At 70.9% G+C, this 55,301-nt stretch carries 49 protein-coding genes, 2 tRNA genes and 1 riboswitch; of the genes, 30 read left to right on the top strand and 21 right to left on the bottom strand.

What is annotated here, in order from left to right; translation table 11 throughout:
• The first annotated feature begins 129 nt into the window (after window positions 1–129).
• Window positions 130–354, top strand: coding sequence for a hypothetical protein (locus tag ACFV2J_RS17695; protein ID WP_385096548.1), 225 nt, complete (start codon window positions 130–132; stop codon window positions 352–354).
• A gap of 96 nt (window positions 355–450) precedes the next feature.
• On the opposite strand, the gene ACFV2J_RS17690 is transcribed toward ACFV2J_RS17695, so the two are convergent.
• A complete protein-coding gene (locus ACFV2J_RS17690) occupies window positions 451–1,815 on the bottom strand; it encodes an ABC1 kinase family protein (RefSeq protein ID WP_385096551.1) in 1,365 nt (454 codons plus the stop codon).
• Window positions 1,808–2,989, bottom strand: coding sequence for a TOMM precursor leader peptide-binding protein (locus ACFV2J_RS17685; RefSeq protein ID WP_385096554.1), 1,182 nt, complete (start codon window positions 2,987–2,989; stop codon window positions 1,808–1,810). The genes ACFV2J_RS17690 and ACFV2J_RS17685 overlap by 8 nt, the downstream gene beginning before the upstream one ends.
• A gap of 218 nt (window positions 2,990–3,207) precedes the next feature.
• Between ACFV2J_RS17685 and ACFV2J_RS17680 the strand changes: the two genes are divergently transcribed.
• The 4 genes from ACFV2J_RS17680 to ACFV2J_RS17665 all read left to right on the top strand — a co-directional run bounded on the left by ACFV2J_RS17680 (window position 3,208) and on the right by ACFV2J_RS17665 (window position 7,149).
• Window positions 3,208–3,804, top strand: a complete 597-nt coding sequence (locus tag ACFV2J_RS17680) for a M48 family metallopeptidase (RefSeq protein WP_385096557.1) — start codon at window positions 3,208–3,210, stop codon at window positions 3,802–3,804.
• A gap of 135 nt (window positions 3,805–3,939) precedes the next feature.
• Entirely contained in the window at window positions 3,940–5,685 is a 1,746-nt protein-coding gene (locus ACFV2J_RS17675; protein ID WP_385439414.1) for a TerD family protein, read from the top strand.
• A gap of 11 nt (window positions 5,686–5,696) precedes the next feature.
• A complete protein-coding gene (locus ACFV2J_RS17670; RefSeq protein ID WP_266701252.1) occupies window positions 5,697–6,377 on the top strand; it encodes an AIM24 family protein in 681 nt (226 codons plus the stop codon).
• A 16-nt stretch (window positions 6,378–6,393) separates the two neighbouring features.
• A complete protein-coding gene (locus tag ACFV2J_RS17665) occupies window positions 6,394–7,149 on the top strand; it encodes an AIM24 family protein (RefSeq protein ID WP_385090493.1) in 756 nt (251 codons plus the stop codon).
• A gap of 84 nt (window positions 7,150–7,233) precedes the next feature.
• Here ACFV2J_RS17665 and ACFV2J_RS17660 read toward each other — a convergent pair whose 3' ends face one another.
• On the bottom strand, window positions 7,234–7,761 hold the full coding sequence (locus tag ACFV2J_RS17660; protein ID WP_385090496.1) for an NUDIX hydrolase: 528 nt from the start codon (window positions 7,759–7,761) through the stop codon (window positions 7,234–7,236).
• Entirely contained in the window at window positions 7,758–9,224 is a 1,467-nt protein-coding gene (locus ACFV2J_RS17655) for a zinc-dependent metalloprotease (protein WP_385090499.1), read from the bottom strand. The genes ACFV2J_RS17660 and ACFV2J_RS17655 overlap by 4 nt, the downstream gene beginning before the upstream one ends.
• Window positions 9,225–9,416: 192 nt before the next feature.
• Between ACFV2J_RS17655 and ACFV2J_RS17650 the strand changes: the two genes are divergently transcribed.
• The 4 genes from ACFV2J_RS17650 to ACFV2J_RS17635 all read left to right on the top strand — a co-directional run bounded on the left by ACFV2J_RS17650 (window position 9,417) and on the right by ACFV2J_RS17635 (window position 12,811).
• Window positions 9,417–10,532, top strand: coding sequence for an SDR family oxidoreductase (locus ACFV2J_RS17650; protein ID WP_385090502.1), 1,116 nt, complete (start codon window positions 9,417–9,419; stop codon window positions 10,530–10,532).
• Window positions 10,533–10,778: 246 nt separating this feature from the next.
• Entirely contained in the window at window positions 10,779–11,240 is a 462-nt protein-coding gene (locus ACFV2J_RS17645; protein WP_385090505.1) for a molybdenum cofactor biosynthesis protein MoaE, read from the top strand.
• A 184-nt stretch (window positions 11,241–11,424) separates the two neighbouring features.
• Complete coding sequence (locus ACFV2J_RS17640) at window positions 11,425–11,631, top strand: hypothetical protein (RefSeq protein ID WP_385090516.1); 207 nt, start codon at window positions 11,425–11,427, stop codon at window positions 11,629–11,631.
• An 85-nt stretch (window positions 11,632–11,716) separates the two neighbouring features.
• A complete protein-coding gene (locus ACFV2J_RS17635; RefSeq protein WP_385090508.1) occupies window positions 11,717–12,811 on the top strand; it encodes a PDZ domain-containing protein in 1,095 nt (364 codons plus the stop codon).
• A gap of 34 nt (window positions 12,812–12,845) precedes the next feature.
• Here the strand turns inward: ACFV2J_RS17635 and ACFV2J_RS17630 are convergent, their stop codons facing one another.
• The gene (locus ACFV2J_RS17630; RefSeq protein ID WP_385090510.1) at window positions 12,846–13,388 is read right to left on the bottom strand and encodes a PPA1309 family protein; all 543 of its coding nucleotides are present in this window, start codon (window positions 13,386–13,388) and stop codon (window positions 12,846–12,848) included.
• 163 nt (window positions 13,389–13,551) lie between these two features.
• Here ACFV2J_RS17630 and ACFV2J_RS17625 point away from each other — a divergent pair, with 163 nt between their 5' ends.
• From ACFV2J_RS17625 to ACFV2J_RS17610, 4 genes are all read left to right on the top strand, one after another.
• The gene (locus tag ACFV2J_RS17625) at window positions 13,552–16,521 is read left to right on the top strand and encodes a UPF0182 family protein (protein WP_385090513.1); all 2,970 of its coding nucleotides are present in this window, start codon (window positions 13,552–13,554) and stop codon (window positions 16,519–16,521) included.
• A gap of 42 nt (window positions 16,522–16,563) precedes the next feature.
• Window positions 16,564–16,637 (top strand) — tRNA-Met (locus tag ACFV2J_RS17620).
• Between the two features lie 293 nt (window positions 16,638–16,930).
• Entirely contained in the window at window positions 16,931–18,763 is a 1,833-nt protein-coding gene (locus ACFV2J_RS17615) for a sel1 repeat family protein (protein WP_385091758.1), read from the top strand.
• A 365-nt stretch (window positions 18,764–19,128) separates the two neighbouring features.
• A tRNA-Met gene (locus tag ACFV2J_RS17610) sits at window positions 19,129–19,202 on the top strand.
• A 158-nt stretch (window positions 19,203–19,360) separates the two neighbouring features.
• Here ACFV2J_RS17610 and ACFV2J_RS17605 read toward each other — a convergent pair.
• Window positions 19,361–19,777 carry a Fur family transcriptional regulator gene (locus ACFV2J_RS17605; RefSeq protein ID WP_385091761.1) on the bottom strand — a complete coding sequence of 139 codons (417 nt, stop codon included), beginning with the start codon at window positions 19,775–19,777 and terminating at the stop codon, window positions 19,361–19,363.
• Window positions 19,778–19,874: 97 nt separating this feature from the next.
• Between ACFV2J_RS17605 and ACFV2J_RS17600 the strand changes: the two genes are divergently transcribed.
• Window positions 19,875–21,377, top strand: a complete 1,503-nt coding sequence (locus ACFV2J_RS17600) for a catalase (RefSeq protein WP_385439467.1) — start codon at window positions 19,875–19,877, stop codon at window positions 21,375–21,377.
• 90 nt (window positions 21,378–21,467) lie between these two features.
• Here ACFV2J_RS17600 and ACFV2J_RS17595 read toward each other — a convergent pair whose 3' ends face one another.
• Window positions 21,468–21,860 (bottom strand): cyclic nucleotide-binding/CBS domain-containing protein, encoded by a 393-nt coding sequence (locus ACFV2J_RS17595; RefSeq protein WP_148010373.1) that lies wholly within the window; start codon window positions 21,858–21,860, stop codon window positions 21,468–21,470.
• 220 nt (window positions 21,861–22,080) lie between these two features.
• Window positions 22,081–22,881, bottom strand: a complete 801-nt coding sequence (gene hisN, locus ACFV2J_RS17590; protein ID WP_385091765.1) for a histidinol-phosphatase — start codon at window positions 22,879–22,881, stop codon at window positions 22,081–22,083.
• Between the two features lie 329 nt (window positions 22,882–23,210).
• Between hisN and ACFV2J_RS17585 the strand changes: the two genes are divergently transcribed.
• Complete coding sequence (locus ACFV2J_RS17585; RefSeq protein WP_359490147.1) at window positions 23,211–23,819, top strand: TetR/AcrR family transcriptional regulator; 609 nt, start codon at window positions 23,211–23,213, stop codon at window positions 23,817–23,819.
• Window positions 23,820–23,897: 78 nt separating this feature from the next.
• Here ACFV2J_RS17585 and ACFV2J_RS17580 read toward each other — a convergent pair whose 3' ends face one another.
• From ACFV2J_RS17580 to ACFV2J_RS17565, 4 genes are all read right to left on the bottom strand, one after another.
• Complete coding sequence (locus ACFV2J_RS17580) at window positions 23,898–24,221, bottom strand: DMT family transporter (RefSeq protein WP_385091768.1); 324 nt, start codon at window positions 24,219–24,221, stop codon at window positions 23,898–23,900.
• A gap of 181 nt (window positions 24,222–24,402) precedes the next feature.
• Window positions 24,403–25,413, bottom strand: a complete 1,011-nt coding sequence (rsgA, locus tag ACFV2J_RS17575) for a ribosome small subunit-dependent GTPase A (RefSeq protein WP_385091771.1) — start codon at window positions 25,411–25,413, stop codon at window positions 24,403–24,405.
• A 16-nt stretch (window positions 25,414–25,429) separates the two neighbouring features.
• Complete coding sequence (gene aroA, locus ACFV2J_RS17570; protein ID WP_385091774.1) at window positions 25,430–26,788, bottom strand: 3-phosphoshikimate 1-carboxyvinyltransferase; 1,359 nt, start codon at window positions 26,786–26,788, stop codon at window positions 25,430–25,432.
• A gap of 452 nt (window positions 26,789–27,240) precedes the next feature.
• The gene (locus tag ACFV2J_RS17565) at window positions 27,241–27,963 is read right to left on the bottom strand and encodes a M50 family metallopeptidase (protein ID WP_385093110.1); all 723 of its coding nucleotides are present in this window, start codon (window positions 27,961–27,963) and stop codon (window positions 27,241–27,243) included.
• Between the two features lie 50 nt (window positions 27,964–28,013).
• Here ACFV2J_RS17565 and ACFV2J_RS17560 point away from each other — a divergent pair, with 50 nt between their 5' ends.
• From ACFV2J_RS17560 to ACFV2J_RS17515, 10 genes are all read left to right on the top strand, one after another.
• A complete protein-coding gene (locus ACFV2J_RS17560; RefSeq protein WP_385093108.1) occupies window positions 28,014–28,829 on the top strand; it encodes an SOS response-associated peptidase in 816 nt (271 codons plus the stop codon).
• A gap of 46 nt (window positions 28,830–28,875) precedes the next feature.
• The gene (locus ACFV2J_RS17555; RefSeq protein WP_385093105.1) at window positions 28,876–29,544 is read left to right on the top strand and encodes an alpha/beta family hydrolase; all 669 of its coding nucleotides are present in this window, start codon (window positions 28,876–28,878) and stop codon (window positions 29,542–29,544) included.
• A 296-nt stretch (window positions 29,545–29,840) separates the two neighbouring features.
• Complete coding sequence (gene sigR / locus ACFV2J_RS17550) at window positions 29,841–30,524, top strand: RNA polymerase sigma factor SigR (RefSeq protein WP_385093103.1); 684 nt, start codon at window positions 29,841–29,843, stop codon at window positions 30,522–30,524.
• Complete coding sequence (rsrA, locus tag ACFV2J_RS17545; RefSeq protein WP_148010381.1) at window positions 30,521–30,823, top strand: mycothiol system anti-sigma-R factor; 303 nt, start codon at window positions 30,521–30,523, stop codon at window positions 30,821–30,823. The genes sigR and rsrA overlap by 4 nt, the downstream gene beginning before the upstream one ends.
• Window positions 30,824–31,029: 206 nt before the next feature.
• Window positions 31,030–32,400 carry an HD-GYP domain-containing protein gene (locus ACFV2J_RS17540; RefSeq protein ID WP_385093099.1) on the top strand — a complete coding sequence of 457 codons (1,371 nt, stop codon included), beginning with the start codon at window positions 31,030–31,032 and terminating at the stop codon, window positions 32,398–32,400.
• 175 nt (window positions 32,401–32,575) lie between these two features.
• A complete protein-coding gene (locus tag ACFV2J_RS17535) occupies window positions 32,576–33,769 on the top strand; it encodes an HD-GYP domain-containing protein (protein WP_385093113.1) in 1,194 nt (397 codons plus the stop codon).
• A 153-nt stretch (window positions 33,770–33,922) separates the two neighbouring features.
• A complete protein-coding gene (locus ACFV2J_RS17530; RefSeq protein WP_385093096.1) occupies window positions 33,923–34,903 on the top strand; it encodes a tetratricopeptide repeat protein in 981 nt (326 codons plus the stop codon).
• A gap of 179 nt (window positions 34,904–35,082) precedes the next feature.
• The gene (gene def / locus ACFV2J_RS17525) at window positions 35,083–35,733 is read left to right on the top strand and encodes a peptide deformylase (protein ID WP_385093093.1); all 651 of its coding nucleotides are present in this window, start codon (window positions 35,083–35,085) and stop codon (window positions 35,731–35,733) included.
• 328 nt (window positions 35,734–36,061) lie between these two features.
• On the top strand, window positions 36,062–37,147 hold the full coding sequence (cyc1, locus tag ACFV2J_RS17520; RefSeq protein WP_385086185.1) for an epi-isozizaene synthase: 1,086 nt from the start codon (window positions 36,062–36,064) through the stop codon (window positions 37,145–37,147).
• A complete protein-coding gene (locus ACFV2J_RS17515) occupies window positions 37,144–38,514 on the top strand; it encodes a cytochrome P450 (protein ID WP_385086187.1) in 1,371 nt (456 codons plus the stop codon). The genes cyc1 and ACFV2J_RS17515 overlap by 4 nt, the downstream gene beginning before the upstream one ends.
• Window positions 38,515–38,550: 36 nt before the next feature.
• On the opposite strand, the gene ACFV2J_RS17510 is transcribed toward ACFV2J_RS17515, so the two are convergent.
• Complete coding sequence (locus ACFV2J_RS17510) at window positions 38,551–39,513, bottom strand: GlxA family transcriptional regulator (protein ID WP_385086189.1); 963 nt, start codon at window positions 39,511–39,513, stop codon at window positions 38,551–38,553.
• A 94-nt stretch (window positions 39,514–39,607) separates the two neighbouring features.
• Here ACFV2J_RS17510 and ACFV2J_RS17505 point away from each other — a divergent pair, with 94 nt between their 5' ends.
• On the top strand, window positions 39,608–39,757 hold the full coding sequence (locus ACFV2J_RS17505) for a hypothetical protein (protein WP_385086191.1): 150 nt from the start codon (window positions 39,608–39,610) through the stop codon (window positions 39,755–39,757).
• Here ACFV2J_RS17505 and ACFV2J_RS17500 read toward each other — a convergent pair.
• The 8 genes from ACFV2J_RS17500 to ACFV2J_RS17465 all read right to left on the bottom strand — a co-directional run bounded on the left by ACFV2J_RS17500 (window position 39,732) and on the right by ACFV2J_RS17465 (window position 50,018).
• Window positions 39,732–40,190 carry a hypothetical protein gene (locus ACFV2J_RS17500; RefSeq protein WP_385086193.1) on the bottom strand — a complete coding sequence of 153 codons (459 nt, stop codon included), beginning with the start codon at window positions 40,188–40,190 and terminating at the stop codon, window positions 39,732–39,734. The two genes, ACFV2J_RS17505 and ACFV2J_RS17500, sit on opposite strands and share 26 nt — an antisense overlap.
• A gap of 101 nt (window positions 40,191–40,291) precedes the next feature.
• The gene (locus ACFV2J_RS17495; RefSeq protein ID WP_385086195.1) at window positions 40,292–42,367 is read right to left on the bottom strand and encodes a putative Ig domain-containing protein; all 2,076 of its coding nucleotides are present in this window, start codon (window positions 42,365–42,367) and stop codon (window positions 40,292–40,294) included.
• 372 nt (window positions 42,368–42,739) lie between these two features.
• Window positions 42,740–43,759, bottom strand: coding sequence for a ribonucleotide-diphosphate reductase subunit beta (locus ACFV2J_RS17490; protein WP_385086197.1), 1,020 nt, complete (start codon window positions 43,757–43,759; stop codon window positions 42,740–42,742).
• Entirely contained in the window at window positions 43,759–46,176 is a 2,418-nt protein-coding gene (locus ACFV2J_RS17485) for a ribonucleoside-diphosphate reductase subunit alpha (protein ID WP_385086199.1), read from the bottom strand. Before ACFV2J_RS17485 ends, ACFV2J_RS17490 begins: the two co-directional genes overlap by 1 nt.
• A gap of 126 nt (window positions 46,177–46,302) precedes the next feature.
• Window positions 46,303–46,458, bottom strand: a riboswitch (cobalamin riboswitch).
• 32 nt (window positions 46,459–46,490) lie between these two features.
• Entirely contained in the window at window positions 46,491–47,009 is a 519-nt protein-coding gene (locus ACFV2J_RS17480; RefSeq protein ID WP_385086201.1) for a GNAT family N-acetyltransferase, read from the bottom strand.
• An 83-nt stretch (window positions 47,010–47,092) separates the two neighbouring features.
• Window positions 47,093–48,703 carry a monocarboxylate uptake permease MctP gene (gene mctP, locus ACFV2J_RS17475; protein ID WP_385086203.1) on the bottom strand — a complete coding sequence of 537 codons (1,611 nt, stop codon included), beginning with the start codon at window positions 48,701–48,703 and terminating at the stop codon, window positions 47,093–47,095.
• The gene (locus ACFV2J_RS17470; protein WP_385086205.1) at window positions 48,700–48,981 is read right to left on the bottom strand and encodes a DUF3311 domain-containing protein; all 282 of its coding nucleotides are present in this window, start codon (window positions 48,979–48,981) and stop codon (window positions 48,700–48,702) included. Before ACFV2J_RS17470 ends, mctP begins: the two co-directional genes overlap by 4 nt.
• A gap of 272 nt (window positions 48,982–49,253) precedes the next feature.
• Window positions 49,254–50,018, bottom strand: a complete 765-nt coding sequence (locus ACFV2J_RS17465; protein WP_148010391.1) for a GntR family transcriptional regulator — start codon at window positions 50,016–50,018, stop codon at window positions 49,254–49,256.
• A gap of 403 nt (window positions 50,019–50,421) precedes the next feature.
• On the opposite strand from ACFV2J_RS17465, the gene ACFV2J_RS17460 reads away from it, so the two are divergent.
• The 4 genes from ACFV2J_RS17460 (at window position 50,422) to ACFV2J_RS17445 (ending at window position 55,189) form a co-directional block, all read left to right on the top strand.
• A complete protein-coding gene (locus tag ACFV2J_RS17460; RefSeq protein ID WP_385086207.1) occupies window positions 50,422–51,708 on the top strand; it encodes an extracellular solute-binding protein in 1,287 nt (428 codons plus the stop codon).
• 93 nt (window positions 51,709–51,801) lie between these two features.
• A complete protein-coding gene (locus tag ACFV2J_RS17455; RefSeq protein ID WP_385086209.1) occupies window positions 51,802–52,788 on the top strand; it encodes a carbohydrate ABC transporter permease in 987 nt (328 codons plus the stop codon).
• Entirely contained in the window at window positions 52,785–53,642 is an 858-nt protein-coding gene (locus tag ACFV2J_RS17450) for a carbohydrate ABC transporter permease (RefSeq protein WP_385086211.1), read from the top strand. The genes ACFV2J_RS17455 and ACFV2J_RS17450 overlap by 4 nt, the downstream gene beginning before the upstream one ends.
• Window positions 53,643–53,650: 8 nt before the next feature.
• Entirely contained in the window at window positions 53,651–55,189 is a 1,539-nt protein-coding gene (locus ACFV2J_RS17445) for a glycoside hydrolase family 3 protein (RefSeq protein ID WP_385086213.1), read from the top strand.
• Window positions 55,190–55,301 lie beyond the last annotated feature (112 nt).

Genomic DNA, 55,301 nt, shown 5'->3' with positions numbered 1-55,301 from the left:
TACTCCCCGCCCGCGGGCCCCCCCCCACCCCCCCCCACCCACCCCCGCCGGGGGCCCGGCCCCCCCCCCCCCCCCCCCCGCGGTGCGTTGTGGCGGGCGAACGCCCGGCCACGGCGTTATCGTCGGCGGGTGACGAGTCTTCCCGGGGACAGTGACAGCAGCGGCACCACCGAACGGCCCGACACGGCCCAGGCCCGGCGCATCGCGTGCGCCCGCTGCGGCACCTCGGCGGACGGCCCCCAGCCGACCTGGACCTGCTCCATGGAGAACGGCAGCCGCCACTACTTCTGCGACAACTGCGCCCGCGCACATCTGCGGGCGATCGAGGGGCGGCTGGATTCGGCCTGGTGGTAGGGCGGGGCTTGCTCCGGATCTTCTCTTCCGGGGCCCTCCCCCTCCCCCTCCCGCCTCCCCGCCCCACCCCACAGCCGCCCCGAAGGCAGCCCGGACTCACGCCTCAGCCGCTGAGTCCTCCTCGTCCGGCAGTTCTTCGATCGGGACGAACCCCGGTAGCCACTCCTCCAGTTCGTCGCGGAGCCGGACCGTCGCGCCGAGCTGGCACAGGACGCCGATGGTGCTCAGCGTCACCCGGTGGATCAGCAGGTACGACGGGGGCAGGTTGAGGAGCCTGCCCAACTGGTGGGCGGGGGAGCGGGGGTCGGCCACCCGGGCGGCCTGGCTGCGCATCCAGCCGCGGGTGAAGGTGAACTCGTCCGCCTGAGCCGGTTCGATGATCGGCAGGAGGTAGTCGAGGACGGCGTCGGGTTCGAGTTCTATCGACTCCTTGACGAAGCCCTCCTCCCGCAGCAGGTCGTAGACCGCCTCCGCATCGCCGTCGAGGGTCATGCGCAGGGAGTCGCCGATCGGTGTGGGCAGGCCGCCGGGGAGGCGGTCGACGGTGCCGAAGTCGAGGACGCCGAGGCGCCAGCCGCTCTTCTCGTCCGGCAGGAGCCGGAAGTTGCCCGGATGGGGGTCGGCGTGCAGCAGTCCGGTGCGGGCGGGGCCGGAGAAGAGGAAGCGGGCCAGCAGTTGACCCGCGCGGTCCCGCTGTTCCTGCGTACCGTCGGAGATCACCTCCGACAGGGGTGTTCCGTCGATCCATTCGGTGACCAGGATCTGGTCGCACTGGTGGACGACCGCCGGTACCAGGACGTCGGGGTCGCCCGAGAACTCCGTGGCGTGGACTTCCTGGGCCTGTGCCTCCAGTGCGTAGTCGAGCTCCTCGGAGACCCGGTCGCGGAGTTCCGCGATGAGGGGCTTGATGTCCATGCCGGGGATGAGCGGGCCCAGCAGCCGGGCGAATCGGCTGAGCTGGGTGAGATCGGAGAGCAGGGCCTCGCCCGCTCCCGGGTACTGCACCTTCACGGCGACCTCGCGGCCGTCGTGCCAGACCGCCCGGTGCACCTGGCCGATCGAGGCGGCCGCGGACGGCTTGTCCTCGAATTCGAGGAACAGCTCGGACCAGTCCTCGCCGAGCCGCTCCCGGAGTACGGCGTGCACGGTGCGGGTCGGCATCGGTGGTGCCGCTTCCTGGAGCTTCGTGAGCGCCGCCCGGTACGGGCCCGCGACCTCCTCGGGCAGTGCCGATTCGAAGACGGACAGTGCCTGCCCGAACTTCATCGCTCCGCCCTTCAGCTCACCGAGCACCTTGAAGAGCTGCTCGGCCGTGCGCTGCTGGAGTTCGCGGCCCACGATCTCCGCCGACTTCCCGCCTATCCGCTTGCCCAGGCCCCACGTGGCTCGCCCGGCGTAGCCGAGTGGTAGCGCGGCGAGTTTGGCGGTTCGGGTGACCGCCTTCCGGGGAAGATCAGACATGCGCCCTCCAAGTCCCAGACAGCCGTGCCGCATGCGGCTGTTGCCCGGCCATTGTCTCGTGCGGCTTCTCGGCTTCGGCGGCGCGTTCCCCCTTCTTACTTTTCTCCGTGGCGCCGCACGGGCAATCGGGGTGCGGCCACACCGGTTTCGCGTGCCAGTGGAGTTCCGGAGCGGAGGCCTCCCAGCGGGCTCCGGCGCTGGAGGGCGGCCGGCCGTCGAGGAAGGCGAGCGCATGCGCGGCGGCGAGGCCGGCGACGCCGGTCGCCACGGTGAGGTCGCACGCCGGTACGTGGCGTGAAGCGCCGGAGCGCCACTGGGCGATCAGGCGCGGCCAGGTCGGATCCCGGTCGGCGCGGCTCCGGTCCAGGCAGCCGGCGCAGCCGGTGTCACCGGGCAGGACCAGCGGGCCGACGACACCCGTCCCTTCCACGACTCCCGCGTACAGATGGGCCGTGCCGGAGGTGATCAGGGGTTCGGCGGCGCCAGGATCGGGGGCGTGGACGGACAGGCCGTCCCGGGGTGTGATGATCACCAGGGAGAGCCCGAGTTCCTCGCCCTCGGTGGCGGGGCGGGGCGGACGGTCCGGCGCGGCTCGTCGCACCGCGCGTCGGGCGGCTTCCTCGCGGCGTTCTCCGATGGACTCCGCCGGCAGTCCGCCGGGTGCCACGTCCCACGGTTCCACCCGGCCCACGTCGCGCACCTCGATCCGGCCCACGCCCGCGCCGGCCAGCAGCGCCGCGACGGTGACTCCGACCCGGCCCGCGCCGCGCACCTGTACGCGCAGGGAGCGGCGGGCGGCGAGGTGCCGGAGGGCGTCGCCCGGTGCGGGGACGACGAGGGAGAGGGCCGCGAGGTCGGGGCGCAGCCGGTCGAGGACCGCCTTCTTCGCGCGCAGGGTGTCCGCGGCCGGGCCGCCGCCCGTCGCGTCGTCGAGCAGTCCGGAGCGGGCCAGCCGTTCCACGAGTGCGTCGACATGGCCGTCGGGCAGGCCCATGCCGCGTCCTTGCTCGCGCAGGAGGGGGAGTCCGCGGGTTCCGTCGAGCAGGTCGAGGAAGCTGCCTGTCGCCGTGTCCACCGGGCTCAGAACCATCGCGTGCGCGGGTGCCATGCCGAACTGCACGGTGTTGAGGTCCCGCCAGCCGCGCCGGAGCGCGGGTTTCACCATCGGATGCATGACCGACCCCCGTATCCATGGAGCATCCCCGTGTGCCGGCGGGGCCCGTGCCGGGTCCGCCGATCGGATGCCAGGATGCCCCGGGGCGGGTGGAGGGTGCGGAAAGTTGTCCACAGGCTGTGCTGTTCGTCGGATAAATCGAGCGCGCGGGGCGCGGATCGACACCGAACCGTCCTGGGGACGGGACTTCCCCCGTGTGCAGCGGGTAACGTCGGGGCGTGCCCGCCGACCCACTGCATCGCGCCGGAAAACCACAGCGCAGCACGACGAGCCCGCCGCCGAGCGGATCAGGGGCGAGTGCGATCGAGGTTCGCAGGAGTGCGCGACGGCGCAGGACGGTCTCCGCGTACCGCGAGGGTGATCGCACTGTCGTGCTCATCCCCGCCCGGATGTCCGAGGCGGAGGAACAGCGCTGGGTGACCGTCATGCTCGACAAGCTGGCCGCCCAGGAGAGCAAACGGGTGCTCGGCGACGCCGAGCTGACCGAGCGTGCCGCGCGTCTGTCGGACCAGTACTTCGACGGGCGGGCCCGGCCCACCTCGGTCCGCTGGGTGACCAATCAGAACACGCGATGGGGTTCCTGCACCCCGGCCGAGGGCAGTATCCGTCTTTCGCACCGGTTGCAGGGCATGCCCGAGTACGTCGTCGACTACGTCCTCGTCCACGAACTCGCGCATCTTCTGGTGCCCGGGCACGGTCCGCGCTTCTGGCGGCTGCTGGAGGCGTATCCGCGGACGGAGCGGGCGCGCGGCTACCTCGAGGGGGTGGTGGCTGCCGCCCGGCTGCCCCATCCGCCGGTCGGCCGCGACGAATAGCGGGCGGGCGGGCGCGGTCGGTCCCGGGCGGGGGGTGATTGTGTACCGGGTCTGTACCGGCCGCGTTCACTTCCGGGGTTTCCCGTTAGCCTGACGCGACGCAATCGCATTCGGGATGGGGGACGGTCGTTACGCATGGCCAGGGAATTCCAACGCGGCCACAAGGCCAGAATCAGTGACCTCACCGCGGGCACCGATCTGTACGTGGGTGTGCAGATCACCGGCCCCGGACTGACCTTCGACATCAGTTGCTTCGGTCTGGACGCCGACGAACGACTGTCGGACGACCGGTACTTCGTCTTCTTCAACCAGCCGAAGACCCCCGAGGAATCCGTCCAGCTCCTTGGCGCCCAGTCGGGTGACACGGAGTCCTTCCGCGTCACCCTCGACCGGATCCCGGCGCAGATCCAGAAGCTGTCGTTCACGGCGACGATCGACGGCGCCGGGCAGATGTCCCAGATCGCCCCCGGGTATCTCCGTGTCGTCGCGGGCGGCGAGGAGGTGGCCCGGTACTCGTTCAGCGGAGCGGAGTTCTCCACCGAGCGTGCGGTGATGCTGGGCGACTTCTACCTGAAGGACGTCTGGCGGTTCGCCGCCGTCGGGCAGGGGTTCGACGGCGGCCTGGACGCGCTGCTGAAGAACTTCGGCGGTGAGGTCGCCGACGAGGAGCCCGCCGCGCAGCAGCCGCAGAGCGGCGCGGCGCCCTCGTTCTCGCCTCCCACCCAGGTGGGCGCGCCACCCGCGTTCGGCGCCCCGGCTCCCGCGCCGCAGCCCGCCGCGCAGGGGTTCGCGCCGCCCGCCCCGGCCGCGCCGTCGGTGCACGCCGCGCCGACCATCATCGCGCCGCTGCACAGCCCGCCGGGCGGCACCGTGCCGCCGCCGGGGCCCGCCCCGTACGCGCAGCCGCCCGCCCCGCCCGGTCCGCCCGGCCCGCCGCCGGGCTACGGTCAGCAGCCGCCCGGGCAGAGTGCCCCCATGCCTCCCGGCTACGGTCAGCAGGCCCCGTCCGCGCCTCCCGGCTACGGTCAGCAGGCCCCGTCCGCGCCTCCCGGCTACGGTCAGCAGGCCCCGTCCGCGCCGCCGGGATACGGCCAGCAGGCCCCGCCGGCACCTCCCGGACACGGTCAGCAGCCGTCGTACGGCCAGGTCCCGGGGCAGTACCCGGGCCAGCCCGGCGCGCCCTCCCCGTACGGTGTCCCGCAGGGCGCTCCGCAGGCCGGCGCCGGTGTGGCCGCCGCGCTGGGGGCGTTCAAGGAGACGCCCACCGGGCAACGCTGGACGCAGCAGAACAAGAAGCTCATCCGGGTCGACCTCGGCATCGGGGACCAGCCCGTGCTGGCCCGCCAGGGCAGCATGGTGCTCTACCAGGGCAAGGTCGACTTCAGCTACAAGGGCGCCGGCTTCGCGGGACGGATCGTGGGCAACGCGACCGGGCAGGAGATGCAGCTGATGCGCTGCTCCGGCCGCGGTCAGGTGTTCCTCGCCGAGAACGCCACCCACGTGCACCCCATCGAACTCCAAGGCGACGCGATCTGTGTGTCCTCCGAGAACGTCCTCGCCTTCGACGAGACGCTCCAGTACGAGGTGCGCAGGATCGAGGGCCACGGCATTCCCGGGGGCGCGCTGTTCACCATGCAGTTCCAGGGCACCGGCACGGTCGTGGTGAAGACGCACGGCGCGCCCGTCGTGCTGCCCGTGACACCGACGACGTTCGCGGACTGCAACGCCGTCGTCGCCTGGTCGGCGGCCTCCCAGGTGATCGTCTCCAGCCAGGTGCGGATGCGGCGCAACGCCTACCCGGGCGACACCGGCGAGAGCGTGAACCTCCAGTTCCGCGGCGCGCCCGGCAATTTCATCGTCGTCCAGCCGTACGAGGTCTGAGGGAGCCCGTCATGAACCAGCCACTCACGGGCTACGCCCCGGCACCCGTCACCGCCCGCATGGAGAACCACGGCAATCACATGCTGAAGGTCGCCATGCAGACCGGAAGCGACCTCTTCGCGCGCGTGGGCTCGATGGTCGCCTACGAGGGCTTCGTCCAGTACGAGCCCAACCCGCCCGCGGTACGGCAGATCGCGCGGGACTGGATGACCGGTGAGGGCGCGCCCCTCATGAGGTGCCACGGCGACGGCCTGCTCTATCTCGCGGACTACGGGGCGAACGTCGTCGTCATCAACCTCAACGGGGACGCGATCTCCGTGAACGCCACCAACCTGCTCGCCTTCGACGCGCACCTCACCTGGGGCGTCGAACGCGTCAAGGGGCTCGCCAAGTTCGCCGGACAGGGCCTGTGGAACACCAAGATCTCCGGCCAGGGCTGGGTGGCGCTGACCTCCCGGGGCAAGCCGATCGTGGTCGACTGCGGTGGCGGCGAGGATGAGACGTACGTCGATCCTGACGCGCTGGTCGCCTGGTCCCCGAACCTCAAGGTCAAGGGCAAGCGCAGCTTCAAGGCACAGTCGCTGATCGGCCGCGGCAGCGGCGAGGCGTACCAGATGGCGTTCTCCGGGCAGGGCATCGTCGTCGTCCAGCCCAGCGAGGACAGCACCGACCGCCTCCGGATCCGGGGCTGAGGGGGAGCAGGACATCATGCAGAGCCCGCTTTTCGGCTACAACGAACAGCAGACCCAGGAGCGCTACAGCCTGCAGAACTCGCAGATGCTGCGGGTCGTCATGGAGGGCCACGACGACATCCTGGCCCGCAAGGGCACGATGGTCGCCTACCAGGGGCTCGTCGAGTTCGACGCCGAGTACCAGAACAGCAGCCAGCACCGCGCACGGGCGTACACCGGTGAGGGTCTGGACCTGATGCGCTGCCACGGGCAGGGGACGGTCTACCTCGCGAACCTCGCCCAGCACGTGCACGTCGTCGACGTGGACCAGGACGGTCTCACCGTCGACAGCAGCTACGTGCTGGCCATGGACTCCGCGCTGCACCACGAGGTCATCGCCGTGGACAGCCAGTACGGCATCTCCGGATCGGGCAAGTACCAGCTCAACATCACCGGACGCGGCAAGGTCGCGCTGATGACCTCCGGGTCGCCGCTGATGATGCAGGTCACGCCCGACAAGTACGTCAACTGCGACGCCGACGCGATCGTCGCGTGGTCCACCGGCCTGCGGGTGCAGATGCAGGCGCAGACGCACTCCTCCGGGGTGTGGCGGCGGCGCGGCAACACCGGTGAGGGCTGGGAGCTCAGCTTCATGGGCCAGGGGTACGTGCTCGTCCAGCCCAGCGAGCTGCTCCCGCCGCAGAACGCGGTGATCGGCCAGGGTCTGCGGGCGCAGTACGGCATGGGCCAGCAGGGTGTCCACGCGCAGAACCAGGGCAACGCCTGGAGCTGATCGGCGGACGGGCATGAGCGACGGTAAGGGGCGACCGCCTTGGCGGTCGCCCCTTACGCGTGTCCCGGGCCGAGTGCCCCGGTCTCAGGCGGAGAGCCTCGCGCGGGTCGCCTCCAGCAGACGCACGACCGAGGCGTCCGCCACCTCCGCGACCTCGTCGTAGCGGAACCAGCGCAGGTCGAGGGACTCGTCGCTGATCGCCGCCACGGATCCGGCCGGGGCGAGCGCGGCGTACTGGACGTCCAGGTGCCAGTTGCACGGCGCCGGGATGGCGTGCCGGTCCAGGGTCACGGGACCGCCCGGCAGCAGCGTCAGGCTCTCGATGCCCGACTCCTCGGCCGCCTCGCGCCCCGCGGCCGACGCCAGCGTCGGGTCACCCGGCTCGCAGTGGCCGCCCATCTGCAGCCACATCCGCAGCTTGCGGTGCAGCGTCAGCAGCACACGGCCGCCCTCGGCGTCCACGACCAGCGCGCTCGCCGTGACATGCCCCGCCGTGCACGACTTCCACATGCCGTCGGGGTGCGCGGACAGGTGGTCCAGGTACGCCTGCCGCAGCTCTTCCTGGCCCTCGTAACCCTTCAGTACGAGGACCGCGTCGTCATGGAGGGTCACTCGGCGCCTTCGCCCTTGCCGTCGCTCGTGTCGCCGTCCTTGTCGTGCCCGCCGTCCGTGTCGGTGCCGCCGTCGTCCTTCGTCAGGTTCGGCCGGTCGGCGGAACCCGACGCCGCCTCGCCGAGCATCTTGTCGAGCTCGGAGAAGTCCAGCTGCTCGCGGTGCACGAATCCGTCCGGGTCGTCCAGGTCGGACGCGGTGGGCAGCATGTCCGGGTGGGCCCACAGACCGTCCCGGCCGTCCACACCGCGCGCGTCGGTGAGCGAGGCCCACAGGCGCGAGGCGTCCCGCAGCCGGCGCGGGCGCAGCTCCAGACCGATGAGCGTGGCGAAGGTCTGCTCCGCGGGGCCGCCCGTCGCCCGGCGGCGGCGCAGCGTCTCGCGCAGCGCGTCCGCGGACGTCAGACGCGGCTTCGCGGCCGCGTGCACGACCGCGTCCACCCAGCCCTCGACGAGTGCGAGCGCCGTCTCCAGACGGGCCAGGGCGGCCTTCTGCTCGGGCGTGTCCTCCGGCTGGAACATGCCCTGCTGGAGGGCGTCCTGCAACTGCTCCGGGTTCTGCGGGTCGAGCTGGCCGACCACGTCCTCCAGCTTGGCCGTGTCGACCTTGATGCCGCGCGCGTAGCCCTCGACGGCGCCGAAGAGATGCGAGCGCAGCCACGGCACGTGCGCGAAGAGGCGCTGGTGGGCGGCCTCACGCAGAGCGAGGTAGAGCCGCACCTCGTCCTCGGCGATGCCGAGGTCCTTGCCGAACGACGCGATGTTCAGCGGCAGCAGCGCGGCCTTGCCGGCCGGGCCGAGCGGCAGGCCGATGTCGGTGGAACCGACGACCTCGCCCGCGAGCACGCCGACGGCCTGCCCGATCTGCGTGCCGAACATGGCGCCGCCCATGGAGCGCATCATGCCGATGAGCGGGCCCGCCATGGCCTGCATCTCCTCCGGCAGGACGTCCCCCATGGCCGCGCCGACACGCTCGGCCACCGGGTCCACGAGCTCCTTCCACACGGGCAGGGTCGCCTCGACCCACTCCGCGCGGCTCCAGGCCACGGCGGAGCCGGCCCCGGACGGCAGGGAGGTCGCGTCGTCCAGCCACAGATCGGCCAGACGGACGGCCTCCTGGACCGCGGTGCGCTCGGCGGGGCCGATACTCGCGTCCTTGGTGCCGTCGGAGGTGCCCTGGGAGACCGTCTGGCGGGCGATCTGCTTGGCCATGTCCCAGTTCACCGGGCCGCCCTCGTACGAGAGCATCTGGCCCAGCTGCTGGAACGCGGCACCCAGGTCGTTGGGGTTCATGGACCCGAACATGGCTGCGAGCGGATTGTCGGCGCCGAAACCGCCGGCTCCGGGCAGCCCGAAACCGAACGGTCCCTGACCACCACCGCTCTCCTGGTCCTTCTTCTTGCCCTCGTCGCCGTTCTCCGGCTCCTCCGGCGGAAGGCCGAATCCGAATGGGGTGTCACTCACGGGGTTCCTCGGCTGGTTAGGGCCGCCGGTTCGTTCCGACGGCGGCTGCCCGACAACACCACCCAGCGTAGACACCACAACCCGATCGGGCCTCGGTGCTTCGCCGACTCTTGGCCTGCGGCAGGATGGATGCCACCTGGTACGGACGCGTCACGCGCGTCCGTTACTGAAGACAACCGCTGGAGACGCCCGGTGAGTTCCCCAGATCCACAGGTTCGCGCAGCGCGAAACCGCTCAACCAGCCCGCTCCCGCGCGGGCCCGTCGTCGCGGTCACCGGAGCCGCGTCCGGCGTGGGCGCGATGCTCACCGAGCGGCTCGCCGCCAGTGAGGAGATCAAGCAGGTCATCGCCATAGACGAGCGCCGTGGCGAGTGCGCGGCCGCCCAGTGGTACATCCTCGACGTGCGGGACCCGGCGATCGCGGAGAAGCTGCGCGGAGCGGACGTCGTGGTGCATCTCGCACTCGACCTCGACCTGGAGACGGACGCGGCCGCCCGTACGGCCTACAACGTCCGGGGGACGCAGACCGTGCTCACGGCCGCCGCCGCGGCCGGGGTCCACCGGGTCGTGCTGTGCACCTCCGCGATGGTCTACGGGGCGCTGCCGGACAACGAGCTGCCGCTCTCCGAGGACGCCGAGCTGCGGGCGACGGCCGAGGCGACCGGGGTCGGCGACCTCCTGGAGATCGAGCGGCTCGCGCGACGGGCGCCGCGCGCGCACCCCGGGCTCAATGTCACCGTCGTGCGCCCCGGGGTCCTGGTCGGTGGCGGTAGCGACACCGCGCTGACCAGGTACTTCGAGTCGCCTCGGCTTCTCGTGGTGGCGGGCTCCCGGCCCGCCTGGCAGTTCTGCCACGTCGAGGATCTGTGCAGTGCGCTGGAACTGGCCGTTCTGGAGAAGGTGGACGGGGAGCTGGCCGTCGGGTGCGACGGGTGGCTGGAGCAGGAAGAGGTCGAGGAGCTGAGCGGGATCCGGCGGATGGAGCTGCCGTCCGCCGTGGCCCTGGGGGCGGCGGCGCGGCTTCACCGGATCGGGCTCACCCCGTCACCCGCCGGGGACCTGGCCTACACGATGTACCCCTGGGTGGTGAGCGGCAGCCGGCTGCACGACGCCGGGTGGCGGCCGCGGTGGACCAACGAGGAGGTTCTCGCGGAGCTGCTGGAGGAGGTCGCCGGGCGGCACACGGTGGCCGGACGGCGGCTGGGCCGCAAGGACGCGACGGCCGCGGGAGCCGCCGGAGCGACGGTGGCGCTGCTCGGCACGGCGGCGATCGTGCGCCGGGCGCGGAAGGCCCGGCGCCGGATCTGAACAGGACGGCAGGGCGGGACGGCCCGGCGGCGCTGCGGCAGGGCGGGCCCCTGGGGCCGCGCCGCCGGACACGTGCGACGGGACCCGCCGCCCTGCCCCGGCCGTCCGCACCACCCCGCAGGCACCGCCCGAAGGAGGCGCCGCCCGGAGGAGGCGCCGCCCTGTAGGACGCTCCAAAGGGGCCCGCGCCCGAGCGGGGGGAAACGCGTATTCCTCGGTGCCGCGGGGGTGCGGCACGATGGGGACATGGCACCTTCCTTTGAACATCCCGGCGAGCGGGCCGCGCAGGACCCCATTCGGCTGGTGGCGGTCCGGGACGAACCGCTGTCCCTGGACGAGGTCTTCCGGGCCGTCGGTGACGACGCCGCCGGCGGGACCGCGCTGTTCGTGGGGACCGTGCGCAACCACGACGGCGGTGCCGACGTCGCCGGACTGGGGTATTCGAGCCACCCCAGTGCCGAGGCGGAGATCCGCCGGATCGCCGAGAAGGTGGTCGCCGAGTACCCGGTACGCGCGCTGGCCGCCGTGCACCGCGTCGGGGACCTGGACGTCGGGGACCTCGCGGTCGTCGTCGCCGTGTCGTGCCCGCACCGCGGCGAGGCCTTCGAGGCGTGCCGCAGACTGATCGACGACCTCAAGCACGAGGTGCCCATCTGGAAGCACCAGAAGTTCTCCGACGGCACGGAGGAGTGGGTCGGCGCCTGCTGACGATCACGGCCCGGAGCAGGGACGACACCCCGACGGGACCCGGGCACGCCCACGGACGGAGCACACGGGTCCGCCGCCCGTGCTCAGGTTGCGTAACCGACCCCCTGGCGTGAGCGTTAACACTGCGAATGGTTAATCTGCTGATCAGTCAGTTGCGGTCGCTCGTTGGGGTTGGGAGGTCGGCATGGCGTCGCTCGCCTGGTTGCTGATTCCGCTGATGGCCGCGATCGGCGCGGGACTGTGGGGAAGTTGGGCCGGCCGGAATCGCAAGACGGCCGGGGACGGCGTCGAGCTCGAGGGCTACGCCCGCTTCCGCGCGGCCATGGAGCGGTCCGAGGCCGTCCCGGCACGGCCCGACCCGCTGGAGAAGTCCCCCTCCGACGCGGTCTGAGGCAAGGGCGCCCCGTACGCGGCCGAGGGCCTCGTACGGGCGGCCCCGACGGTGCGCTGACAGCACCGTCCCGTACTGTCGATACATGCCACGCCGCACCGCGACGATGCTCGCCTCCACGCTGATCCTGATCGCGCTCCTGTGCGCGGGAGTGTTCATCACCGTGCCGTACTCGGAGATGTCACCGGGACCGACGGTGAACACGCTGAGCGAGCACGACGGCGAGCCGGTGCTGCAGATCACGGGGCGCAAGACGTACCCGACCACCGGGCACCTGAACATGACCACCGTCCGGGTGACCAGCGCCGACTACCGGATGAACCTCGTCGAGGCCGTCTACGGCTGGCTCGCGCACGACAGCAAGGTCGTCCCGCACGACACGCTGTACCCCGACGGCAAGACAGAGCAGCAGTCGACCCAGGAGAACGCCGAGGAGTTCAGCCAGTCCCAGGAGAGCGCGAAGGTCGCGGCCCTGAAGGAGCTGAAGATCCCGGTGAAGTCCTGGGTGATCGTCTCCACGGTCGTCAAGGGCTCACCGGCCGAGGGACGCCTGCACGCCGGGGACGTGATCAAGAAGGTCGACGGTACGGCGGTCAAGGCGCCCGACGACGTCGCGAAGCTGGTCACCCGCCACAAGCCCGGTGAGAAGGTCGTCTTCACGGTCGTGCCCTTCAAGGAGCAGGCCGCCGCGGAGAAGGCGAAGAGGACCGCGACCGAGACGCAGGACGTCACGATCACCACGGCGAAGTCCGCCGACAAGGGCGCCTCCCGCGCCATCGTCGGGATCTCGGCCGGGACCGACCACACCTTCCCGTTCGACATCGACATCAAGCTCGCCGATGTCGGCGGACCGAGCGCCGGCCTGATGTTCGCGCTCGGCATCGTGGACAAGCTGACCCCGGACAACCTCACCGGCGGCAAGTTCGTGGCCGGCACCGGCACCATCGACGACGCCGGCACCGTCGGCCCGATCGGCGGCATCGAGATGAAGACGGTCGGCGCGCGCGAGAAGGGCGCCCAGTACTTCCTGACGCCCAAGGACAACTGCGCGGCCGCCGCCAAGGACACCCCCAAGGGGCTCACGCTCGTCAAGGTCAACACCATCGACGACGCGATGAGCGCCCTCAAGGACATCAAGTCCGGCAGGACGGCCGACCTGCCGAAGTGCACGGCCAAGTAGGCCGAACGATCCGCACCGCGGAGCGGCCCGACGGCTACTCCGCGAACGTCGCCGACAGCGCCTCGGCGAGGCCCGGCACCAGGCCGGCCCCCGTCAGCACCTCCGTCGGCGCGTCCTTCTCGCGCAGCCGCAGCGCCGAGTCGCGCGTCCCGTCACGCAGGACGCCGACCGTCATGCGCACCTCCTGGCGGTCCGGGTGCTCGGCGACCCACTTCGCGAGCTTCTTGTCGCTCAGACCCTCCGGAACGGAGGCCTCCGCGGACGGCGGCAGCATCAGCCGCTCCACGGTCAGCGCGCAGCCGACCACGGCGTCGGGCCAGGCGATGGTGCCGAGGAACTCGTCCAGCGGCTTGCCGGCAGGGATCTCGTCCTGCTCGACGGGGGTGAGAGCCGTGCTCTCGGGCTCGTCCTGAAGACCGAGCTGGGCTGCGAGGCCGGGTTCCTGGGTGCGCAGTCGTGCGGTGTCTACGAGGGCGAAGAGGCGAGCGGGCTGGTCCCAGCCGAGGCCTGAGGCGTACTCGTCGATCTCGAGTACGGCCCGGGTGAGCGGGCTCGCTGCCATGGGAGTGTTGGACATGGTCACAATCCTGCCTCGTTAGTACCCGGAAGCGGGAACCGAGTAAAGCGTGAGTAAGTTGCATAGGTGAGGCTCCACGATCACGGAGCCTGATGGATGGTCCGCGTTCACGGGGGCCTGACGGATCAACAGCGACTTCGAGGTGCGCACCTTGGCTTTCCAGATGCCGGACCGCGGCGGAGGCCCGACGGGGCCACGGATGAGAGTGGGCCGACCCTCCAGGCGTGTCCGGACCCTGCTCATGACACTGGGCGTGCTGGCCGTGCTGGCCATGGCCTTCGTCATGTTCGCGGGGTTCTGGACGGACTGGCTCTGGTACCGGTCGGTCCACTACTCGTCCGTCTTCACGACGACCCTGTGGACCAAGATCGGACTCTTCTTCGTCTTCGGCCTGCTCATGGCCGCCGCGGTGGGGGTGAACATCTGGCTGGCCCACCGGCTGCGGCCGCCACTGAGCGCCATGTCGATGGAGCAGCAGAGCCTCGACCGCTACCGGATGGGCATCGCGCCCTACAAGAGGTGGCTGCTGTTCGGCATCACCGCCCTGGTGGGGCTGATCGCAGGCGCGTCCGCGTCCGGCCAGTGGCGCACCTGGCTGATGTGGGTGAACGGAGTCCCCTTCGACCAGAAGGACCCCCAGTTCCACCTCGACGTCTCCTTCTACGCCTTCGACCTGCCCTGGTACCGGTTCCTCCTCGGCTTCGGCTTCGCCGCCGCCGTGCTGTCGCTGATCGCCGCCGCGCTCACGCACTACCTCTACGGAGGGCTGCGGATCACCAGCCCGGGGGCGCGCGCCACGGCGGCGGCCACCGGCCACCTCTCGGTGCTCCTCGGGGTCTTCGTCGCGCTGAAGGCGGTCGCCTACTGGCTCGACCGGTACGGACTCGCCGTGAAGTCCAGCGACTTCAAGGCGACGGGGAACTGGACCGGCCTCAGGTACGTCGACGCCAACGCCTACCTGCCCGCCAAGACGATCCTCTTCTGCATCGCGGTCATCTGCGCACTGCTGTTCTTCGCCACCCTGTGGCGGCGCACCTGGCAGCTGCCCGTGATCGGCTTCGGCCTGATGGTGCTCTCCGCGATCCTCATCGGCGGCCTGTACCCGGCGATCGTCCAGAAGTTCCAGGTCCAGCCGAACGAGCAGGCCAAGGAAGCGCCGTACGTCGAGAAGAACCTGAAGGCGACGCGCGAGGCCTACGGCATCGACGGCACCAAGGTCTCGGAGTACGCGGGGACGAGCGACACCAAGGACAAGTCCAAGCTGCGCGACGACGCCGACTCCACGGCGAGCATCCGGATCATGGACCCGAACATCGTCTCCCCGACGTTCCAGCAGTTGCAGCAGATGAGGAACTACTACGCGTTCCCGACCAACCTGGACGTCGACCGCTACACCAAGGACGGCAAGGACCAGGACACGGTCATCGGGCTGCGTGAGCTGAACCTCAACGGCATCCCGAAGAACAACTGGATCAACGACCACTTCCGCTACACCCACGGCTACGGCGTGGTCGCCGCCAAGGGCACCACGGCGACCGCCGGCGGCCGGCCGGTCTTCACCGAGTCCGACCTCCCGTCCAAGGGCGACCTCGGGACGTACGAGCAGCGGGTCTACTACGGCGAGAAGACCACCCAGTACTCCATCGTCGGCGGTCCCCAGAAGGAGATCGACTACTCCGACGACAGCGGGGAGAAGACCACCAGCTACAAGGGCGGCAGCGGCGTCAGCCTCTCCAGCCCGGTCAACCGCGCCGCGTACGCGGTGGCGTTCGGTGAGCCGCAGATCCTCTACTCGGGCGCGATCGGCGAGGGTTCCCGGATCCTCTACAACCGCACCCCCAAGGACCGTGTCGAGGCCGTGGCGCCCTGGCTGACCATCGACGGCGACGCCTACCCGGCCGTGGTCGACGGCAGGATCCAGTGGATCGTCGACGCCTACACCACGACCAACGGCTATCCGTACGCCTCCCGCACCACCCTCGGCGACACGACGGCCGACTCGCTCACGGCGACCAACAACCAGCGCGCGGTGGTGGCCCAGCAGAACCAGGTCAACTACATCCGCAACTCGGTGAAGGCGACCGTCGACGCGTACACCGGTGACGTCAAGCTCTACCAGTGGGACACCAAGGACCCGGTCCTCAAGACCTGGATGAAGGCGTTCCCGCACACGGTGAAGTCGAAGAAGGACATCTCGCCCTCGCTGATGGCCCATCTCCGGTACCCGCAGGACCTGTTCAAGGTCCAGCGCGAACTGCTCACCCGCTACCACGTGAAGGACGCCCAGACGTTCCTCAGCGGCAGCGAGGTGTGGCAGGTCCCCGACGACCCGAGCAACAAGTCGGGCAACGCGGTGCCGCCGTACTACCTGAGCATGAAGATGCCCGACCAGCAGGCGCAGGCGTTCTCGCTGACGACGACGTTCACGCCGAACGGCCGGGACAACCTGAGCGCCTTCATGTCGGTCAACGCCGAAGCGGGCACCGGCGACTACGGCAAGATCAGAATCCTGAAACTGCCGACGAGCGAACCCGTCGACGGACCCAAACAGGTCCAGAGCCAGTTCAACTCCGAACAGACCATCGCCGAGTCCATCAGGCTCCTCAGCGGCGGTGCCTCGGAGGTCGAGTACGGCAATCTGCTGACGATTCCGCTCGACGGAGGACTGCTCTACGTGGAGCCCGTCTACGTACGGGGTGGTGGACTCAAGTACCCGCTGCTGCGCAAGGTGCTGGTGACCTACGGAGGCAACACCGCCTTCGAGGACACGCTCGACCAGGCCCTCAACAAGGTGTTCGGGGCGGACGTCACGACCACCCCACCGGGCGACACGGGCACCACGAAGCCACCCACGTCGAGCAACCCCACCGTCCAGCAGGCGCTCGAAGACGCCCAGAAGGCCTTCACACAGGGCCAGGAAGCCCTCAAGAAGGGTGACTGGACGGCGTACGGCCAGGCGCAGAAGGACCTCCAGGACGCTCTGAAGCGGGCCGAGGACGCCCAGGCCGCGGCCGGCAAGCCCGGAGGCAGCGGCGGCAGCAAGAGCGGCGACAAGGGCAGCGACAAGAACAGCAGCCCGAGCGACAGCCCGAGCGGCACTCCCAGTGACGACGGGAGCTCCGGAAGCAGCTGAACGGAGTCCCCTCCGCGCCGTGGTACGGTTGCAACACAACGGCGCGGGGTGGAGCAGCTCGGTAGCTCGCTGGGCTCATAACCCAGAGGTCGCAGGTTCAAATCCTGTCCCCGCTACTGAAAGGCGAAGGCCCGGATCCTCAAGGATCCGGGCCTTCGCCGTGTGTGGTTCCGCCCGGCGGGCCCGTGGGCGTCGCCGCGCCTGCCCGGGGCACCCGTGTGCGCCCCGTACCGCCGGTACGCGGGTGCGCACCGGCGCCGGCCGGCGACACGCGCGAAGGCTGCGCCATCCGTGGGGAGTTGGCGATTCTGTGTTTCACTTGTCTCTCTGTGGGCATGTCGACAAAACGCTGAAGTGACCTCACTGACTGCGGTATACCAGGTGTGGCCAGGTTGCAGGTGGTGCGACGATGGACGTTATGGGGGACAAGGCAACTCTGTTGGAGACAGGGCGTTTTGTGCAGCCTTCGGACCGGGACGAAACCGGCGAGGCCGCCGAGGAGGCACGTCAGCGGCTCGCCGCCGAATCCGGCGACGTCGAGGCGATGAGCGTCCTCGGAGCGATGCTGCTGCGCCGTGGCGATCTCGACGCGGCCGAACCCCAGCTGCGCGCCGCCACCGCCGCGGGTGACCGTGCCGCCGCCAACAACCTGGGTGTCCTTCTGCACCAGCGCGGATACACCGACGACGCCGCGGGATGGTGGCGGATCGCCGCCGTCGCGGGGTCCGCGGCCGCCGCGCACGCCCTCGGCCGCTACCACCGCGAGCGGGGCGACGAGCCCGCCGCCGAGTACTGGCTGCGCCAGTCCGCCGAGCAGGGTCACGCCCTCGGGGCGTACGCGCTCGCCGACCTCCTGGAGCACCGCGGCGACGTCGGAGCCGACCAGTGGATGCGGGCGGCCGCCGAGCGCGGGCACCGTGAGGCCGCGTACCGGCTGGCGCGCACGCTCGACCGCAAGGCCGCCGACGCGGGCGAGAGGGGCTCCGACAACGGTGTCAGCGGCGTGATGGGCGTCATCGGGGCCGCGGGCGAAGAGGCCGAGCAGTGGTACCGGCAGGCCGCCGCGCGCGGACACCGACGGGCCGCCCTGCACCTCGGGGCCATCCTGGAGAAGCGCGGCGAGCTCAAGGAAGCCGGCCGCTGGTACCTGACATCCGCCAAGGACGGCGAGGCGCGGGCCGCCTGCGCGCTCGGATTCCTGCTGCGGGACGCCGGTGACACCGAGAGCGCCGCGGTGTGGTGGCTGCGCGCCGCGCAGGAGGGCGACGGCAACGCCGCGAACGCGCTCGGCGCGCTGCACGCCGAGCGGGGCGAGACCCAGACCGCCGAGCGCTGGTACCGGGCCGCGATGGACGCCGGCGACACCAACGGCGCCTACAACCTCGCGCTGCTCTGCGCCGAACAGGGACGGACCGCGCAGGCCGAGCAGTGGTACCGGCAGGCGGCGTACGCCGGACACCGGGAGGCGGCCAACGCCCTGGCCGTCCTGCTGCTCCAGGTCGGGGACGCGGCCGGCGCCGAGCCGTGGTTCTCCAAGGCAGCGGAGGCGGGCAGCGTCGACGCCGCGTTCAACCTCGGGATCCTGCACGCCGGACGGGGCACCGCGGCCGACGACGCCGCGGCCCTGCGGTGGTACGAGCGTGCCGCCGCCGACGGACACACCGAGGCGGCGCTCCAGGTCGGCATCGCGCGGCTGCGGGACGGGGACGAGGGGTCCGCGGAGCGGCATCTGCGCCGCGCGGCGGGCGGCGGCAGCGCGGAGGCCGCGTACCGGCTGGCCTCGGTGCTCGACGCGCGGCGGCCACCCGCGCCCGCGCACGAGCTGGGGGAGCCCACGCACGAGAAGAGCGAGTGCGAGGAGTGGTACGAGCGGGCGGCGTCCCAGGGGCACCGGCGGGCGCAGGTGCGGGTGGGCATGCTCGCGGCGGCGCGCGGGGACGTGGTCGACGCGGCACGGTGGTACCGCGAGGCCGCGGAGGCCGGGTCGCGGAACGGGGCGTTCAACCTCGGGCTGCTGCTCGCCCGTGAGGGGAGCGAGCCGGAGGCCGCGCTGTGGTGGGCCCGGGCGGCGGACGCGGGGCACGGGCGGGCGGCCCTGCGGCTCGCCCTGGTGTGCGCGCGGCGCGGGGAACTGGCCGAGGGGCAGCGGTGGGCGGACCGGGCGGTTTCGCTGGGGCCGGCGGAGGTGTCCGAGCGGGCGGCACGGTTGCGGGACGCGTTGCGGGAGGAGTTGTCCGCCTGAACGGTTGCCGTCCCGGCGGGGGCAGGGGGCATCGTTCCTTGGTTTCCGGCCGTTCCAGGGGGTGCCGCTCGCGGGCTGCCGCCGTTCCTGGAGGCTCTGCCCCCAGACCCCCGTCCGGCCTGGACGGCCTCGTCCTCGAGCGCCGGACGGGCTGATGGTGCGGGCCCGGGTCGCGGGTGCCAGGGTCTCCTGGGGAGGCCGGCCCGTACTGGAGGGCGCTGGGTCCGGGGACGGCGGCCGTGCTGGATGGTGCGGGCCAGTGCTGAGTCGAAGGGTGTCGGGGACCGCTGGAGGCACCGGTCCCCGCCTGGTGAAAAAGCGATTTGCGCTGGTCCACCCAGGTGACGTAACGTTCAGTTCAACGACGCGGGGTGGAGCAGCTCGGTAGCTCGCTGGGCTCATAACCCAGAGGTCGCAGGTTCAAATCCTGTCCCCGCTACTCAAGACCCAGGGCCCCGGATCTTCTGATCCGGGGCCCTGGGTGTTTTCCGTTCCGGGGGTTCCCGTCCTGAGTGTCTCCAGGGCGCTCGGCCGTGAAAAAGCCCCGCACACCCTCTCTTGGGTGGCGGGGCTTCCTCGGAGCGTGGCGTGCGGTGGTCAGGCCGCCGCGCAGTTCGGGCACACGCCGCGGTACGTCACCTCGACACCCGAGACCGCGAAGCCGAAGCGCTCCGAATCCGGAAGGTCCGCCAGCGGGTTGCCGCCCGGATGGACGTCGCGGATCGCGCCGCACCGGGCGCAGACCAGGTGGTGGTGCGGACGGTGCGCGTTCGGGTCGTAGCGCTTCGCGCGCTTGTCCGTGGCGACTTCCAGCACCTCGCCGAGCGAGACCAGCTCACCCAGCGTGTTGTAGACGGTCGCCCGGGAGATCTCCGGCAGCTTGGCGACGGCCCGCGCGTGCACCTCGTCAGCCGTCAGGTGGACGTGGTCGCCGTCGAGCACCTCGGCCACGACGCGCCGCTGTGCGGTCATGCGCCAGCCGCGTCCGCGCAGTCGTTCCAACAGGTCGCTCATGTGAACCAGCCTAACAGCAGGAGGGACCAGATCCCGAACGAGTGTGAGTTTGGAGGGCAGCTTGACTTAGACATTGTCCATTGTAGGATCGAACTCGATGCTGGCCAGGGAACAGGTCTGGCCAGGAACGACGCAGGAGGCGCACGTGACGCAGGGACCGCTTACGACGGAGGCCGGCGCGCCGGTGGCCGACAACCAGAACAGCGAGACCGCGGGCGTCGGCGGCCCTGTGCTCGTCCAGGACCAGCTGCTGCTGGAGAAGCTCGCCCACTTCAACCGTGAGCGCATCCCGGAGCGCGTCGTGCACGCCCGTGGCGCCGCCGCGTACGGCACCTTCACGCTCACCCGTGACGTGTCGCGGTGGACGCGCGCGAAGTTCCTCTCCGAGGTCGGCAAGCAGACCGAGACCTTCCTGCGGTTCTCGACGGTGGCCGGGAACCTCGGCTCCGCGGACGCGGTCCGTGACCCCCGCGGCTTCGCGCTGAAGTTCTACACCGAAGAGGGCAACTACGACCTCGTCGGCAACAACACCCCGGTGTTCTTCATCAAGGACGCCATCAAGTTCCCCGACTTCATCCACACGCAGAAGCGCGACCCGTACACCGGTTCGCAGGAGGCCGACAACGTGTGGGACTTCTGGGGACTGTCCCCCGAGTCCACCCACCAGGTGACCTGGCTCTTCGGTGACCGCGGCATCCCGGCCTCCTACCGCCACCTGAACGGGTACGGCTCGCACACGTACCAGTGGAACAACGAGGCCGGCGAGGTCTTCTGGGTCAAGTACCACTTCAAGACCGACCAGGGCATCAAGAACCTGACCACCGAGGAGGCCGTCCGGCTCTCCGGTGTGGACCCCGACTCCCACCAGCGCGACCTGCGCGAGGCCATCGAGCGCGGCGACTTCCCGTCCTGGACCGTGCAGATCCAGGTCATGCCGGCGGACGAGGCGGCGGAGTACCGCTTCAACCCGTTCGACCTCACCAAGGTGTGGCCGCACGAGGACTACCCGCCGATCGAGATCGGCAGGCTGGAACTCAACCGCAACCCGGAGAACGTCTTCGCCGAGGTCGAGCAGTCGATCTTCTCGCCCGCGCACTTCGTGCCGGGCATCGGTCCCTCGCCCGACAAAATGCTCCAGGGGCGCCTCTTCGCCTACGGTGACGCGCACCGCTACCGCGTCGGCGTCAACGCCGACCACCTGCCGGTGAACCGCCCGCGCGCCACCGAGGCCCGGACCCACTCCCGCGACGGCTCGTTGTACGACGGCCGGCACGGGGCCACCAAGAACTACGAGCCCAACAGCTTCGGCGGCCCGGCGCAGACGGACCGGCCGCTGTGGCGGCCGACCGCCGGGTTCACGGCGGGCACCGGCAACCACGAGGCCCCGGTCCATGCCGAGGACGACGACTTCGTACAGGCCGGTGACCTCTACCGGCTGATGTCCGAGGACGAGCGGGCCCGGCTGATCGAGAACCTGGCGGGCTTCATCGCCAAGGTCTCCCGTGACGGGATCGCCGAGCGCGCGATCGCCAACTTCCGTCAGGCCGACGGAGACTTCGGCAAGCGGCTGGAGGCCGCGGTCCAGGCCCTGCGCGGCTGATCACCAGCACTGGACCGCTTGCCGTCGACGGCGGGCCGGACCTCCTCGGACCGAGGGGGCCCGGCCCGTCGGCGTGGGCGCGGGACCCGCTCAGGCCGGTACGCGCTGCCGGGCGGGTGCCCAGCAGCGGATGATGTCGCGCACCGAGACGATGCCGACGGGGCCGCTGCCGTCGAGCACGATCAGATGGCGGAAACCGCCGTGCGACATCGCAGCCGCGGCCTCCTCCAGGGTCCAGACGGGGGCGGCGAAGACGACCTCGGTGGTGGTGTGGGTGTCGGCGGTCTCGGCGTCGGGGTCCTGACCGAGGGCGAGCGAGTTGAGGATGTCACGCTCGGTGAGGATGCCGAGGCCGCCGGCGTCCTCGTCGAGGACGACAGCCGCGCCGACGCGGCGTGCGGACATCAGACGGGCCGCCTGGCGGAGGGTGTGTGCCGGGCCGATGGTGAGGACCACCGTGCTCATGGCGTCGCGGACGAGCATGGAAGGAGCCACCTCCTACGAATCCGTCGACCTTGCGAGCGGATTCACAAGTTCACAAGTGGGGGGACTCTCAGAGTCGCAGTTAAAGGGACGGTCAACAAGGGGGCGCGTGCCGTGAGATCGGGGGCGCCCAGGGGTTACTCAGAAACCCCAGGTCACCCCGAGGTGCCCAGGAATCCCGTTCGGCAAGGCCGGTCCGGGTGGCGCGGCCGTGCCCGCCTCAGTAGCGCTGGTTCAGGTACCCCAGCATCTCGTCGTGGAGGATGCCGTTCGAGGCGGCCGCGTTGCCGCTGTGCGGGCCCGGACGGCCGTCGAGCCCGGTGAAGGAGCCGCCCGCCTCGGTCACCACGATCGCGTTCGCCGCCATGTCCCAGAGGGAGAGCTCCGGCTCGGCGCAGATGTCCACCGAGCCCTCCGCGACCATCATGTACGGCCAGAAGTCGCCGTATCCGCGGGTGCGCCAGACGGCCTTCGTCAGGTCCAGGAAGCCGTCCAGGCGGCCCTGGTCCTCCCAGCCGGACAGCGAGGAGTACGCGAAGGAGGCGTCGGCCATCCGGGAGACCTGGGAGACGTGCAGGCGCGAGGCCGAGGAGAGGCTGCGGCCGGTGAACGCGCCGTGGCCCTTCGCCGCCCACCAGCGACGGCCGAGCGCGGGCGCGGAGACGACCCCGACGACCGGCTGGTAACCGCCCTCGGCCGCCTCCATCAGGGAGATCAGCGTGGCCCAGACGGGGACGCCCCGGACGTAGTTCTTGGTGCCGTCGATCGGGTCGATCACCCAGCGGCGCGGGCCCGTGCCCTCGATGCCGTACTCCTCGCCGAGGACCGCGTCGCGCGGCCGTGCCCGCTGGAGATGACCGCGGATGAGTTCCTCGGCGGCCTTGTCCGCCTCGCTCACCGGCGTCATGTCCGGCTTGGTCTCGACCTTCAGGTCGAGCGCCTTGAACCGGTCCATCGTCGCGGCGTCGGCGGCGTCCGCCAGGACATGGGCCAGGCGCAGGTCATCGCGGTAGTCGGGCATGACTGCACCGTATATGGGTCCCTCGGGCCACAGCCATATGGCCCGGGGAACAATCGGGGTCGTACGCGGTGACGGTCGCCGCGGTGGCGGTGACCGCGGCGACGGGTGATCGTCACGCGGAAGATCGAGCGGCCGGGTGATCGCGGCGACGGGCGATCGCGGACGGGCGGTCGTCGGGGCCGGGTGACCCGGGCCGCCGCGCCGTCGGATGATCATCGCGGCGCGCGACGGTCCGCGTACGCCCCTCGGCGCCGCCGCAAACCCTTGACAGTGCCCGTGCACGCGTCAAATCTGAGCTGCAGTGCCGCCCGCTCGCCCCAGGGAGGCGAATGATGCCTGCAGCGCGGGAATCCCTTCTGGACGCCGCTCACACGGCGCTCGCCCGTCGGCCGTGGTCCACGGTGCGGATGGTCGACGTCGCGGCCGTGGCCGGAGTGTCCCGGCAGACGCTCTACAACGAGTTCGGCAGCAAGGAAGGGCTCGCGCGAGCGCTCGTGCGGCGGGAGGCCGACGGCTATCTCGCCGGCGTCGAACGCGCGCTGGCCGCGCACGCGGACGCGCGCGAGCGGCTGGTCGCGACCGCCGAGTGGACCACGTCGGCGGCACGCGGCAATGCGCTGGTACGGGCCATGCTCACCGGCTGCTGGAGCGAGCGGCTGCCCTCGCCGACGCTCTCGGCGGTGCCGTCCTCGTCCGCGGTGCCCGCGCAACGGCGGGCGGACGGTCCGCTGCCCTCGCCGGCCGACTTCGTGGCCCTCGTCAGGGACCGGGCCGTCGCGGCGCTCGCCGGCCCCGGCACCACCCGGGCCGACGCCGTCGAACTGGCCGGGTCCTGCGAGCTGGTGACGCGGTTGGCGCTGTCGTGCGTGGCGGCTCCGCCGGGAGAGGGCGGGGTGACGGACCTGGTGCGCGGCGCGCTGCCCCGGCAATGGCGGTGACACACCATCACGGGTCGCCGGGCCGGCGGCCGGTGGCCGGAGAAGGGTGACGCGTGCCCGGCGCCGCCGCCGGGCGGCTCAGTGGGCGGAGCCCGAGAGCTGGAGGCCGATGACGCCCATGATGACGAAGCTGATCGAGACGATCTTCAGGGTGGACACCAGGTCGCCGAGGAAGACCATCCCGTAGATCGCCGTGCCCGCCGCGCCGATACCCGTCCACACCGCGTACGCCGGGCCGACGTCGAGTTTCTTGAGGGAGAGGGTCAGCAGGCCGAAGCTGCCCAGCGCGAAGGTGGCGAAGGCGACCGTCGGCCAGAGCCTGGTGAAGCCGTGCGAGAGCTTCAGACAGACGGCGAAACCGGTTTCGAGCACTCCTGCCACAACGACCAGCAGCCACGCCATGTCTTGTTCCTCCCGCGTCCGCACGTCGACTGCTCCGTCTGGCTCGGATCAGGCCAGCGGTCCCCGAGGGCGCTGGGTGCGATTATGCATTTACCGGGCTGCCGCGGACGCAAACAACGCGGAGGTCACGAAGGGAACCTCGATCGCCTCGCGCAAGGGGACACGCGTGGGCGTACCGGGATCAGTCGCCCTCCGTGCGTTCGCGCGTCGCCAGCAGTCGCCGCAGCGAGTAGAGACGGGCCGGGTCCGCGTGACCGTCGGCCACCCACTGGTCCAGGGCGCAGTCCGGTTCGTCGTGACTGCACGCCCGCGGACAGCCCTCGGTGCCGGGTTCGAGGTCGGGGAAGGCGTGGATGACCCGCGACGGGTCCACGTGGTGCAGGCCGAAGGAACGGACGCCGGGGGTGTCGATGACCCAGCCCTCGCTGCCCGGCAACGGGATCGCGCGCGCCGAGGTCGTGGTGTGCCGGCCGCGGCCCGTGACCGCGTTGACATGACCGGTGCTGCGCCGCCGCTCCAGCGAGACCAGGGCGTTGACCAGGGTCGTCTTGCCGACGCCGGAGTGCCCGACGAACGCCGTGATCTTGCCGTCGAGTTGCTTGCGCACCCGCTCCACCGCCGTGCCGGTCTCCAGCTCCTCACGGCTGGTCACGACGTAGGGCACGCCCAACGCCCCGTACATCTCCAGGAGTTCGTCGGGCGGGGCGAGGTCGGACTTGGTCAGCACCAGCAGCGGCTCCAGCCCGCCGTCGTACGCCGCGACCAGACAGCGGTCGATCAGCCGCGGGCGCGGCTCGGGGTCGGCGAGGGCCGTGACGATGGCGAGCTGGTCGGCGTTGGCGACCACCACGCGCTCGTAGGGATCGTCGTCGTCGGCCGTCCGGCGCAGCACCGAGGACCGCGGTTCGATCCGGACGATGCGGGCGAGGGTGTCCTTCGCGCCGGACAGGTCGCCGACGAGGGCGACGCGGTCACCGACGATCGCCGCCTTGCGGCCCAGTTCCCGGGCCTTCATCGCCATGACCGTACGGTCCTCGACGAGGCAGGTCAGGCGGCCCCGGTCGACGGTGAGGACCATGCCCTCCGCCGCGTCCTCGTGCTTGGGGCGGATGTTCGTACGCGGCCGGTTGCCCTTGCGGTTCGGGCGGCTGCGGATGTCGTCCTCGTCGGTGTGCTTGCTGTAGCGGCGCATGATCCCGGTCCGCCCGTCAGTTCCCGAGCGATCCGGGGTTCCCGAGCATTCCGGTCCACAGGTCGGGGAAGTCCGGCAGCGTCTTCGCCGTGGTCGCCACGTTCTCGATCTGCACGCCCTCCACCGCGAGTCCGATGATCGCCCCGGCGGTGGCCATGCGGTGGTCGTCGTAGGTGTGGAAGACGCCGCCGTGCAGCCTGCGCGGGCGGATGTGCAGCCCGTCGGCGGTCTCGGTGACGTCGCCGCCGAGTTCGTTGATCTCCTTGGTGAGCGCGGCCAGCCGGTCCGTCTCGTGCAGCCGCAGGTGGGACACGCCGCGCAGGGTGGAGGGGGAGTCCGCGAGCGCGGCGACGGCGGCGATGCCCGGGGTCAGCTCGCCGACCTCGCCCAGGTCCACATCGATCCCGTGGATCGCACCCGAACCGGTGAACTCCAGTCCCCGGTCGGTCAGTTCGCAGGAGCCACCCATCTCGGTGAAGATCTCCCGCAGCCGGTCACCGGGCTGGGTGGTGCGCGCCGGCCAGTCGGGTACGACGACGGTGCCGCCCGTCACCAGGGCCGCCGCGAGGAACGGCTGCGCGTTGGACAGATCCGGCTCGATGATCAGGTCCCGGCCGAGCAGCGCGCCCGGGGTGACGCGCCAGACGTTGGGCTCGCCGCCCGACTCCGGGGTGTCCACCTGGGCGCCGACCGCGCGCAGCATGTCGACCGTCATCCGGATGTGCGGCATGGAGGGGAGCGTCGAGCCGATGTGACGGACCTCGACACCCTGGTTGAAACGGGGTCCTGAGAGCAGCAGGGCCGAGACGAACTGCGACGAGGAGGACGCGTCGATCTCCACCGGGCCGCCGTCCAGGGCGCCCCCGCCGTGCACCGTCAGCGGCAGCGCGCCGCGGCCCTCGTCGTCGATCCGGGCGCCGAGCAGGCGCAGCGCGTCGATCACACCGTTCAGCGGGCGCTCGTAGGACCGCGCGTCGCCGTCGAAGCGGATGGGGCCGTCGGCGAGCGCGGCCACCGGAGGCAGGAAGCGCATCACGGTGCCGGCGTTGCCGACGTCCACGGTGGCGGGGCCCCGCAAGCCCGAGGGGATGATCCGCCAGGCCTCGCCGGAGGCGTCCGGGCCCGCCGCGACGGTGGAGCTGGACGCCACCGTCTCCTCGACACCGACCCCCATCGCGCGCAGCGCGCCCGCCATCAGCAGGGTGTCGCGCGAGCGCAGCGGGCGGCGCAGCCAGCCCGGCTCCGAGGCGAGCGCGGCGAGGACGAGAGCGCGGTTGGTGACCGACTTCGACCCGGGCACGTGGACCGTCGCGTCGACGGCTCCGCTCGCGTGCGGGGCGGGCCAGAGGGCGGTGTGGGCGGGGTTCGCGGTCATGGGCCCCACTTTAGTGGCTGGGGGCGGGCGGAGATCTTGATCAAAAGTGGCGGAACCTGAACGAAAACGCTCCGCTGGGTGGGGGAGGGTGAGAGGAGGTCAGGGGGCGGGGGGCAAGGGGTCAGGGGAGTGAGGGTGTGGGTGAGGGAGGCAGGGGGTGGGTGCGGGAGGCAGGGGGTGCGTGCGGGGGAGGTGTCGGGTGCGGGTGGGTGGGGGCTGGGCGCGCAGTTCCCCGCGCCCCCCGCGCCCCTTTCGGGGCGTGTGTGTGAGGTCGGGCGTGCAGTGGCCCGGGTCGGTTTCGGGGCGTCCGTGGGGTCGGGCGTGCGGTAGCCCGGGTCGGGTTCGGGGCGTATGTGGGGACCGGCGGGCGATAGCCCGGGTCGGGTTCGGGGCGTCCCGAAACCGTCACGGGCCACGTCGCTTCGACCCCACGGACAGACGTCCCGGCGGGGTCAGAGTGGTAGGAGCCAGTGGGCGCCGGCCAGTAGGGAGCACAGGGACACCGCGTGGAAGAGGAAGAGCCAGACGCCGGCCGGTACGTGGGTGAGGCGGGCGAGCTGGTCGGCGTCCGAGTCGCGGGCGCCACCGCGGCGGCGCTTGGCCTGGAGCTCGAAGCCCGGCCGGACACCGCCGAGCAGCAGGAACCACACCACGGCGTACGCGAACGCCGCCTGCACCTGCGGCCCGGCGAGCCAGGACACCATCAGGAACAGACCACCGGTGAGGACCACGGTCAGCACGCCGTACGCGTTGCGGATCATCACCAGCATCGCGACCAGCAGCGCCGTGGCCAGCCACAGCAGCAGGGTGATGCGGCCCGCGCCGAGCAGCGCGGCGCCGCCGAGACCGAGCAGCGGAGGGGCGGTGTAGCCCGCGGCGGCGGTGAGGATCATGCCGGGGCCGGTGGGCTTGCCGCGGCTGACGGTGAGGCCGCTGGTGTCGGAGTGCAGCCTGATCCCACTGAGGCTGCGCCCGGTGAGCAGCGCGACGAGCCCGTGGCCGCCCTCGTGCGCGATGGTGATGGTGTTGCGGGCGACGCGCCAGACGCCGTGCGGGACGATCACGGCGAGGGCCGCGACCAGGGTGGCTATCACCACCCACAGATCGGGGTCCGGCTGGGTCCCGGAGACCTGGTCCCAGAGCGAGGCCAGCGAGGTGGATGCGGTGCTGTCCATTGTCTGCGGTGGCTCCCTCAGGTGTCGCGGAATCTGGCAGTGTTGCACGTATGTGCGGACGGTATGCAGCCAGTCGTGGGCCCGAGGATCTCGCAGGAGTCTTTGAGATCGAGAAGTGGGACTCGGAGGAGGCCCTGGCGCCCGACTACAACGTGGCCCCGACGAAGGAGGTCTACGCCGTCCTGGACCGCCCTCTGAAGGACGCGGACAGCCCGAGACCGGTTCGCCAGCTGCGCCGGCTGAAGTGGGGACTCGTCCCGTCCTGGGCCAAGACGCCGGAGGGCGGCGCCCGGATGATCAACGCGCGGGCGGAGACCGTGCACGAGAAGCCCTCGTACCGCCGCGCCTTCGCCACCCGGCGCTGCATCGTGCCCGCCGACGGCTACTACGAGTGGGTCACCGGAGCCGCCGAACGCGATCTGGAGGTCGAGGGCAGGAAGAAGCGGCCGCGCAAGCAGCCGTACTTCGTGCTCCCCGCCGACGGCTCGGTCTTCGCGATGGCCGGTCTGTACGAGTTCTGGCGGGACCGTACGCTCCCCGACGAGCACCCGCTGGCCTGGTGGGCGACCTGCTCCGTCATCACCACGGAGGCCGAGACGACGCCCCTCGCGGCGGCCCCGGCCGAGGGCCCGCGGACCCTGGCCGACATCCACCCCCGGATGCCGCTGATGCTCACCCCGGACCGCTGGGACGCCTGGCTCGACCCGGCCCGCACCGACGCCGACGAACTGCGCACGCTGCTCACCCCGCCGCCCACCGGTCTGATGCGCGCCTACCCCGTGTCCACCGCCGTCAGCAGCGTCCGCAACAACGGCCCGGAGCTGCTGAAGGAGCTGGAGGGGCCCGAAGAGGGCACACTCTTCTGACGTGACGGACCCTGATGTGACGGACCCTGATGTGACGGACTCAGACGTGACGGGCTCAGACGTGGCGGACCCTGACGTGACCGGCGATGTGACACAGATCATCGAGACGGACGCCGGTACCGCCCGCCTCACCTGGCACCGCGCGGAGCGCGCCCGGCTCGTGCTCGCCGTGAGTCACGGAGCGGGCGGTGGCATCGAGGCCCGGGACCTGCGGGCGCTGGCGCGGGTGCTGCCCGCCCACGGGGTGAGCGTCGCGCTCGTCGAGCAGCCCTGGCGGGTGGCCGGGAAGAAGCTGGCGCCCGCGCCGAAGACCCTGGACGCGGGATGGCGGGGCCTGTGGCCCGCGGTCGCGGAGTCCGGCCTTCCCGTGATCGCGGGCGGGCGCAGCGCCGGGGCCCGCGTGGCCTGCCGCACGGCGACGGAACTCGGCGCCGCCGCCGTCCTCGCGCTCAGCTTCCCGCTGCACCCGCCGGGCCGGCCCGAGCGCTCCCGCGCCGGGGAACTCCTCGGCTCCGGGGTGCCCACCCTCGTCGTCCAGGGCGGCAACGACCCCTTCGGGAAGCCGGAGGAGTTCCCGGAGGGCTCGTACGACCTGGTCGAGGTGGCGTACGGCGATCATGGCTTCGCGGTCCCCCGGCGGGCGCCGATCGACCAGGACGAGGCCGTGAGGATCGTCACCGACGGTGTCGTGCGATGGAGCGCCTCACTGCCGTAGGAGGAGCCCTTCACCCCCGTGGGGGTGGAGCGTGTCACTCGCGGAATCGCTGGGAATGTCGCGTGGCGGTCGGCTGTTGTGGCGAACAGGAAGCACACCGTGCTGAACCGTTCGAACGAGAGGAAGTCCGCCGCATGGGTTCGACCATCTGCCCGAGTCGCAGCAGCGCTGAGCTGGACTGGACGGTGCTGCACGCGTCGAAGGCCGCCCCCGTTCGGGCGGCGGCGGGTGTGGATGTTCGTCTATCCTCCGATTCGAGTGGGACCGGTTTCGGTTCCGCCACATCGCTGGAGGAGGTGGGTCCGGTCACTGGGACCGACGCAGGGACCGAACACGGCCAGGCGGAGCAGCCCGAGGGCCAGGGCACGGGCGCGGAATCGACCACGGAGCGCACCGCGCGCTTCGAGCGGGACGCGCTCGAATTCCTCGACCAGATGTACTCGGCCGCCCTGCGCATGACGCGGAACCCGGCCGACGCCGAGGACCTGGTGCAGGAGACGTACGCGAAGGCGTACGCGTCCTTCCACCAGTTCCGTGAGGGCACCAACCTGAAGGCGTGGCTGTACCGCATCCTCACCAACACCTTCATCAACTCGTACCGCAAGAAGCAGCGCGAACCCCAGCGCAGCGCGGCCGAGGAGATCGAGGACTGGCAGCTCGCGCGTGCCGAGTCGCACATGTCGACCGGTCTGCGGTCGGCCGAGTCGCAGGCGCTGGACCACCTGCCCGACTCGGACGTCAAGGAAGCGCTTCAGGCGATTCCCGAGGAATTCCGCATCGCCGTCTATCTCGCGGACGTCGAGGGCTTTGCGTACAAGGAGATCGCGGACATCATGGGGACACCCATCGGCACGGTGATGTCCCGGCTGCACCGGGGCCGTCGTCAACTGCGCGGCATGCTCGAGGACTACGCCCGTGACCGTGGCCTGGTCCCGGCCGGCGCCGGAGAGTCGAACGAAGCGAAAGGCTCGGGCTCATGAGCTGCGGAGAGCCGCACGAGACGGATTGCAGTGAGGTACTCGATCATCTTTACGAGTTCCTCGACCATGAGATGCCGGACGCGGACTGCACCAAGTTCGAGGTGCACTTCGAGGAGTGCTCTCCGTGTCTCGAGAAGTACGGCCTGGAGCAGGCCGTGAAGAAGCTGGTCAAGCGGTGCTGCGGGCAGGACGACGTACCGACCGACCTGCGGGCGAAGGTGATGGGCCGCATCGACCTGATCCGCTCCGGACAGACGGTGCCGGAGCACGACGTCAGCGCCACACCGCAGGAGTCCTGAACCTCCGGGGTCCGGCACCCGGGTGTCCCCACCCGGGGGTGTCCTGACCCCTGGAGTTCAGCGGACGCCCAGCGGGGGAGATCGTCCGGTTATCACCCGAACGTGCGAATCCGTGGGCTCCGAGCCCGCGGATTCGTCCGTTGCCGCCCCCGCCCCCGCGCCGCGCCCCTAGGCTCCGGAACCTGAGCGGGGGAGGGGACCAGACGATGGGGACGATTCCGGCAGGGGCCCGGGTGTACGTGGCCTGTGTCGTCCTCGCCGCCCTCGCCTGCCTCGCTCCGCTGCCGACCGTCCGCACCTCCTGGTGGATCGTCGCCCTGCTCGCCGCGCTGTACGCGGGATGCGAGCGGATCACCCTGCCGCACGGCCCCCGGGCCGCAGCCGCCCGTGCCGCCGCCCGGCGTGCGCCGCAGGGCCTGGGCACCTTCCTCCCCGTGCTGCTCGCCGCCGCCTTCCTGCTGCCGCCGCCCGCCGCCGCGCTCGTCGCACTGCCGGGGGCCATGCTCGCCCGGGTGGAGCAGCGCCCGCGCGGACTCCGCCGGACCTGGCGCGCGGCCCAGCTCGCCGTCGCCGTCTGGGCGGCCTCCCGGGTGCACTGGGCGCTGGACGGCCCGGACGCGGTCGTCGGACCCCGCTTCCCGTACGCGCTGCTGCCCGCCGGGGCCGCCGTGCTCGCCTTCTGCCTGGTGCTGACCGTCCTCGACGGCGGGATCCTGGCCCTCGCCGAACGGGTACCGGTGCGCGGCGCCTGGCGCGGCCTCTTCTCCCGCTCCCTCGCCCCGGTCGCCGTGCACGGACTCGCCGGACTGATGATGGCGGTCCTGTGGCGCAGCCCCTACGGGCCGGTCGCCGCGCTGCTCGTCCTGCTGCCGATGTACGTCTCGTGCTGGGTGTTCGCCCAGTACCACCGCGAGCGGGCCGCCCACCAGGCCACCATCCGGGCTCTCGTGCAGGCCGTCGACATCAAGGACGGGTACACCCGCGGACACAGCGAACGGGTCGGACAGGCCTCCATGCTGATCGCGCGCGAGCTCGGCATGGACGACGAGCGGGCCGAGGTGCTGCGGTTCGCCGGGATCCTGCACGACGTGGGCAAACTCGGGGTGCCCACCCGGCTGTTGCGCAAGGACGGCCCGCTCACACCGGACGAGCGGCGGATCATCGAGCTGCATCCCGAGTACGGCCACGAGATGGTGCGCGGGATCGGCTTCCTGGGGGAGGCCCGCTCGGCGATCCTGCACCACCACGAGCGGCTCGACGGGAGCGGCTACCCGTACGGGCTGGTCGGAGGGCAGATCCCCGAGTTCGCCCGGGTGGTGGCCGTGGCCGACGCCTTCGACGCGATGACGTCGACCCGGTCCTACCGCAGGGCCCGGCCGGTGCCCGCGGCGCTGGCGGAGCTGGAACGCTGCGCCGGGGCACAGTTCGACCCCGGGATGGTGCGCGCCCTGGTGCGGGCCCTGGACCGGCACGGCTGGCACCCCGCGGTGACCGCAGGCGACGACCGGACGACGGCGCCCGTCCCCCGCCCGACGGACAGCCGTCCGGCCGGCAGCGCGGGCCGGAGAAGCCCGTGAGCCCCGCGCGTCCGGCCGGCAGCGCGAGCCGGAGAAGCCCGTGAACCCGGCGGAGCGGGACGAGCACGCGGGATCCGTCCGGTCCCAGGCCGGCCACACCCCCACCGGCCCGCGCCCCGACCCCTTCGCCCCGCGGGCCCACACCTTCGGCCCGCTCGCGCACACCGGTGCCGCCCTGCTCGGCGCCGTCGCCCTGGCCGTCACCCTCTGGAACGGTGTCGACGAGCGCGGGACGGCCCTCGCCTTCGGCATCCTCGTCGCCGTGGGGGAACTCACCCGCTGGAGCGGCACCGAGGACCGGGAGTCCGCGCCCCTCGGGGCCGCGGGCGCCCTCTCCTACGCGCTGCTCGGCGAGCAGGCGGGGCACCCCAGCCGGCACGGCGCGCTCCAGGTCGTGGCCGTCGTGGGCGCCGCCGCGCTGCTGGGCTGCGTCCCGCACGTCGTCCGCGGCGGCGGACCGACACTCGACCACCTCACCCGCCGCGTCCTGACCGTCGCCTTCGCCGCCGTCTGCTTCCAACCCCTCTACGACCGGGGGAGGTTGATGGGATGGGCCGGCCCCTCGTACGCCCTGCTGCTGGTCGCGCTGCTGGTGCTGACCGCGCTGTGCGACGCCGTCCTCGCGGCCGCGAGCACGCACGCCCGGACCCGCTGGCCCTTCGGGCCGCTGCTGCGGGACGAGCTGCGGGCGACCCTCGGCATCGGGTCCGCGGTCTGCGCGACCGGGGCCGTGATGTCGCTCGCCGTGGCGGTCGTGGGCCTGTGGGCGCTGCCCGTGTTCTCACTGCCGCTGCTCCTGACCCAGCTGTCCTTCCGGCGGTACGCCGCCGTGCGGATCACCTACCGGCAGACCATCGCCTCCCTCGCGCGGGCGACCGAGATCGCCGGCTACACCCCCGCGGGGCACGCCCGCAGGGTGGCGGCGCTCAGCCGTGCCGTCGGGCGTGAGCTCGGCCTGTCCGAGCCCGATCTGACCGTTCTGGAGTACGCGGCCCTGATGCACGACATCGGACAGCTCAGCCTCGTCGATCCGGTCCCGGCCGGTGCCACCTCCGCGCTCCCCGCGGAGGAGCAGCGCCGGATCGCCCTCCTCGGCGGCGCGGTGGTGCGCCAGACCGGGGTGGACGCCGAGGTCGCGGTGGTGGTGGAGCGGCAGGCCGATCCCTACCGGGAGCAGCCGGTGAGCGCGCGGATCGTACGGACGGTGAACGCTTACGAGGAGCTGGCCAGGGAAGCAGGGCCGGGAGGGCCCCTGACCGCCCTGGAGAAGCTGCGGCTGGCCACGGCCCGCGACCATCAGCCCGAAGTCGTGGAGTCGCTGGCCAGGGTCCTGTTGCGGGGCAGCCTTACCCTGCCCCAGGCTGGGTAACCCATGGGTAATGAGCGGCCGTCCGACGGTACGTGGTTGGATGCGAGGAAGAGGGTGTTCGGGGGCACGGGCCACCCCGTGGCCGCACTGTCTTCTAGAGACTCTTCGAGCGACCGGCAGGCGGGAATCGCAAGGAACTGGCAGGCGGGAATCGTGAGGATCTTCGGCAAGGGACGACACCGGCCCTCCGCCTCATGGCGGCAGGCCACCGACCGTGCGTTCACGCTGATCGGTGACGGCCGGTACGAGGACGCGGGAGCGCTGCTGACACGCGCCGCCGACCTGGAGCCGTGGCTGTCCGAGTCCTGGTTCAACCTGGCCCTGCTGCACAAGTTCCGGCACGACTGGGAGCAGGCCAGGGCGGCCGGTCTGCGGGCCGTCGCCCTCCTGGACCGGGAGGCTGGCGCCCCCGACTGGTGGAACGTCGGCATCGCCGCCACCGCCCTTCAGGACTGGCCGCTGGCCCGCCGCGCCTGGCAGGCGTACGGGCTGCGGGTGCCCGGCGGAGCCGCCGTCTCCGGGGAGCCGGCGGGCATGGACCTCGGCAGCGCGGCCGTACGGCTGTCGCCGGAGGGCGAGGCCGAGGTCGTGTGGGGCCGCAGGCTCGATCCGTCCCGGATCGAGGTGCTGTCCATTCCGCTTCCGTCCTCCGGGCGGCGCTGGGGCGAGGTCGTCCTCCACGACGGGGTGCCGCACGGCGAGCGGACCACCGCCGCGGGGCACGCCTACCCCGTCTTCGACGAGATCGAGCTGTGGGCTCCGTCGCCGGTGCCCACCTGGGTCGTCCTCCTGGAGGCGGCCACCGAGGAGGACCGGGACGCCCTGGAGCAGCTCGCGGCCGACGCCGGCTTCGCCGCCGAGGACTGGTCGTCCTCCGTACGGCTGCTGTGCCGGATGTGCTCCGAGTCCCGGATGCCCTCCGACGAGGGCGACGGCGAGCACCTCGACCCGCACGACCACAGCGAGCCGGGTCACCCGGGCCCGCTCGGCCACCGGACCGACGGACAGCTGTGGGTGCCCGAGCGGGAGTGCGGGCTCGCGGCACCGGCCTCGCTGGTGCGCGGACTGCTCGACGGCTGGGTCGCCGACAGCCCGGACTCCCGGGACTGGCGGGACCTCGAAGAGGTCTGCTGAGGCGTGTGGCGAGAGTCCCGCCTGCCTCGTGACGCCCGCCCCCGGGACGGACGACCGGACTTTCGCCGCACACCCCGGCCGGGTTCCGCCGGGCGCGGACGCCCCCCGAGGGGTGCGCGCGGCCCCGTAGGCTGTACGCCGCAGCACTCTCATGGATTCCAGGAAGGCGTACGTCGGTCATGGCGCAGCAGGACACCGAACAGCAGCACGCGGGCGTGCTCCCCGTGGACGACGAGGGTTTCGTCATCGACACCGAGGACTGCGAGGAGCGTGAGGCCGCCTACCGCGAGCCCGGCACCTCGCGGCCGATCACGGTCGTCGGCAACCCGGTGCTCCACAAGGAGTGCCAGGACGTCACGGAGTTCGACGACGAGCTCGGCCGGCTGGTCGCCGACATGTTCGCCAGCCAGCGCACCGCCGAGGGCGTGGGCCTGGCCGCCAACCAGATCGGCGTCGACCTGAAGGTCTTCGTGTACGACTGCCAGGACGACGAGGGCACGCGGCACGTCGGTGTCGTCTGCAACCCCGTCCTCGTCGATCTGCCCGCCGACCGGCGCCAGTTGGACGAGAGCAACGAGGGCTGCCTCTCCGTGCCGACCGCGTACGCGCCGCTGGCCCGCCCGGACTACGCCGAGGTCACCGGGCAGGACGAGAAGGGCAACCCGGTCAAGGTGCGGGGCACCGGCTACTTCGCGCGCTGCCTCCAGCACGAGACCGACCACCTGTACGGCTACCTCTACATCGACCGGCTCTCCAAGCGTGAACGCAAGGACGCGCTGCGGCAGATGTCCGAGAACGAGCCCCGCTACCCGGTCGTCGCGAACGACTGAGCCCCGGCCGTGAACGGCTGAGACAGAAAACGACAGGTGGGACTCGCGATCTTCCGTGGGTTCCGCGCGAACGGCGCCTGGTCGGAGACCTCTCCGACCAGGCGCCGTTCGTATGTGCGTCGCACGTTCGATCCCCTGCGCACCTCTAATGATCCATATTCGGTCATACAAGGGGGGATTCTCGGCACTCTCCGGTAGTGGGTGGAGCAAATCCATTCCCAGAACAGTCAGTTGTGGTGCTGAATGGGAAGTGCGGGGATACGCAACGGCGCACGCCCGGCACGACGAGAGGGGCGTGGCGCAACTGGCGGCTGAGAGGGGTTTGTTCGTGCATGCTTTCTCACACGGCACTTCATCGACACCGACCGTGGTCGCGGTTCCACCGGCACTCTCACTCCCGGTGATCGAGGCCGAGTTTCCCCGTCAACTGCATCCGTATTGGCCCAGGCTCCAGGAGAACACACGTTCGTGGCTCCGGGAAAAACGGCTCATGTCCGCCGACAAGGTCGAGGAATATGCCGACGGCCTTTGCTACACGGACTTGATGGCGGGCTACTACATTGGTGCGCCCGACGAGGTCATGCAGGCGATAGCGGACTACAGCGCGTGGTTCTTCGTCTGGGACGACCGGCACGACCGTGACGTCGTCCACCGCAGGACGGCGGCCTGGCGGAGGCTCAGGTTCCAGCTCCACGAGGCGCTCGACTCCCCCAGGGAACACCTGCATCACCCGGATCCCCTGGTCGCGGGGTTCGCGGACAGCATGGTGCGGCTGTACTCGTTCCTGGGCGAGAAGTGGAACGCGCGCTTCGCCCGGCACTTCCACGCGGTGATCGAGGCGTACGACCGGGAATTCAGGAACCGCACCTCCGGAACCGTACCCACGGTCGAGGAATATCTCGAACTCCGGCGGCTCACCTTCGCCCACTGGATCTGGACCGATCTTCTGGAGCCGAGCGCGGGCTACGAACTGCCCGCCGCCGTGCGGAACAGTTCCGTATATCGGCGGGCGGCCCTGCTGAGTCAGGAATTTGCCGCCTGGTACAACGATCTCTGCTCGCTCCCGAAAGAAATAGCGGGCGACGAGGTGCACAATCTCGGAATCAGTCTCATTCATCACGAGGGGCTGACTCTCGAAGGCGCCGTGACGGATCTGCGGCAACGCGTGGTGGAATGCGTCACCGAATTCCTCGAAGCGGAGGAGGAACTCGACGAGTTCGCCGACGCGCTCGCGGACGGTTCGGTGCGCGGAAAGGAACTGAGCGACGCGGTGAAGTCCTGCCTCGGCAACATGCGGAACTGGTTCAGCTCCGTGTACTGGTTCCACCACGAGTCCGGCCGGTACACCGTCGACAGCTGGGACGACCGATCCACACCCCCGTACGTCAACAACGAAGCGGCAGGTGAGTCATGACCGTCGAGTCAGTGAAGCCCGCGCCTCCCGGGGCGCCGGAGCTGCCCGCGCCACCCCTCGCCGGAGGCGGTGTCCCCGTCCTCGGCCACGGCTGGCGGCTGGCCCGCGACCCGCTGGGCCTCTTCGCCCGGCTGCGTGAGCACGGCGAGGTCGTCCGGCTCCGGCTGGGCCCCAAGACGGTGTACGCGCTCACCTCGCCGGCCCTCACCGGAGCGATGGCGCTGAGCCCCGACTTCAAGATCGACGGACCGCTCTGGGAGTCCCTGGAGGGCCTGCTCGGCAAGGAGGGCGTCGCCACCGCCAACGGACCCCGCCACCGCCGTCAGCGGCGCACCATACAGCCCGCGTTCCGGCTCGACGTCATCCCCGAGTACGGGCCGGTCATGGAGGAGGAGGCCCGGGCCCTCGCGGAGCGCATGGGGTCGGGGCGGCCCGTCGACTGCACCTCGGAGTCGTTCCGGGTCGCCGTGCGCATCGCGGCCCGCTGCCTGCTGCGCGGGGAGTACATGGACGAGCGCGCCGAGCGCCTCAGCATCGCGCTCGCCACCGTCTTCCGCGGCATGTACCGCCGCATGGTGATCCCGGCCGGCCCGCTCTATCGGCTGCCGCTTCCGGCCAACCGCAAATTCGACCGCGCATTGGCCGATTTGCATGTCCTGGTGGACGAGATCATCGCCGAACGCCGCGCATCTGGTCAAAAGCCGGACGATTTGCTGACGGCCTTGCTGGAAGCGAAGGACGAGAACGGGGAGCCGATCGGGGAACAGGAGATCCACGACCAAGTCGTAGCGATACTCACCCCCGGCAGCGAAACCGTCGCTTCCACGATCATGTGGCTGCTGCAAGTCCTCGTGGAACACCCGGAACACGCCGTCCGGGTGGCCGAGGAGGTCAAATCGGTCGCCGGGGACCGGCCCGTCGCATTCGACGACGTCCGGAAGTTGTCGCACACGAACAATGTCGTCGTCGAAGCCATGCGGCTGCGCCCCGCGGTATGGATTCTGACGCGCCGCGCGGTGACCGAAACAGAGCTCGGCGGCTATCGGATTCCAGCCGGTGCCGACATCGTCTACAGCCCGTACGCGATCCAACGCGATCCTCGGTCGTACGACCGGCACCTGGATTTCGACCCCGACCGCTGGCTTCCGGAACGTGCCAAGGACGTGCCGAAGTACGCCATGAGCCCCTTCAGCGTCGGCAACCGGAAGTGCCCGAGTGACCACTTCTCGATGGCGCAGCTCAGCCTGATCACGGCGACGGTGGCGTCCCGGTGGCGCCTGGAGAAGGTGTCCGAGTCGAACGACACGACCCGGGTCGGCATCACGCTGCGTCCGCACCGGCTGCTGCTGAGGACCGCGCCGCGCTGACCGCGCGTGACGGTCCGCGTCCGTACCGGTGCGCGGTCAGGCGGCTCGCGGGCCCCTGAACGTGCGCCGGTACGCCTGCGGGGTGGTCCCCAGACTCCGTACGAACTGATGGCGCAGCGCGGCCGCGGTGCCGAACCCGGCGCGGCCCGCGATCGCGTCCATCGTCTCGTCCGTCGCCTCCAGCAACTCCTGGGCCAGCAGCACCCGTTGCCGCAGGATCCAGCGGTACGGCGTGGTGCCGGTCTCCTGCTGGAAGCGGCGCGCGAAGGTGCGCGGGGACATGTGGGCGCGGGCCGCGAGCTGTTCGACGGTCACCTCCTCGTCGAGGTGGCGCTCCATCCACACCAGTACCTCGCCGACCGTGTCGCAGGTGGAGCGGGGGAGCGGGCGTTCGATGTACTGTGCCTGGCCGCCGTCCCGGTGCGGGGGCACCACCATGCGCCGGGCGATGGCGTTGGCCACCTCCGGGCCCTGCTCCTTGCGGACGATGTGGAGACAGGCGTCGATGCCCGCGGCGGTGCCGGCCGAGGTGATCACCGGGTCCGCGTCCACGTACAGCACGTCCGGTTCGACCGTCGTGCGCGGGTACTGCCGGGCCAGTTCGTCCGCGTGGTGCCAGTGCACGGCGCAGCGCCGCCCGTCCAGCAGCCCGGCCGCGCCGAGCACGAAGACGCCGGAGCAGACGCTGAGCACCCGGGCGCCGCGGTCGACCGCGCTCCGCAGCGCGGCGAGCAGTTCGGGCGGGTAGGAGCGGGAGGCGTAGGCGTTCCCGGCCGGCAGGGCGATCAGGTCGGCCGTCTCCAGCCGTTCCAGACCGTGTTCCGTGTGGAGCGAGAACCCCGCGTGCGTGTTCAGCGTCGGGCCCTCGGCGGAGGCGACCGCGAAGTCGTACACGGGCAGTCCGTCGTCGCTGCGGTCGATTCCGAACACCTCGCAGACCACGCCGAGTTCGAAGGGATGCACTCCGTCGAGCAGCACGGCTGCCACGTTCTTCAGCATGCCGTCCAGTGTGCCTGGGAGTTGGCAGGAATTCGAGGGTGCACGGCAGTGCTGCCACTGACGGTAAGGAGCGATCGGCGCGACAGTACTGTTCATGAACACATTCACGGACAACCTCGTCGGAATGCTTCCCGTCCTCGCCGTCCTCGCCGTCCTCGTCGTGGTGGCGCTCCCGTCGCTGATCGGGATCGCGCACGAGCGGCGCGTGGACCGTCAGATCAGGGCTTCGTCACTCGGACGGTGACCGTCCACTCCTGAAGGCCCTTGCACGACATCCGGTGCGGTTCGGTGGCGCACAGCGGGCGGGACGAGGTGAGGCGTACCGTCCCCGCCGAGACCGCCCGGAAGGCGGCGGAGGCGTCGCCCGGCTGGAGGACGATCCCGCTGTTGGTGGCCTCCAGGCCGTCGCCGTCGGCCTTGACGGGTGTCCAGGGCCGGGCGGCGGTGCCGTCCAGGGAGAGGCGGAGCGTCCCGCCCGCCGAGAGACAGTACGTACGGCCGGTGTCGGCGGTGCCGAGTTCCGCGGGCGCCGTGCCACAACCCTGGGGGCGCTTCGTGGGGGACGACGACACGGTGCGGCTGCCTCCCGCGTCGTCTCCGCCCTGTGTGCCGCAGCCCGCGAGCAGCAGCGTCAGGGCGGCGAGGGCGAGGACCGGGCGGGGGTTCGTAGGGCGCATGGGGGTGACCTCCTTGCCGCTTGGACGTGTCACCCGCGTATCAGGATCCCCACCGGAGGGACGGGACCCCGGCCGCGACGGCGGACGGGGTCCCGCATCGCTCAGCCGGTCGTGACGGCGGTGTCGTCGAGGACGAAGCTGGTCTGGAGCGAGGAGTCCTCGGCGCCGCTGAACTTGAGGGTGACGGTGGAGCCGGCGAACGAGGAGAGGTCGAAGGTCTTCTGGGCGTACCCGGTGGCCTTGTCGAGGTTGGAGTAGGAGGCCAGGGTGGTCGATCCGGCGGTGACCGTCAGCTTGTCGTAGGCGCTGCTGGTGGTGGTCTCCGCGGTGTCGATGTGCAGGTAGAAGGTGAGGGAGGCCTTGCAGCCCGTGGGAATGGTCACCGACTGGGAGAGGGTGTCGGTGTGGGTGGAGCCGTAGCCGTCGAGCCAGGCCTTGTAGGAGCCGCCGTGCGCCGCCTCACCGCTGTCGGTGGTGATGACGCCGCTGGACGCGGTCCACGAGGCGCTGCCCGACTCGAAGCCCGGGTTGCCGAGCAGTTGCGCCGGGGTGCAGTTGCCGCCACCCGAGGTGCTCACGGTCCAGGTGAACGAGGCCGAGCCGGAGGCGCCCGTGCCGTCCTTCGCCGTGACGGTGACGGCGTAGGTGCCCGCGGTGCTCGCCGTGCCGGAGATCAGTCCGGTCGAGGCGTTGATGGACAGTCCCGTCGGCAGGCCGGTCGCGCTGTAGGTGAGGGCCGCGCCGGCGCTGTCACCGGCCGCGATCTGCAGGCTCACCGAACTGCCGGTCGCGGTGGTCCGGTTGCCCGGGTTGGTGACGGTCACGGTGTTGCCCGTACCGGTGCCCGAGGTGAAGGCCGCCGTGCCGTCGGGGGTGCCCCAGCCGGTCGGACCGTCGTAGCCGGTGGTCGCGGTGCAGAAGTACGAGGTGCTGCACGAGCCGTTGTTGCCGCTGGTCACGTCGTACAGGTTGGAGGTGTGGGAGTACGGGTACTTCGCCGGGTAGTCGCCGCTGCCCGGGGTGCCGGCGAGCGCGTACACGCCCGCGATGATCGGTGCCGAGGCGCTCGTGCCGCCGTAGACCGCCCAGCCGGAGCCGCCGTAGGTGTCGTAGACGGCCACGCCGGTGGCGGGGTCGGCGACCGCGGAGACGTCGGCCTCCATCCGCTTGGCGCAGCCGGTGTCGGTCTGCCAGGCCGGCTTGGGGTCGTAGGCGGAGCAGCCGGAGCCGGTGCCCTCGGTGCTGCTGGTCTTCCACACGGACTCGGTCCAGCCGCGGGTCCCGGAGGACGTGGACAGCGCGGTGCCGCCGACGGCGGTCACGTACTGGGAGGTGGCCGGGTACTCGGCGCCGTAGGCCTCGTCACCGGAGGAGACGGTGATGGCGACACCGGGGTGCTTGAAGTACGAGGTGTCCTCGCCGGTCTGGGAGGACGACTCGGAGCCGCCCCAGCTGTTGGACACGAACTTCGCGCCCAGCGCGACGGCCTCGTTCTCGGCGGTGCCGAGGTTGGCGTCGCTGGGTGACGTGGCCTCCACGAGAACGATGTTGCAGTTCGGGCAGACCGCGCTGACCATGTCGATGTCGAGCGCTTCCTCGCCCGCCCAGCCGCTGTCGTTCGTCGGCAGCGAGGTGGTCGAGCCGGTCTGGCTGACCTGCTTGAAGCAGCCGTTGGCCTTGGTGCAGGCCGACAGGCCGAACTGTGAGCGGTAGGTGGCGAGGTCCGACTCGGCGTTGGGGTCGTTGTAGGCGTCCACCACGGCGACCGTCAGGCCCGAACCGCCGGTCGAGGGCAGGTTGTAGGCGCTGTGCAGGTTGGCCGGGCTGAGGCCGGACACCGCGGCCGCGGAGGAGACCGCCGCGGCCAGCCTCTGTTTGATGTCGGTGCGGCGCTGGGCGAAGCAGGCCGCGTGACCGGGCGTCGGGGCTCCGCACAGACGGGTGGTGGGCACCTTCTGGCCCGCCCTGCCCGTCGTGTGGACGGCCTGGGCGGCCGGGGCGGTCAGGGCCTTCGCGTTCTGGGTCACGCGGGAGGTGTGTCCGCCGGCGGGCGCGGTCTGGGCGCCGGCGGCCGGGGCCGCCATGAGACCGGCGACGGTGAGGGCGAGGGCGGGGGCGGCGGCGGTCAGGAGTCTTCGCAACCGCCGGGCGGGCCTGCTGGAGCGTGTCTCACTCATGGGAGTGCTGCCTCCATCGGTTTGAGGCCGGTGCCGCGCGGGCCCGGGTGGGGCCGTACGCGGTTCCACAGCCGGAAGTGGGGTTCTCGGCGCTGAACTGGGGTGCGGGCCCGTGACGCGCGTAGCGTGGTGCACGCGGAGCTTTGTCGTGGGCATGACACATTGATCGTCCTGGGACGCCACGATGCGTGGCACGGCGGGACGGCCAGAACGTAACCGGGACGGACGGCACACGAACAGTCACGCCCGAAGAACTTTGCCGCTCCATAGGCGGGGATTGGAACGGGGATAGGCCCGGCTGGGGGCGGACGTGACGAAGCCGGGCCGCGTCAGCGACCCGGCCTCGTCACCCGAAGGCCCGTTCCGGAGCGGTCAGAACTCCTCGTCGAAGCCGACCGAGCCCTCCACGGCGACCTGGTACGCCGAGGGGCGGCGCTCGAAGAAGTTGGTCAGTTCCTGGACGCCCTGGAGCTCCATGAAGGAGAAGGGGTTCGCGGAGCCGTAGACGGGGGCGAAGCCGAGCCGCTGGAGGCGCTGGTCGGCGACGCACTCCAGGTACTGGCGCATCGACTCGGTGTTCATGCCCGGCAGGCCTTCACCGCACAGGTCGCGCCCGAACTGGAGCTCCGCCTCCACGGCTTCCCGCAGCATGTCGGTGACCTGCTCCTGGAGCTGGTCGTCGAAGAGCTCGGGCTCCTCCTTGCGGACGGTGTCGACCACCTCGAAGGCGAAGGACATGTGCATCGTCTCGTCGCGGAACACCCAGTTGGTGCCCGTCGCGAGGCCGTGCAGCAGCCCGCGGCTGCGGAACCAGTAGACGTAGGCGAAGGCTCCGTAGAAGAAGAGGCCCTCGATGCACGCGGCGAAGCAGATCAGGTTCAGCAGGAAGCGCCGCCGGTCGGCCTTGGTCTCCAGGCGGTCCAGCTTCTCCACCGAGTCCATCCACTTGAAGCAGAACTCGGCCTTCTCCCGGATGGAGGGGATGTTCTCGACGGCCGCGAAGGCCGCTGTCCTGTCCTCCGGGTCGGGCAGATAGGTGTCCAGCAGGGTCAGATAGAACTGGACGTGCACGGCCTCCTCGAACAGCTGGCGCGAGAGGTACAGGCGCGCCTCGGGGGAGTTGATGTGCTTGTAGAGCGTCAGGACGAGGTTGTTCGCCACGATCGAGTCGCCCGTCGCGAAGAACGCGACCAGCCGGCCGATCATGTGCTGCTCGCCCTGCGACAGCTTCGCCAGGTCGGCGACGTCCGAGTGGAGGTCGACCTCCTCGACGGTCCAGGTGTTCTTGATGGCGTCCCGGTAGCGCTCGTAGAAGTCCGGATAGCGCATGGGGCGCAGGGTGAGTTCGAAACCCGGGTCGAGCAGGTTCTTCTCGCTGTTCGGGGTGGACATCACTGGCAGGCCTCGCAGGACTCGGGGTTCTCAAGGGAGCAGGCGACGGCGTCGGGGTCGGCGACCTGCTGGAGGGGGATGGACTTCTCGGGCCGGGCCTGTGCCTGGGCGGCGCGGGCGATGCGGGTCGCCGGACGCGAGCGCAGGTAGTACGTCGTCTTCAGGCCCGACTTCCAGGCGTACGCGTACATCGAGGAGAGCTTGCCGATGGTCGGCGTCTCCAGGAAGAGGTTCAGCGACTGGGCCTGGTCCAGGAACGGGGTGCGGGCCGCGGCCATGTCGATGAGACCGCGCTGCGGGATCTCCCAGGCCGTGCGGTACAGGTCACGGACGTCCTGCGGCACCCAGGTGAACCCCTGCACCGAGCCGTTGGACTCGCGCAGCGCCTCCCGGGTCTGCGCGTCCCACACGCCGAGCTTCTTCAGTTCCGCCACCAGGTAGGAGTTGACCTGGAGGAACTCACCGGACAGCGTCTCGCGCTTGAAGAGGTTCGAGACCTGCGGCTCGATGCACTCGTACACGCCCGCGATGGACGCGATCGTCGCGGTGGGCGCGATGGCGAGCAGGAGGGAGTTGCGCATGCCGACCGCCGCGATCCGCTCGCGCAGCGCCGCCCAGCGCTCCGGCCAGTTCAGCTCGACGTCGAAGTGGTCGGGGTGCAGCACCCCGCGGGCGGTACGGGTCTTCTCCCAGGCCGGGAGCGGGCCGTTGCGCTCGGCGAGGTCGGCGGAGGCCTCGTAGGCGGCGAGCATGATGCGCTCGGCGATACGGGTGGAGAGCGCGCGGGCGGCGGGCGAGTCGAAGGGCAGACGCAGCTTGAAGAAGACGTCCTGGAGGCCCATCGCGCCGAGGCCGACCGGGCGCCACTTGGCGTTCGAGCGGCCCGCCTGCTCGGTCGGGTAGAAGTTGATGTCGACGACGCGGTCGAGGAAGGTGACGGCGGTGCGGACCGTCTCGTCCAGACGCTCCCAGTCCAGGTCGCCGGTGGCCGTGTCGACGAACGCGCCGAGGTTGACCGAGCCGAGGTTGCAGACGGCCGTCTCCCCGTCGTCCGTGACCTCCAGGATCTCTGTGCACAGGTTCGAGGAGTGCACGGTGTGGCCCGGCTCCGCCGTCTGGTTGGCCGTGCGGTTGGCGGCGTCCTTGAAGGTCATCCAGCCGTTGCCGGTCTGCGCCAGGGTGCGCATCATGCGGCCGTAGAGCTCGCGGGCCGGCATGGTCTTCTTCGCCAGGCCCTTCGCCTCCGCCGCGCGGTAGGCCGCGTCGAACTCGGCGCCCCACAGGTCGACCAGTCCGGGCACGTCGGAGGGGGAGAAGAGGGACCACTGCGCGTCGGCGTCGACCCGGCGCATGAACTCGTCCGGGATCCAGTGCGCCAGGTTCAGGTTGTGCGTACGGCGGGCGTCCTCACCGGTGTTGTCCCGCAGCTCCAGGAACTCCTCGATGTCGGAGTGCCAGGTCTCCAGGTAGACCGCGGCGGCACCCTTGCGCCGGCCGCCCTGGTTCACCGCGGCGACCGAGGCGTCGAGGGTCTTCAGGAACGGGACGATGCCGTTGGAGTGCCCGTTCGTGCCGCGGATCAGCGAACCGCGGGAGCGGATGCGGGAGTAGGACAGCCCGATGCCGCCCGCGTGCTTCGACAGACGCGCGACCTGGTGGTAGCGGTCGTAGATGGAGTCCAGCTCGTCCAGCGGGGAGTCGAGGAGGTAGCAGGACGACATCTGCGGGTGCCGCGTACCGGAGTTGAAGAGCGTGGGGGAGGACGGGAGGTAGTCCAGGCGGCTCATCAGGCCGTAGAGCGCGGCGACTTCGTCGACGGACCGGGCCGTGTCGTCCTCCGCGAGGCCGGACGCCACCCGGAGCATGAAGTGCTGGGGGGTCTCGATGACCTTGCGGGTGATCGGGTGCCGGAGCAGGTAGCGGCTGTGCAGGGTGCGCAGGCCGAAGTAGCCGAAGCGGTCGTCGCCCGCGGTGTCGATCAGCGCGTCCAGACGGGCCGCGTGCAGGTCGACGAAGTCGGCCGTGCGGTCGGCGATCAGACCCTCGCGCCGGCCCGTGGTGATGGACTCGGAGAACGTCGTGACGCCCTGCGAGGCGGCTTCCTCGGCGATGCCGACCGTCAGCAGCCTGGCGGCCAGCCGCGAGTACACGGGGTCCTCGGAGATGAGGCCCGCGGCCGCCTCGGTGGCCAGCTCGCGCAGCTCCGCGTCGTCCGCGCGGGTGGACCGGCCGCGCAGCGCGGCGGCGGCGACCCGGCCGGGGTCGGCGCCGGGAAGGTCGGCGGTGAAGTCGGTCAGGGTACGCAGCAGCGTGGTACCGGGACCGTCCGTCTCCACCGGGGCCCGCTGCGCGGACTCCGCTTCCACCGGGGTCTGCTGGGCGGAAACTGAAACCGGGTCGGCTGGCGCGATGGTCACTTGGGGCTCTCCCTCGCTCGGCACAGGACCTGGCGGAGGGCAGCGGGACACGCGACTCCGTTACGGGTACGCGTGCGTCCACCGGCCCATTCCACGAGGCCCGGACGTCGTCGGCGCCCGGCCGGCCGGCCGGGGCACGCTGTCGGCAGGTCCTCGGACTGAAGCCGGTACGCGAATGCGCACAAGTACACCGTTGCGGGACAGTTCCGGATTCGCACCGGATTCCCCTGCGACGACAGCGAGCATGAGCATACATCTAGTGCCGGGCTGAGGAAGCACCCCCACATCTTGTGCCGTGTCGGCTTCTGGGGGCGCTACGGAGTGTGGCTGAGCGTCAACTCGTAGGTGAGGAGGAAGAGGTCGTCGAGGTGCGGAACCGGGTTCCAGTCGCGCTCCGGCGTGCGGGTGAAGCCGAGGCGTTCGTAGAGGCGGTGGGCGGTGCGCATGGTGCGCTGGGTGGACAGCACCACGCGCGCACAGCCCCCGGTGGCCCTCGCCCGGTCGACGCAGGCGCCCACGAGGGCCGTGCCCGCACCTCGGCCGCGGGCCTCGCGCGTGACGGCGAGCATCCGGATCTCGGCCTCGCCGGGCCCCGCGATGTCGGCCATGGGTCCGCCCCGGGGGACGAAGGTCACGCCGCCGAGGATCCGTTCCCCCTCGACCGCGACGAGCACCTCGGCCGCGGCGGCCCGCTTCGCGACGTCCCGCAGCTCCCCGAGGTAGGGGTCGCTCTCCCCGAAGTCGAGCAGCCCGTCCCCGAGATAGGCGGTCACGGTGAGCTCGCCGACGCCGGGGTACTCCGCCGGCCGCGCCGGCCTGATGACGATGTCCATGCCGGGAGTGTGCATCAGACGTACGGCGACGGGCCGCCGGATTTCCTCCGACGGCCCGTCCCCCGGTCACCCCTGTCCAAGCCTCAGTGACCCGCCTCCGCGCTGGCCGTGGGCAGCTCGACCTGGACCCCCGGGTCGCCGGCGTCCACCGTGTAGTCCTGCGGTGACGTCTCGTCCACGCCCTCGGGCGCCTTGAAGGCCCGCAGGGCGAAGGTGAGGACGACGGAGACCACCACGTTCATGACGAACGCCGTCAGACCGATGTAGCCGATCTCCCCGATGCCGGGGATCTCCTTCGAGCTGCCGCCGAAGTGCGCCTGTGTCGGTGAGGCGACCCCGTAGGCGGCGAGCGTGCCGTAGAGCATGCCGACCGCCCAGCCCCCGAGCAGCGCCCAGCGGTGGAACCAGCGCGTGAACAGGCCGCCGACCAGGGCCGGGAAGGTCTGCAGGATCCAGATGCCGCCCAGGAGCTGGAAGTTGATGGCGACCGTCTTGTCCATCGTGAGGACGAAGACCAGCGCGCCCACCTTCACCAGCAGGGAGACCAGCTTGGAGACCTTGGTCTCCTGCTGCGGGGTCGCGTCCGGCTTGATGAAGTCCCTGTAGATGTTGCGGGTGAAGAGGTTCGCGGCCGCGATGGACATGATGGCCGCCGGGACGAGCGCTCCGATGCCGATCGCGGCGAAGGCCACACCCGCGAACCAGTCCGGGAACATGTTCTCGAAGAGCTGCGGGATGGCGAGCTGGCCGTTGGTGACCTTCACCCCGGCCGCGATCGCCATGAACCCGAGCAGGGCGAGCAGGCCCAGCATCAGGGAGTAGAGCGGCAGGATCGTGGTGTTGCGCCGGATCACCTCGCGGCTGCGGCTGGACAGCGTCGCGGTGATCGAGTGCGGGTACATGAACAGGGCGAGCGCGGAGCCGAGCGCCAGGGTGGCGTAGGTCCACTGCCCGGCCTGGGCCGGTACGATCCCGCCCGCGCCGGCCGCGGCGTACTTCTCGCTCGCCGAGTGGAAGATCTCGTCGAAGCCGCCCAGCTTGATCGGGATGTAGATGATGGCCACCGCGATCACGATGTAGATCAGGGTGTCCTTCACGAACGCGATCAGGGCGGGGGCGCGCAGGCCCGAGGAGTAGGTGTACGCGGCCAGTACGCCGAAGGCGATGAGGAGCGGAAGGTCCTTGACGAACCAGTTCGTGTTCTCGCCGCCGCCGACGCCCATGACGTCCAGCACGGCCTGGATGCCCACCAGTTGGAGCGCGATGTACGGCATGGTCGCGAGGATGCCGGTGACGGCCACGGCGAGGGACAGGCTCTTGGAGCCGAAGCGGCCGCGCACGAAGTCCGACGTCGTCACATAGCCGTGCTTGTGCGAGACGGACCACAGGCGGGGCAGGAACGTGAAGACCAGCGGGTAGACCAGGATCGTGTACGGCACGGCGAAGAAGCCGGCCGCGCCCGCCGCGTAGATCGCGGCCGGTACGGCGACGAAGGTGTACGCCGTGTAGAGGTCGCCGCCGAGCAGGAACCAGGTGACCCAGGTGCCGAACGACCGTCCGCCCAGGCCCCATTCGTCGAGGCTGTGCTCGTTGTCGGCCTTGCGCCAGCGCGCGGCCAGGAAGCCCATGGCCGTGACGGCCACGAAGAAGAAGATGAAGACGGCGAGTGCCACGCCGTTCACGCCGTCGTTCATGCGTCGGCACCGTCCTTCGTGGTGGCGCGGGCGCGCTGGTCACGCTGCCACAACTGGTGGGCGGTCACGGTGAGCACGGTCGACACGAGCACCCACAGCATCTGGTACCAGTAGAAGAACGGGACACCGATGAAGGCGGGGTCGGTCTTCGTGTACGAGCCGACCCACAGCAGCGCCACGAACGGGGCGATCAGGCAGAGGGCGATCACCACGCGGACCGGTGTCACCACTCCGACCGGTCTCACCACCGGTGGTTTCGCTTCCGGCACGTCTGACATGGGCGGCTCCGTCCCCTCGCTGGTCACCTGTGCAACGGCCAGGAAATCTAGGCGACGGTTCCGCTTTATGGAACCCCATCTCCGGCGGGGGATGTGGAGGGTTGGTGTCCGGTGGCGCGGGAGTCTCGCGCACCGCCCCCGGCAGGCCGCGCCGGGACCGCTCCTCGCACGTGAATACGAGGAGGTGGCGCGCGGCCCGCAGGGTGTCACCGGCGTGCCGTACGGCACGGTTCCACCGGTGCCGGCATCCGGCCGACGGCGTCCCGCTCCCGTCAGTCCTGCGGGCGCTTGAGCCTGGCCACGAACTTGTAGCGGTCGCCCCGGTACACCGAGCGCACCCACTCGACCGGCTCGCCCTGCCGGTCGATCGAGTGCCGGGACAGCATCAGCATGGGCAGGCCGACGTCGGTGCCGAGCAGTCCGGCCTCGCGCGGGGTGGCCAGCGAGGTCTCGATGGTCTCCTCGGCCTCCGCGAGGTGGACGTCGTACACCTCGGCGAGCGCGGTGTAGAGCGACGTGTACTTGACGAGCGACCGGCGCAGGGCGGGGAAGCGCTTCGCGGACAGATGGGTCGTCTCGATGGCCATCGGCTCGCCGCTGGCCAGGCGCAGCCGCTCGATGCGCAGCACCCGGCCGCCGGCCGAGATGTCGAGCAGTTCCGCGAGGGTCTCGTCGGCGGTGATGTAGCCGATGTCCAGGAGCTGGGAGGTGGGTTCCAGGCCCTGGGCGCGCATGTCCTCGGTGTACGAGGTGAGCTGGAGCGCCTGGGAGACCTTCGGCTTGGCGACGAAGGTGCCCTTGCCCTGGATGCGTTCGAGACGTCCCTCGACGACGAGTTCCTGGAGGGCCTGGCGCACGGTCGTGCGCGAGGTGTCGAACTCGGCGGCGAGGGTGCGCTCGGGCGGCACCGGCGTGCCGGGCGGCAGGGTGTCGGTCATGTCGAGCAGGTGCTTCTTGAGGCGGTAGTACTTGGGCACGCGCGCGGTACGGATGGGGGCCCCACCCTCGTTCTCCGCACTGCTGACGTCGGTGCTCATGCTCTGCCTTCCCGGCTCCGGGTGCCGAAGCGACCGGCATCCCGCCGGTCACGGCTCACATCGTGGCACGGCTTGGTGTGTGCGTGTCTCCCGCACGCTCCGTGATCCCCTCTATATACCGTCGGCCCACCGGTTGGTCTAGTCCATCGTGCGCGCGAGGTTCCTGAACAGCCCTGCCTTTTATGTCACTTACCTACTTAAAGGTCCTTGCATATGTAGGTCCCATAACGGACGGTCGGCCTGGCTTACACACCCTTGACACCCCTCTAGGTCTAGGCCAAGCTCCCCGTACTGGTCTACACCATTGGTCCAGGTCCCAGCCCCACGGGCAGTAATCGGCAGCGATTCGGCGTGTGTCACCGCGGTGGGCAGGGGGGTTTGTGGCATCCCTGAGGAGGGTGGCGTGAAGCGGAAGCTGGCAGCTGCGATCGGTATCGCGGGCATGATGGTCTCCATCGCGGCGTGCGGGGGCAGTGACGACAAGTCCGGCGGGTCGGACAAGGGCGCGGACGCCAAGGAACTGACCGTCTGGCTCACGGTGGACGCCCAGAACAACTGGCCCGAGCTGGTCAAGGCCGCGGACGCCGCGGTGACGGCGAAGCACCCGGGCGTCAAGATCAACCACGAGTACTACGGCTGGCCGGACAAGAACACCAAGCTCGACGCCGTCCTCGCCACCGACAAGGCCCCCGACGTGGTCGAGATGGGCAACACCGAGATGCTCGGCTACATGGTCAAGGGAGCCTTCGCCCCCGTCGACGCCACGAAGTTCGACAACTCGGCCGGATGGCTCGACGGCCTGAAGGCCTCGGTCACCTACCAGGACAAGACCTACGGCGTGCCGTACTACGCCGGTGGCCGCGTCGGCAACTGGCGCAAGGACGTGGCGGCTTCGGCCGGCATCAAGGCGACCCCGAAGACGTACCAGGAGCTCACCTCCGACCTGGACAAGATCCAGAAGAAGGAGGGGAACAAGTTCAACGCCTGGTACCAGCCCACCCGTGACTGGTACGCCGCGATGTCCTTCGTCTACGACGCAGGCGGCTCCATCGCCACGGACCAGGGCGGCCAGTGGAAGGCCAACCTCTCCTCGCCCGAGTCGGTCAAGGGCCTCAACGAGTTCAAGACCGTCATCGACAAGTACATGCACGGCGACAAGACCAAGGACGAGTCCGACCGCTACATCGTCTACGGCCAGGGCAAGTCCGCCATGATCTTCGGTGCCGCCTGGGAGGGCGCGACCGCCGAGGACCCGAAGAGCGACAAGACCGGCAAGCTCAAGGGCAACCTCGAGAACTTCGTGATGCCCGGCCCGTCCGGCAAGAACCTGCCCGTCTTCCTCGGCGGCTCCGACCTCGCCATCCCGGTGAAGTCCAAGGCGCAGGCCCTCGCCGGCGAGTGGATCAACGCCTTCACGGGCTCCACGGGCCAGAAGGGCCTGATGGGCAAGGGCAACCTGCCCAACAACAAGACCGACCTCGCGACCCTCAAGAACGACCCGGCGACGGTCGTCCCGGCCACCGCGGCCGAGAGCAGCTGGTTCGTGCCGATGGCACCGGGCTGGGGCCAGGTCGAGAAGGCCCAGGTCCTGCAGACGATGCTGCAGAACATCGGCACCGGCAAGAAGTCGGTCGAGGCCGCCGCGAAGGAAGCGGACGCCGCGATCGACAAGGTCATCAACACCAAGTGACCTGAGCGCAGGGCCCCGTCGGACCCCGGGGAGTGTTTCCGGGGGCGGGGCCCTGCTTCTCGTACGACCTGAGGGACCGCTGAGGAGCGCGCGATGAGTGCCGCAGACACGACCACCCCGACCAAGGCTCCACCGGCACGGCAGGCATCGCCACCGGCGGTCCCCGGGCCGCCGCGCAGAAGGCGGGCCCCCAGCGGAACCGCCGTCCCCTGGGCCCTGCTCGCCCCCTGTCTGCTGATCCTCGCGCTGGTCATGGGCTACCCCCTGGTCCGGCTCGTCACCCTGTCCTTCCAGAAGTTCGGCCAGTCCCAGCTCTGGGGCTTCCAGCCGGCCGAGTCGGTCGGCCTCGACAACTTCACCAAGGTGCTCGGCGACGGCGAGTTCTGGACCGTCGTGCTGCGCACGATCGTCTTCGCCGCCGGGTCCGTCGTCCTCACGATGGTCGCCGGCATGCTGATCGCGCTGCTCCTCCAGCGCGTCTCCGGCTGGGTCAAGACGCTCGTCAACATCGTGCTGGTGGCCAGCTGGGGCATGCCGATCATCGTGGCCACCACCGTCTTCAAGTGGCTCTTCGACTCGGACTACGGCGTCTTCAACGCGCTGCTGAGCAAGCTGCCCGGCGTCGACATGGTCGGCCACAACTGGTTCGCCAGCGGACCGCAGGGCCTGGCCGTGATCATGCTGCTGGTGGTGTGGGGCGCGGTGCCCTTCGTCGTCATCACGCTCGGCGCGGGTCTGACCCAGGTCCCCAAGGAACTGGAGGAGGCGGCCCGCCTGGACGGCGCCGGCGCCTGGGGCGTCTTCCGCTACGTCACGCTCCCCATCCTCAAGCCGATCGTCGTGATGCTGACGACGCTCTCCGTCATCTGGGACATGGGAGTCTTCCCGCAGGTCTTCGTGATGCGCGGCGGCCACCCGGAGGCCGAGTTCCAGCTGCTCACCACCTACTCCTACGACCGCGCCTTCGTGGTCAACGACTATGCCCAGGGATCGGCGATCGCCCTGCTGACCGTGCTGCTCCTGCTCGGCGTGGTCGCCGTCTACATGCGCCAGATGCTCAAGATCGGAGAGGTCGAATGAGCGCCGTCGCCACACCGAGGCGTACGCCCTCCGGACCCCGGAAGTCCAAGCTCGGCTGGAACGTCCTCGGTCTGCTCGTCTTCGTCACCGCGGGCTTCCCGGTCTACTGGATGCTGAACACGGCGTTCAAGCCCGCGAAGGACGCCATCGACCCGGATCCGAGCCTCTTCCCCACCGGGGTGACGCTCGACAACTTCCGCCGCGCGCTGGACATCGCGGACTTCTGGGGCCCGGTCGGCCGCAGTCTGATCGTGTCCCTGTCGGTCGTCGTGATCGGCGTCCTGGTGGGCATGCTCGCGGCGCTCGCCATCTCCCGCTTCGCCTTCCGCGGCCGCAAGATCGTGATCGTCGGCATCCTGGCGGTCCAGATGATCCCGCTCGTCGCCATGATCATCCCGGTCTTCCTGCTCCTCAACGACCTCGATCAGTACGACAAGCTCTCCGGCCTGATCATCACCTACCTGACCTTCATCCTGCCCTTCACGGTGTGGACACTGCGCGGCTTCATCGTCAACATCCCGAAGGAGCTGGAGGAGGCGGCCATGGTCGACGGCTGCTCCCGCACGGGCGCCTTCGTGCGGGTGGTCTTCCCGCTGCTGGCGCCCGGCATGGTCGCCACCTCGGTGTACGCCTTCATCCAGGCGTGGAACGAGTACCTCTACGCCCTGATGCTGATGAGCCAGAAGAACCAGACCGCCACCGTATGGCTCGGCAACTTCACCACCAAGCACGGCACCGAGTACGCCCCGATGATGGCCGGCGCCACCATGATGGCCGTGCCGATCGTCGTCCTCTTCCTCATCGTCCAGCGCAAGATGGCCGCGGGGCTGACCGCGGGCGCCGTGAAGGGATAACGCCCCCGATGACGACACTCGCCAGCGGAACAGCCGCCTCCAACGCGGGCAGGGATGACCTGACACGCGACGCGCTGACCGTCCTGCAGCCAGGCTTCACGGGGACCACGGCCCCCGACTGGCTGCTGCGCCGGCTCGGTGAAGGCCTGGCCTCGGTCGGTCTCTTCGGCCGGAACATCGTCTCGCCCGAACAACTGTCCGCACTGACGGCCCAGTTGCGCGCGGAGCGGGACGACGTCCTCGTGGCCATCGACGAGGAGGGCGGCGACGTCACCCGTCTGGAGGTCCGGTCCGGCTCCTCCTATCCCGGCAACCACGCGCTGGGCGCGGTGGACGACGTGGAGCTGACCAGGGAGGTGGCCTCGGCACTCGGCCACCGCCTGGCGGCCTGCGGGGTGAACCTCAACTGGGCCCCGTCCGCGGACGTGAACTCCAACCCCGGCAACCCGGTCATCGGCGTGCGGTCCTTCGGCGCCGACACCGATCTGGTGGCCCGGCACACCGCCGCCTACGTCACCGGCCTCCAGTCCGCCGGCGTCGCCGCCTGCACCAAGCACTTCCCCGGGCACGGCGACACGGCGGTCGACTCGCACCACGCCCTGCCGCGCATCGACGCCGGCCTGCCGGTCCTCCAGGCACGCGAACTCGCCCCGTTCCGCGCCGCCATCGCCGCGGGCACCCGTGCGGTGATGAGCGCGCACATCCTGGTCCCGGCCCTGGACCCGGACCGCCCGGCCACGCTCTCCCGCCGCATCCTGACCGGTCTGCTGCGCGAGGAACTCGGCTACGAGGGACTCATCGTCACCGACGGCATGGAGATGCAGGCCATCGCCGCGACGTACGGCATCGAGCGGGGCAGCGTCCTCGCCATCGGAGCCGGCGCGGACGCGATCTGCGTGGGCGGCGGCCTCGCGGACGACGAGACGGTTCGACGGCTGCGCGACGCCCTCGTCTCGGCGGTCCGCACCGGCGAACTGGCCGAGGAACGGCTCGCGGACGCGGCGGCGCGGGTCCGGGCGCTGGCCCGGTGGACGACCGAGGCGTCGGCGCGGGGCGCGGGTTCCGGCAGCGGTGCGAACGCCGCGGATGCCGAGGGCGGCGCCGCCGATATCGGGCTGACCGCCGCCCGTCGCGCGCTGCGGGTCACCTCTTCCGCGCCGTACGCCCCGCTCACCGGCGCTCCCTACGTGGCCGCGCTCACGCCGGTCGCCAACATCGCCGTGGGTGACGAGACCCCCTGGGGAGTGGCCGCCGAACTGGCCCGGCTGGTGCCCGGCACGGAGACCGGCGGTTTCGCGGGCGACGACGCGGCCGCCGAGGTCCTGGCCGCCGCGGGCCCCCGGCGGATCGTCGCCGTCGTCCGCGACGAACACCGGCACGCCTGGATGGCGACGGCCCTCGACGTCCTGCTGGCCGCCCGCCCCGACACGATCGTCGTGGAGATGGGCGTCCCGCAGGCGCCGCCCAGGGGCGCCCCGCACATCGCGACCCACGGCGCGGCCCGGGTCTGCGGCCGGGCGGCGGCGGAGGTCATCGCGAGGGACTAGCGCGGATCCGGCCCGCGCACACGAAGGCGCCGGGCCCCTGTTCGACAGGGGGGCCGCCGCCGCGGGGGGGGGCGGCCCCGGGCGGGTTTTTGCTGCGCCGACCCGGTGTGGT

Source organism: Streptomyces sp. NPDC059668, assembly GCF_042734135.1.
Lineage (GTDB): Bacteria > Actinomycetota > Actinomycetes > Streptomycetales > Streptomycetaceae > Streptomyces.
This window is presented reverse-complemented; position numbering and strand designations above follow the sequence as displayed.

Excerpts from the sequence above, each read along its gene's own strand:
- ACFV2J_RS17540 (WP_385093099.1), top strand. The coding sequence starts at position 31,030 with ATGGGGACGATTCCGGCAGGGGCCCGGGTGTACGTGGCCTGTGTCGTC.
- ACFV2J_RS17685 (WP_385096554.1), bottom strand. The coding sequence starts at position 2,989 with ATGCATCCGATGGTGAAACCCGCGCTCCGGCGCGGCTGGCGGGACCTC.
- ACFV2J_RS17675 (WP_385439414.1), top strand. The coding sequence starts at position 3,940 with ATGGCCAGGGAATTCCAACGCGGCCACAAGGCCAGAATCAGTGACCTC.
- ACFV2J_RS17495 (WP_385086195.1), bottom strand. The coding sequence starts at position 42,367 with ATGAGTGAGACACGCTCCAGCAGGCCCGCCCGGCGGTTGCGAAGACTC.
- hisN (WP_385091765.1), bottom strand. The coding sequence starts at position 22,881 with ATGCCCGACTACCGCGATGACCTGCGCCTGGCCCATGTCCTGGCGGAC.
- ACFV2J_RS17645 (WP_385090505.1), top strand. The coding sequence starts at position 10,779 with ATGGCACCTTCCTTTGAACATCCCGGCGAGCGGGCCGCGCAGGACCCC.
- def (WP_385093093.1), top strand. The coding sequence starts at position 35,083 with ATGGCGCAGCAGGACACCGAACAGCAGCACGCGGGCGTGCTCCCCGTG.
- ACFV2J_RS17670 (WP_266701252.1), top strand. The coding sequence starts at position 5,697 with ATGAACCAGCCACTCACGGGCTACGCCCCGGCACCCGTCACCGCCCGC.
- aroA (WP_385091774.1), bottom strand. The coding sequence starts at position 26,788 with ATGACCGCGAACCCCGCCCACACCGCCCTCTGGCCCGCCCCGCACGCG.
- ACFV2J_RS17605 (WP_385091761.1), bottom strand. The coding sequence starts at position 19,777 with ATGAGCGACCTGTTGGAACGACTGCGCGGACGCGGCTGGCGCATGACC.
- ACFV2J_RS17455 (WP_385086209.1), top strand. The coding sequence starts at position 51,802 with ATGAGTGCCGCAGACACGACCACCCCGACCAAGGCTCCACCGGCACGG.
- ACFV2J_RS17580 (WP_385091768.1), bottom strand. The coding sequence starts at position 24,221 with ATGGCGTGGCTGCTGGTCGTTGTGGCAGGAGTGCTCGAAACCGGTTTC.
- ACFV2J_RS17635 (WP_385090508.1), top strand. The coding sequence starts at position 11,717 with ATGCCACGCCGCACCGCGACGATGCTCGCCTCCACGCTGATCCTGATC.
- mctP (WP_385086203.1), bottom strand. The coding sequence starts at position 48,703 with ATGAACGACGGCGTGAACGGCGTGGCACTCGCCGTCTTCATCTTCTTC.
- ACFV2J_RS17615 (WP_385091758.1), top strand. The coding sequence starts at position 16,931 with ATGGACGTTATGGGGGACAAGGCAACTCTGTTGGAGACAGGGCGTTTT.
- ACFV2J_RS17640 (WP_385090516.1), top strand. The coding sequence starts at position 11,425 with ATGGCGTCGCTCGCCTGGTTGCTGATTCCGCTGATGGCCGCGATCGGC.
- ACFV2J_RS17450 (WP_385086211.1), top strand. The coding sequence starts at position 52,785 with ATGAGCGCCGTCGCCACACCGAGGCGTACGCCCTCCGGACCCCGGAAG.
- ACFV2J_RS17500 (WP_385086193.1), bottom strand. The coding sequence starts at position 40,190 with ATGCGCCCTACGAACCCCCGCCCGGTCCTCGCCCTCGCCGCCCTGACG.
- ACFV2J_RS17665 (WP_385090493.1), top strand. The coding sequence starts at position 6,394 with ATGCAGAGCCCGCTTTTCGGCTACAACGAACAGCAGACCCAGGAGCGC.
- ACFV2J_RS17515 (WP_385086187.1), top strand. The coding sequence starts at position 37,144 with ATGACCGTCGAGTCAGTGAAGCCCGCGCCTCCCGGGGCGCCGGAGCTG.
- ACFV2J_RS17625 (WP_385090513.1), top strand. The coding sequence starts at position 13,552 with ATGCCGGACCGCGGCGGAGGCCCGACGGGGCCACGGATGAGAGTGGGC.
- ACFV2J_RS17595 (WP_148010373.1), bottom strand. The coding sequence starts at position 21,860 with ATGCTCGTCCGCGACGCCATGAGCACGGTGGTCCTCACCATCGGCCCG.
- rsrA (WP_148010381.1), top strand. The coding sequence starts at position 30,521 with ATGAGCTGCGGAGAGCCGCACGAGACGGATTGCAGTGAGGTACTCGAT.
- ACFV2J_RS17600 (WP_385439467.1), top strand. The coding sequence starts at position 19,875 with ATGCTGGCCAGGGAACAGGTCTGGCCAGGAACGACGCAGGAGGCGCAC.
- ACFV2J_RS17510 (WP_385086189.1), bottom strand. The coding sequence starts at position 39,513 with ATGCTGAAGAACGTGGCAGCCGTGCTGCTCGACGGAGTGCATCCCTTC.
- ACFV2J_RS17490 (WP_385086197.1), bottom strand. The coding sequence starts at position 43,759 with ATGTCCACCCCGAACAGCGAGAAGAACCTGCTCGACCCGGGTTTCGAA.
- ACFV2J_RS17690 (WP_385096551.1), bottom strand. The coding sequence starts at position 1,815 with ATGTCTGATCTTCCCCGGAAGGCGGTCACCCGAACCGCCAAACTCGCC.
- ACFV2J_RS17445 (WP_385086213.1), top strand. The coding sequence starts at position 53,651 with ATGACGACACTCGCCAGCGGAACAGCCGCCTCCAACGCGGGCAGGGAT.
- ACFV2J_RS17470 (WP_385086205.1), bottom strand. The coding sequence starts at position 48,981 with ATGTCAGACGTGCCGGAAGCGAAACCACCGGTGGTGAGACCGGTCGGA.
- ACFV2J_RS17560 (WP_385093108.1), top strand. The coding sequence starts at position 28,014 with ATGTGCGGACGGTATGCAGCCAGTCGTGGGCCCGAGGATCTCGCAGGA.
- ACFV2J_RS17480 (WP_385086201.1), bottom strand. The coding sequence starts at position 47,009 with ATGGACATCGTCATCAGGCCGGCGCGGCCGGCGGAGTACCCCGGCGTC.
- ACFV2J_RS17505 (WP_385086191.1), top strand. The coding sequence starts at position 39,608 with ATGAACACATTCACGGACAACCTCGTCGGAATGCTTCCCGTCCTCGCC.
- ACFV2J_RS17465 (WP_148010391.1), bottom strand. The coding sequence starts at position 50,018 with ATGAGCACCGACGTCAGCAGTGCGGAGAACGAGGGTGGGGCCCCCATC.
- ACFV2J_RS17565 (WP_385093110.1), bottom strand. The coding sequence starts at position 27,963 with ATGGACAGCACCGCATCCACCTCGCTGGCCTCGCTCTGGGACCAGGTC.
- rsgA (WP_385091771.1), bottom strand. The coding sequence starts at position 25,413 with ATGCGCCGCTACAGCAAGCACACCGACGAGGACGACATCCGCAGCCGC.
- ACFV2J_RS17585 (WP_359490147.1), top strand. The coding sequence starts at position 23,211 with ATGATGCCTGCAGCGCGGGAATCCCTTCTGGACGCCGCTCACACGGCG.
- ACFV2J_RS17630 (WP_385090510.1), bottom strand. The coding sequence starts at position 13,388 with ATGTCCAACACTCCCATGGCAGCGAGCCCGCTCACCCGGGCCGTACTC.